This window comes from Pseudomonas sp. IT-P294 (assembly GCF_949767865.1).
Lineage (GTDB): Bacteria > Pseudomonadota > Gammaproteobacteria > Pseudomonadales > Pseudomonadaceae > Aquipseudomonas.
Window position 1 is genome coordinate 1 of sequence record NZ_CATKQW010000005.1, and the last position, 57671, is coordinate 57671.

The 57671-nt window shown below is 61.4% G+C and carries 48 protein-coding genes (1 of these 48 running past the window's edge); 29 read left to right on the top strand and 19 right to left on the bottom strand.

Features of this window, described 5'->3' with window-relative positions; translation table 11 throughout:
- Positions 1-148 precede the first annotated feature (148 nt).
- Both ACM6I0_RS04120 and ACM6I0_RS04125 read right to left on the bottom strand, forming a co-directional pair.
- Entirely contained in the window at positions 149-1585 is a 1437-nt protein-coding gene (locus ACM6I0_RS04120; RefSeq protein WP_414921530.1) for a mechanosensitive ion channel domain-containing protein, read from the bottom strand.
- 67 nt (positions 1586-1652) lie between these two features.
- Positions 1653-2672: an alpha/beta hydrolase gene (locus tag ACM6I0_RS04125; protein ID WP_414921531.1), complete on the bottom strand. Its 1020-nt coding sequence runs from the start codon at positions 2670-2672 to the stop codon at positions 1653-1655.
- A gap of 162 nt (positions 2673-2834) precedes the next feature.
- Here ACM6I0_RS04125 and ACM6I0_RS04130 point away from each other — a divergent pair, with 162 nt between their 5' ends.
- On the top strand, positions 2835-3731 hold the full coding sequence (locus ACM6I0_RS04130; RefSeq protein WP_414921532.1) for a LysR family transcriptional regulator: 897 nt from the start codon (positions 2835-2837) through the stop codon (positions 3729-3731).
- 170 nt (positions 3732-3901) lie between these two features.
- Here ACM6I0_RS04130 and ACM6I0_RS04135 read toward each other — a convergent pair whose 3' ends face one another.
- From ACM6I0_RS04135 to gspG, 3 genes are all read right to left on the bottom strand, one after another.
- A complete protein-coding gene (locus tag ACM6I0_RS04135) occupies positions 3902-4501 on the bottom strand; it encodes a hypothetical protein (RefSeq protein ID WP_414921533.1) in 600 nt (199 codons plus the stop codon).
- 150 nt (positions 4502-4651) lie between these two features.
- Entirely contained in the window at positions 4652-5839 is a 1188-nt protein-coding gene (locus tag ACM6I0_RS04140) for a type II secretion system F family protein (RefSeq protein ID WP_285436648.1), read from the bottom strand.
- A gap of 14 nt (positions 5840-5853) precedes the next feature.
- A complete protein-coding gene (gene gspG / locus ACM6I0_RS04145; RefSeq protein ID WP_285436650.1) occupies positions 5854-6288 on the bottom strand; it encodes a type II secretion system major pseudopilin GspG in 435 nt (144 codons plus the stop codon).
- Positions 6289-6483: 195 nt separating this feature from the next.
- On the opposite strand from gspG, the gene ACM6I0_RS04150 reads away from it, so the two are divergent.
- From ACM6I0_RS04150 to ACM6I0_RS04255, 22 genes are all read left to right on the top strand, one after another.
- Positions 6484-7092, top strand: coding sequence for a transglycosylase SLT domain-containing protein (locus ACM6I0_RS04150; protein WP_285436652.1), 609 nt, complete (start codon positions 6484-6486; stop codon positions 7090-7092).
- 203 nt (positions 7093-7295) lie between these two features.
- Entirely contained in the window at positions 7296-13112 is a 5817-nt protein-coding gene (mnxG, locus tag ACM6I0_RS04155; protein ID WP_414921534.1) for a manganese-oxidizing multicopper oxidase MnxG, read from the top strand.
- A gap of 89 nt (positions 13113-13201) precedes the next feature.
- A complete protein-coding gene (locus ACM6I0_RS04160) occupies positions 13202-15154 on the top strand; it encodes a YncE family protein (RefSeq protein ID WP_414921535.1) in 1953 nt (650 codons plus the stop codon).
- Positions 15155-15167: 13 nt separating this feature from the next.
- The gene (locus ACM6I0_RS04165) at positions 15168-15824 is read left to right on the top strand and encodes an SCO family protein (RefSeq protein ID WP_414921536.1); all 657 of its coding nucleotides are present in this window, start codon (positions 15168-15170) and stop codon (positions 15822-15824) included.
- On the top strand, positions 15821-16441 hold the full coding sequence (locus ACM6I0_RS04170) for an SCO family protein (protein ID WP_414921537.1): 621 nt from the start codon (positions 15821-15823) through the stop codon (positions 16439-16441). Before ACM6I0_RS04165 ends, ACM6I0_RS04170 begins: the two co-directional genes overlap by 4 nt.
- Before the next feature lie 9 nt (positions 16442-16450).
- Positions 16451-18001 carry an ABC transporter substrate-binding protein gene (locus tag ACM6I0_RS04175; RefSeq protein ID WP_414921538.1) on the top strand — a complete coding sequence of 517 codons (1551 nt, stop codon included), beginning with the start codon at positions 16451-16453 and terminating at the stop codon, positions 17999-18001.
- A gap of 14 nt (positions 18002-18015) precedes the next feature.
- A complete protein-coding gene (locus tag ACM6I0_RS04180; protein ID WP_414921539.1) occupies positions 18016-18969 on the top strand; it encodes a peptidylprolyl isomerase in 954 nt (317 codons plus the stop codon).
- A 219-nt stretch (positions 18970-19188) separates the two neighbouring features.
- Complete coding sequence (locus tag ACM6I0_RS04185; RefSeq protein WP_285436664.1) at positions 19189-19722, top strand: response regulator; 534 nt, start codon at positions 19189-19191, stop codon at positions 19720-19722.
- Between the two features lie 84 nt (positions 19723-19806).
- The gene (locus tag ACM6I0_RS04190) at positions 19807-21513 is read left to right on the top strand and encodes a GspE/PulE family protein (RefSeq protein ID WP_222585912.1); all 1707 of its coding nucleotides are present in this window, start codon (positions 19807-19809) and stop codon (positions 21511-21513) included.
- Positions 21494-22297 (top strand): hypothetical protein, encoded by an 804-nt coding sequence (locus ACM6I0_RS04195; RefSeq protein WP_222585913.1) that lies wholly within the window; start codon positions 21494-21496, stop codon positions 22295-22297. The genes ACM6I0_RS04190 and ACM6I0_RS04195 overlap by 20 nt, the downstream gene beginning before the upstream one ends.
- A 1-nt stretch (position 22298) precedes the next feature.
- On the top strand, positions 22299-22844 hold the full coding sequence (locus ACM6I0_RS04200; RefSeq protein ID WP_285436670.1) for a PilN domain-containing protein: 546 nt from the start codon (positions 22299-22301) through the stop codon (positions 22842-22844).
- Entirely contained in the window at positions 22831-23379 is a 549-nt protein-coding gene (locus tag ACM6I0_RS04205) for a GspMb/PilO family protein (RefSeq protein WP_090182685.1), read from the top strand. Before ACM6I0_RS04200 ends, ACM6I0_RS04205 begins: the two co-directional genes overlap by 14 nt.
- A complete protein-coding gene (locus ACM6I0_RS04210; protein ID WP_414921540.1) occupies positions 23379-23897 on the top strand; it encodes a hypothetical protein in 519 nt (172 codons plus the stop codon). The genes ACM6I0_RS04205 and ACM6I0_RS04210 overlap by 1 nt, the downstream gene beginning before the upstream one ends.
- The gene (locus tag ACM6I0_RS04215; RefSeq protein WP_285436673.1) at positions 23894-25729 is read left to right on the top strand and encodes a secretin N-terminal domain-containing protein; all 1836 of its coding nucleotides are present in this window, start codon (positions 23894-23896) and stop codon (positions 25727-25729) included. The genes ACM6I0_RS04210 and ACM6I0_RS04215 overlap by 4 nt, the downstream gene beginning before the upstream one ends.
- A gap of 2 nt (positions 25730-25731) precedes the next feature.
- Complete coding sequence (locus ACM6I0_RS04220) at positions 25732-26205, top strand: type II secretion system protein (RefSeq protein WP_285436674.1); 474 nt, start codon at positions 25732-25734, stop codon at positions 26203-26205.
- 3 nt (positions 26206-26208) lie between these two features.
- The gene (locus ACM6I0_RS04225) at positions 26209-26583 is read left to right on the top strand and encodes a type II secretion system protein (RefSeq protein WP_285436675.1); all 375 of its coding nucleotides are present in this window, start codon (positions 26209-26211) and stop codon (positions 26581-26583) included.
- Positions 26558-27097: a type II secretion system protein gene (locus ACM6I0_RS04230; protein ID WP_414921541.1), complete on the top strand. Its 540-nt coding sequence runs from the start codon at positions 26558-26560 to the stop codon at positions 27095-27097. Before ACM6I0_RS04225 ends, ACM6I0_RS04230 begins: the two co-directional genes overlap by 26 nt.
- Positions 27094-27486: a curli production assembly/transport protein CsgE gene (csgE, locus tag ACM6I0_RS04235; RefSeq protein WP_285436679.1), complete on the top strand. Its 393-nt coding sequence runs from the start codon at positions 27094-27096 to the stop codon at positions 27484-27486. Before ACM6I0_RS04230 ends, csgE begins: the two co-directional genes overlap by 4 nt.
- Entirely contained in the window at positions 27483-27902 is a 420-nt protein-coding gene (locus ACM6I0_RS04240) for a curli assembly protein CsgF (protein WP_285436680.1), read from the top strand. The genes csgE and ACM6I0_RS04240 overlap by 4 nt, the downstream gene beginning before the upstream one ends.
- Positions 27903-27933: 31 nt before the next feature.
- Complete coding sequence (locus tag ACM6I0_RS04245) at positions 27934-28800, top strand: CsgG/HfaB family protein (RefSeq protein WP_285436704.1); 867 nt, start codon at positions 27934-27936, stop codon at positions 28798-28800.
- Between the two features lie 1408 nt (positions 28801-30208).
- The gene (locus ACM6I0_RS04250; protein ID WP_285436682.1) at positions 30209-30568 is read left to right on the top strand and encodes a DUF6124 family protein; all 360 of its coding nucleotides are present in this window, start codon (positions 30209-30211) and stop codon (positions 30566-30568) included.
- Between the two features lie 674 nt (positions 30569-31242).
- Entirely contained in the window at positions 31243-31602 is a 360-nt protein-coding gene (locus ACM6I0_RS04255) for a DUF6124 family protein (RefSeq protein WP_285436684.1), read from the top strand.
- Positions 31603-31800: 198 nt separating this feature from the next.
- Here ACM6I0_RS04255 and ACM6I0_RS04260 read toward each other — a convergent pair whose 3' ends face one another.
- Genes ACM6I0_RS04260 through ACM6I0_RS04275 form a run of 4 tightly spaced genes read right to left on the bottom strand, consistent with a single transcriptional unit; the run spans position 31801 to position 37423 of the window.
- Complete coding sequence (locus ACM6I0_RS04260) at positions 31801-33249, bottom strand: curlin (RefSeq protein ID WP_414921542.1); 1449 nt, start codon at positions 33247-33249, stop codon at positions 31801-31803.
- A 27-nt stretch (positions 33250-33276) separates the two neighbouring features.
- Positions 33277-33738 (bottom strand): curlin, encoded by a 462-nt coding sequence (locus ACM6I0_RS04265; protein ID WP_208667726.1) that lies wholly within the window; start codon positions 33736-33738, stop codon positions 33277-33279.
- A 59-nt stretch (positions 33739-33797) separates the two neighbouring features.
- On the bottom strand, positions 33798-36041 hold the full coding sequence (locus ACM6I0_RS04270) for an Ig-like domain-containing protein (protein ID WP_414921543.1): 2244 nt from the start codon (positions 36039-36041) through the stop codon (positions 33798-33800).
- Positions 36042-36076: 35 nt separating this feature from the next.
- A complete protein-coding gene (locus tag ACM6I0_RS04275; protein ID WP_414921544.1) occupies positions 36077-37423 on the bottom strand; it encodes a hypothetical protein in 1347 nt (448 codons plus the stop codon).
- Positions 37424-37712: 289 nt separating this feature from the next.
- On the opposite strand from ACM6I0_RS04275, the gene ACM6I0_RS04280 reads away from it, so the two are divergent.
- From ACM6I0_RS04280 to ACM6I0_RS04300, 5 genes are all read left to right on the top strand, one after another.
- On the top strand, positions 37713-39161 hold the full coding sequence (locus tag ACM6I0_RS04280) for a sensor histidine kinase (protein ID WP_414921545.1): 1449 nt from the start codon (positions 37713-37715) through the stop codon (positions 39159-39161).
- A 186-nt stretch (positions 39162-39347) separates the two neighbouring features.
- The gene (locus ACM6I0_RS04285; protein ID WP_414921546.1) at positions 39348-42155 is read left to right on the top strand and encodes a multicopper oxidase domain-containing protein; all 2808 of its coding nucleotides are present in this window, start codon (positions 39348-39350) and stop codon (positions 42153-42155) included.
- Entirely contained in the window at positions 42152-43183 is a 1032-nt protein-coding gene (locus ACM6I0_RS04290) for an SCO family protein (RefSeq protein WP_259154187.1), read from the top strand. Before ACM6I0_RS04285 ends, ACM6I0_RS04290 begins: the two co-directional genes overlap by 4 nt.
- Positions 43184-43284: 101 nt before the next feature.
- Complete coding sequence (locus ACM6I0_RS04295) at positions 43285-44778, top strand: sensor histidine kinase (RefSeq protein WP_414921547.1); 1494 nt, start codon at positions 43285-43287, stop codon at positions 44776-44778.
- Entirely contained in the window at positions 44747-46174 is a 1428-nt protein-coding gene (locus tag ACM6I0_RS04300; RefSeq protein ID WP_090182714.1) for a sigma-54-dependent transcriptional regulator, read from the top strand. Before ACM6I0_RS04295 ends, ACM6I0_RS04300 begins: the two co-directional genes overlap by 32 nt.
- A gap of 1 nt (position 46175) precedes the next feature.
- Here ACM6I0_RS04300 and ACM6I0_RS04305 read toward each other — a convergent pair whose 3' ends face one another.
- Positions 46176-46562, bottom strand: coding sequence for a hypothetical protein (locus ACM6I0_RS04305; RefSeq protein WP_222585934.1), 387 nt, complete (start codon positions 46560-46562; stop codon positions 46176-46178).
- Between the two features lie 180 nt (positions 46563-46742).
- On the opposite strand from ACM6I0_RS04305, the gene ACM6I0_RS04310 reads away from it, so the two are divergent.
- Positions 46743-47552, top strand: a complete 810-nt coding sequence (locus tag ACM6I0_RS04310) for a class I SAM-dependent methyltransferase (protein WP_259154192.1) — start codon at positions 46743-46745, stop codon at positions 47550-47552.
- Between the two features lie 883 nt (positions 47553-48435).
- Here ACM6I0_RS04310 and ACM6I0_RS04315 read toward each other — a convergent pair.
- The 9 genes from ACM6I0_RS04315 to ACM6I0_RS04355 all read right to left on the bottom strand — a co-directional run.
- Positions 48436-49128: a GNAT family N-acetyltransferase gene (locus tag ACM6I0_RS04315; RefSeq protein ID WP_414921548.1), complete on the bottom strand. Its 693-nt coding sequence runs from the start codon at positions 49126-49128 to the stop codon at positions 48436-48438.
- 115 nt (positions 49129-49243) lie between these two features.
- Positions 49244-50035: a ChbG/HpnK family deacetylase gene (locus ACM6I0_RS04320; protein WP_414921549.1), complete on the bottom strand. Its 792-nt coding sequence runs from the start codon at positions 50033-50035 to the stop codon at positions 49244-49246.
- On the bottom strand, positions 50007-51227 hold the full coding sequence (locus ACM6I0_RS04325) for a GNAT family N-acetyltransferase (RefSeq protein WP_414921550.1): 1221 nt from the start codon (positions 51225-51227) through the stop codon (positions 50007-50009). Before ACM6I0_RS04325 ends, ACM6I0_RS04320 begins: the two co-directional genes overlap by 29 nt.
- Before the next feature lie 4 nt (positions 51228-51231).
- Positions 51232-51921, bottom strand: coding sequence for an N-acetyltransferase (locus ACM6I0_RS04330; RefSeq protein ID WP_414921551.1), 690 nt, complete (start codon positions 51919-51921; stop codon positions 51232-51234).
- An 81-nt stretch (positions 51922-52002) separates the two neighbouring features.
- Entirely contained in the window at positions 52003-53922 is a 1920-nt protein-coding gene (locus ACM6I0_RS04335) for a hypothetical protein (RefSeq protein ID WP_414921552.1), read from the bottom strand.
- Positions 53919-55223, bottom strand: a complete 1305-nt coding sequence (locus ACM6I0_RS04340) for a lipopolysaccharide biosynthesis protein (RefSeq protein ID WP_414921553.1) — start codon at positions 55221-55223, stop codon at positions 53919-53921. Before ACM6I0_RS04340 ends, ACM6I0_RS04335 begins: the two co-directional genes overlap by 4 nt.
- Complete coding sequence (locus ACM6I0_RS04345; RefSeq protein WP_414921554.1) at positions 55220-56221, bottom strand: polysaccharide deacetylase family protein; 1002 nt, start codon at positions 56219-56221, stop codon at positions 55220-55222. Before ACM6I0_RS04345 ends, ACM6I0_RS04340 begins: the two co-directional genes overlap by 4 nt.
- Positions 56222-56233: 12 nt before the next feature.
- Positions 56234-57370 carry a glycosyltransferase family 2 protein gene (locus tag ACM6I0_RS04350; protein WP_414921555.1) on the bottom strand — a complete coding sequence of 379 codons (1137 nt, stop codon included), beginning with the start codon at positions 57368-57370 and terminating at the stop codon, positions 56234-56236.
- Positions 57363-57671 carry the end of a glycosyltransferase gene (locus ACM6I0_RS04355; protein WP_414921556.1) on the bottom strand. 660 nt of this gene lie beyond the right edge of the window, so the window shows 309 of its 969 coding nt (coding positions 661-969); its start codon lies beyond the right edge, outside the window; it ends in the stop codon at positions 57363-57365. Before ACM6I0_RS04355 ends, ACM6I0_RS04350 begins: the two co-directional genes overlap by 8 nt.

Sequence of the window (57671 nt, forward strand, 5' to 3'; positions counted from 1 at the left end):
AGCGCCGGGCCGCGCAGGCGCTTCCAAGTAACCCGCCGTCAGGGCGGAACCAATATTCGCCGTCACCAAAAAAACGGATATGTACCCAACCCCAACCCCAACCCCAACCCCAACCCCAGCCCCAACTCCAACATGACCGTCTAACCCGTCACACAGGCTGACGTTTCTGCAGCCAACTCAGAAATCCGCCTTTCTTGATCGGCGCGGGTTTGGCCAGCAACGCCAACCGACTGTTTTGCGTACGCACCGCTTGCAACTTGTTCAGCGCCCGACCCACTTCAACCCGTTGCTCCATGCACTGGCGAGTCAGGGACTTGTCTATCCGGTAAATGATGCACGACGTCAACGCAGTAAAGGTCGCCTGGGACGGCGTATCGGTGAGGATGCTTTGTTCGCCCATCACTTCGCTGGGGCCCATGCGTCCGGCTTCGGTTTGCCCGGTGCCATCGGGCACGGTGGCGCTGACCACACCCGTGGCGATCACCATCAGGCTGTCCGGTACGTCGCCCACTGCCAACACCACCTGGCCTGCGGCGTACTGCTGCGGGACCATCGACTGAGCCATCTGATCACGCTCATCCTCGCTCAGGGAACGGAAGATTTTCACTTCATCAAGCAATGCCCGCGCGCGGGTCGTCGGCTCAATTACGCCATCGAGCTGCCGGGAAATACCCGCCGCTTCCAGGTGCCGATGGGCCAGGTCGAACAGTTGGTTGCGCACCTCGCTCTTTTTCCCAAGCTCGGCGATAAAGCCGCTGGCCACGTATATGGACATGGTTTCGCCGGCCTCTTTGAGCACCGCTTTGGGGGCCGGATTGAGCAGCAAGCTGCTGCTGCCCTGCAGTGTGCGCTCCAGTGCATCCAGCACCCGACGCGGGCGAATGTGGTTGGGCACCTGAATACTGATCGACACCCCGTGCATGTTGGCGGGACGACTCAGGTTGACGATTTTCGCTTTCGCTGCGACTGAGTTCGGCACCACCGCCGTGCTGCCGGCACTGGTCAGCAGGTGAGTCGCGCGCCAGTCGATGTCGAGCACTTTGCCTTCGACGCCATCGATCACGATCCAGTCATCGACCTGATACGGCTTGGTGGTGTTGAGTACGATCCCGGAAAACACGTCGCTCAAGGTGCTTTGCAGCGCCAGACCGACAACGATGGCCACCACCCCGGACGTCGCCAGTAACCCTTTGACCGGCAGTTCCAGCACATAACCAGCCGCCGCCACAATGGCCACCAGAAACACCAGCGCGCCGATGACATCTTGCAGCAATCGACCGCTGTGACCGATGCGACGCATCAGCACCAGGCCGATGACTTCGGTGAGCACCCGTGCCGCGTACAACCACCAGAGAATCCCCAGCGCCGTGGCGCCCAGTTGCACCACGCGATCCTCGGCAAACTGCGGCGCCAGTAACGGGCTGACGCCAGCGTTGATGACCAGCGCGCTGAACATCACGAACAGCGCCAGTCGCACACCGACCCGGGTAACGCGATGCTTGAACGGCGCGAGTTGCCAGAGCACCGCGTCGATCACCAGCAGCAGGGCGCTCCAGGACAGCAAATGAGCAAGGACGAAGGACATGGGGAAACTCCGTTTTCACAAGGCAGACGGGAAAAAGCCTGCACGAGGGCAGGCTTTTTGGCAGTGCTTAGTTCAGATGAGTCTTGAGTTCCAGTGCCGCCTGACGCACCGCCGCTTTCACTTCCGGAATCTGGCTCAGCGGATTGAGCAAGCCGAAGTCGTGAATCATGCCGTTGTAGCGCACCGCCGTGACCGGCACACCGGCGGCGTCGAGGTGGCGGGCATAGGCTTCGCCTTCGTCACGCAACACGTCGAACTCGGCGGTTTGCACCAGCGCGGCGGGCAGGCCTTTGAGCTGCTCGGCGCTGGCTCGCAACGGCGAGGCATGGATCTGCGCACGCTCAGCCTGGTCGGTGGTGTAGTTGTCCCAGAACCAATTCATCATGCCTTTGGTGAGGAAGTGGCCCTCGGCAAATTGCTGGTACGAGCCGCTGTCGAACTGCGCGTTGGTCACTGGCCACATCAACAGCTGGAAGCGTAGCGCCGGGGTTTTCTGTTCCTTGGCCATCAAGGCCACGACTGCCGCCATGTTGCCGCCGACGCTGTTGCCGGCCACGGCCAGGCGCTTGCCATCGACGCCGATGTCTTTGCCGTGTTCAGCCACCCAACGGGTCGCGGCGTAGGCCTGGTTGATTGCGGTCGGGTAGTGCGCTTCCGGCGACGGGGTGTAACCGACATACACCGCGACCGCGCCGGAGCCGACCACCAGGTCGTGGATCAGGCGCTGGTGAGTCGGGTAATCGCCCAACACCCAACCGCCACCGTGGAAGAACATGAACACCGGCAATTCGCCTTTGACCTTGGCCGGCCGCACGATTTTCAGGTTGATGGTTTGTCCATCGACCTTGATGGCGCGGTCGCTGACGTCCACACCCGACAGATCAACCTTCACCGAGTTTTGCGCACCGGTCAGAACCGCACGGGCATCGACAGGGCTCAGCTGTTCAAGCGGCTTGCCACCACCCGCCGCCAGGGCTTCGAGGAAAGCTTGGGTCGTGTGTTCGACACCCGGGCTGCCAGCGGCAAAAGCGTTGCCGATGGAGAGGGCGAGGAGGGAGGCAGTCAGGGTTTTTTTGACGATGTTCATGGGGTAAATCCTTTTTAAGTTTTTCGACGTTGAGTACCTAAGGGTCAGGTTGCTGCCGGCTCTGTCGTTCAGGCCTCAGCAACACCGTGGACACAGATTAATGGGGTGCCGAAAACGGAAAAAGCGGCTATAAAGTGTTTTACTGTCAACCAGGGCGCGACAATGAACCCGTTCGAAGATATGCGTATTTTTTGCCAGGTCATGGACTCCGGCAGTTTCACCTCGGCAGCGGATCAATTGGGGCTGTCCAAGCAGTTCGTCAGCCGCCGCTTGATGCAGCTTGAAGAGCGGTTGGGCGTGCGCTTGCTCAATCGTTCCACACGACGGCTGGACGTCACGCCACTGGGGCAGAGTTATTACGAGTCGGCCTTGCGCCTGCTTGGCGAAGTCGAGCAAGTGGAGCAGGGCATCGCCGGTCAGACCACCGAGCCACGCGGGACCATTCGCGTGAGCGCACCGTTGTCGTTTGCGCTGGCGCATCTGGGGTGTTTGTTGCCGGTGTTTTTGCAGCGCTATCGCGACGTCACCGTGGAGGTGGATTTGAGCGACCGCCCGGTGGATTTGCTCGGCGAGGGTTACGACCTGGCGCTGCGCATCGGCACCCTGGAAGACTCAACGCTGATTGCACGCCGCATCGCCGCGATCCAGCGCGTGTATTGCGCCAGCCCGGCTTACCTGACCGAGCGCGGCACGCCGCTCAAACCGGAAGACTTGCACAGCCATGATTGCCTGCCCTACGGCCACGGTCGTCAGGTGCAATGGCGTTTCGAAGGGCAGGGCAAGCCGCTGACGGTCAACGTGACGGGCAGGATGCGCGTCAACAACGGTGAACTGCTCAGGGATGCGGCGGTGGCCGGGATGGGGATCACGTACTTGCCGACGTTCATTGTCGGCGCGGCGCTGAAGGATGGCCGGCTGGTCCCGGTGCTGGACGAGTTTCGTCCGCCGCCACTGACGTTATCGGCGGTGTACCCGCAGCATCGCCAGAGTTCGCGACCGGTGCAGGCGCTGATCGAGTTTTTGCGCGAGCGGCTGGATCAGGCTGCGGGCGGGTTGTAGAGCCGAACACAATTCCATTGTGGGAGCGACGGTGCGACGATTCGACCTGCTCGCGATAGAGATCTGTCATCCAACATTGATGTTGTCTGACACTCCGCCATCGCGAGCAGGTCGAATCGTCGCACCGTCGCTCCCACAGGGATTTGTAGTGTTCCTCTGGTCAGTGGTTATCAGGTCCTTTTGTCATCGCCAGGTTCACCGGCACGATGAACACCGTGGTCATCACCGATCTCACCGGCGCGATGAACACCGTGGTCATCACCGATTTCACCGGCACGATGGACGCCGTGGTCATCGCCGATTTCACCGGCACGATGGACACCGTGGTCATCACCCATTTCCCCTGCGCGATGAGCGCCGTGATCGTCGCCGGCTTCGGAGTGAGCGCCGCTGCGCCCGGATGAGGCCGAGTCGCCGGAGTGTCCCGAGCCATGGTCGCTGCCGCTGTGACTGCCGCCGCTGCCACTGTTGCCGCCGCTGCCGCTTCCACCGTGACTGCCGCCATTGCCGCCGCCACCGCTTCCACCACTGCCGCCGCCACCGCCATTACCACCACCACCTCCACCGGATCCGCCGCCACCACCGCCTGAGCCGCCACCGCCACCACCAGAGCCGCCCCCACCACCGCCAGAGCCACCGCCGCCTCCGCCGCTACCACCCTCCTTGGCCTGAGCACTCGACATACCGGACAGGCTGTCCGGTATCAATACCGTAGACGCCGACAGAACTGCGCCAATAGCTACTGCAAGTAAAAGCTTGTTGATGTGCATGTCGTTCTCCGTCTTGTTGTTCAGGTTGGAACGTTGATGAACAATGCAACGTGCTGCTCGATTCATAGGGTGAACACCACAGCGCGCCGATTAATTCAGTTGCACCTTGGATGAGCGATGAACGGTACAACTCAACCCCGTTCCAGAGGGTCAGTGAATACTTGAGGCCAGCTCGAAAATCGGGATGTACATCAGGATAACGATGACCCCGATCAGCAGGCCGATGAAGGTCATGAGCAAGGGTTCGAACAGGCGTACGAACCATTCGATCCAGCGGCTGATTTCCTCGTCGTAGAAGTCGGCGCTGCGCTCCATCATCTGGCCAAGGTTGCCGGACTGTTCGCCCGCACGCAGCAGGCGCAGGGACACCGGGGTCACCAAGTGGTTGAGTTCCAGCGCGGTGGACAGCGATTGCCCCTCGCGTACCCGTTCGCAGGCCTGGTCCAGGCGTGCGCGGGAGGCGACGGTGAGCAGGCCGCGGACCATGCCCATGGCGGTGACGAGGGGGATGCCGCCTTGTAGCAGGATTCCCAGCGAGCGATAGAAGCGCGCCAGTTCGTACATGAAGATGCGCTGATGGACCGCCGGGAGTTTTTCGATCACCCGGTCCACGCCCCGACGAAACGCCGGTTGGCGTTGCAGAAAGACGAGGGCGACGATGATTGCCAGCAAGGCGCCGAAGAATTCCCCCTGGTGCGCGTGCAGGAACATCCCGCTGCTCATCAGCACTTGCGACAGCCACGGCAGGTTCGACCCCAGGCCTTCGAACACCAGACTGAAGCGCGGCACCACGTAGCCCATCAAAAACAGCACCACGCCACCGCCCACCACCAGCAACAGCAGCGGGTAGATCGACGCGCTGACGATTTTTTGCCGAACTTCGTCCATGCGCTGGCGATAGCTGACATAGCGGCCCAGGGCATCGCCCACGGCACCGGTCTTCTCGCTGGACTGCACCAGCGCCACATACAACGGAGGGAACACCGCCGACAACTGCGCCAAGGCCTGGGAGAACGATTTGCCTTCATAAAGCAGGCGCACCAGTTCGCTCAAGGTTTTGCGGGCCTGTGGCGCGGTTTCTTTCTCCGCCAGGCTTTCCAGCGCATCGATCAGCGGCAGGCCTGCGTTGAGCAGCGTGGTCAATTCCTGGCTGAACAACACCAGGTTGAAGGTCTCGCGCTTTTGCAGCCGCAACGCGCGCCAGTGTCGCTCGGCGTGCAGGCTGACCACCCGCAAGCCCTGGTCCTCGACGATGTGCCGGGCTTCACTGTGGCCGGGTGCCTCGACGGTCATCGAGACCACACCGGCCTTGCCCACGGCCTTGAGATGAAAGCGCATGGTCGCTTCTCCCGTCACTGCCAGCTGGTGATTTCGGCGTTTTCGCCTTCGCCGCCGGGTTGGCCGTCCTTGCCCATGGACAGCAAGTCGTACTCGCCGTTTTCACCGGGGCAGCGGTAGGTGTAGCTACGGCCCCACGGGTCCAGCGGCAATTTTTTCTGCAAGTAAGGCCCGGTCCAGTGGGTTTCATCGCTGGGCGCGGTGATCAGCGCCTGCAAACCCTGTTCGGTCGACGGGTAATGGCCAACCTCAAGGCGGTAAAGATCCAGGGCTTTGCCCAGGCCTTCGATTTGCGCCTTGGCCACCTTCACTTCGGAGCGGCCCAGCTGGGCGAAATACTTCGGCGCGACGATGCCGGCCAACAGCCCCAGTACCACCAGCACCACCAACAGTTCGAGCAGGGTGAACCCGCTTTGAGTACGCGGGGCGGAACGCAAACGCTGATTCATGATGACCTCACACAGTCGGCAGAAGGGTCGCCATGTAGGCCTATGCAATTGCCATGCTCACCCCCACCCATCCTTGTGCAAGCCCCGTATTACGGGGCTTTGCGCTTTCGGCACAGTGCTTGCGTATGGCTGGTTCACTACCGGCCATTGGGGCATTACCCCCATTTTTCGGGGCCGGGCAGGGGAGGAAAAATAATGAAAACACTCACCGCAGGACTGCTCGGCTGTTTGCTGCTGACCAGCGTCGCCCAGGCTGATGTGTTCGTTTCCGTGGATGCCAAGGGCAGCTACGTGCTGTCCAATGTTCACCGTCCCGGCCGTAAGTACGAGCGGGTTATTCATGAGCCGGAAAAAGCGCTGGTCAGCCTTGATCAACAGCCCCAGATGATTGCTCGGCAGCCCTATGCCGAACTGGTTTCGGCGGCCGCCACGGCCAATGAGTTGCCGGCGGCGTTGCTGCATGCAGTGATCCGCGAGGAGTCGCGCTACAACTCGGATGCGACATCGCCCAAAGGCGCCGGCGGGCTGATGCAGTTGATGCCTGAGACCGCCCGGGAGATGGGGGTCAAGAATGTCTACGACCCGAAAGCCAACATCCAGGGCGGCGCCAAATACCTCAAGCACCTGATGACACTTTTCGACAATGACATTGCCCTCGCCGTGGCGGCCTACAACGCCGGGCCGCAAGCGGTGCTCAGCCGTGGCGGAGTGATCCCGCCGTTCGCCGAAACCCAGCGTTACGTGCCCAGCGTCCTGCGCCAATACCGCCGCTTGCAAGGCCTGGCGGTGGACGCGCCGTTGTGATCGGCAGGCTTGGGGATGTTCCCCCAATGTTGGGGTAACAGGGACCGGGCCGAAAAGTGGGGAATAAATGGGGAATATCCCCCGAGTTATCAAGTCGTTGCGCTAACTAGCTGAAATATAACTAAATTATTTATGGCATGCGGTTTGCTCAAGGGGATTTGTCGAGATTTTCCCTGTGAGCACCCACAGCGAGGCCCGTGATCATGACCGGCATACCCCACGCTCATCACCTGCTTAACCTGCTGCTGTTTCTAGCGCCAATGTTTGGCATCGAGATGGCAGAAGCCGCCGCACGCTGCGAGCGTAATCTGGTGGCTAACATCGTGGCGCTCGACCAGCCTTTGATGTTCAACCGCCTCGGTGCGCAGAACGCCAATGGCATGATGTTCGCCCTGCGGCGTGACGTGGTCGACGACCGTAATATGTCCCTGGCCCAGGGCGGCGCGGCAGTGCCGGGCAAAGTCTCGCTGCGGCCCGACAAGCGTCCGCGTCCTTTGGTATTAAGGGTGGCCGCCGGTGACTGCCTGACCATCAACCTGCAAAACTTGCTGGCTTACCAGGCCAACCCCGGCGGCCACGAAAACGCCGATGGCGGGGTCGAGGGCGAAATCGAAGTCGGCAACGTCGACCACTTCAAGGTCGATGAGCAAGTCACCGACCGGCATGTCGGCTTCCAGGTCAACGGCATGCAAGCGGTCAACAGCATCGATGACATTGCCTCGTACACCGGGCGCAATGCCAATGCATTGATCGCTCCTGGTGGCACCCGTTCCTACACCTTGTACGCCGAGCGCGAAGGCGCATTCGCGGCCAGCAGCCGTGGCGCGACCTTCGGTGGTGAAGGCGATGCGGGCAACGTGGCCAACGGCCTGTTCGGCCAGGTGGTGGTGGTGCCGAAGGGCGGGCGCACCTACCGCAACACCGTTACCGAAGAAGAGATGCGCCTGGCCAGTGTCGGGCGCACGCCGGCCGGTCAGCCGATCGTCGATTACCAGGCGCGCTACCCGCAGCGCGAACCGTGGATCCGTGAAGGCAAGGCCGGCACGCCGATCATCAGCATGGTCGACGGCAATGAAATCATATCCAGCGAGAGCGACGCGATTGTGATGGGCAGCAATGCCGATGGCAGCTTCCCGCCATCGACCTATCCGCTGGAAGCCATCGGCAAACGCAACCCGGCGATCCCCAACCGCCTGGAGCCATTCCGAGATTTCGCTTCACAGTTCCAGGATGAAACCGCTGCCACCCAGGCATTCCCCGCTTACTGGGCGGACCCGGTCATGGCCCACGTGCTGGAGCCGACCCGCGATTCGTTCATGATCAACTACGGCTCCGGCGGCATGGGCGCCGAGGTCGTCGCCAACCGCTTGGGCGTGGGGCCGATGCACGATTGCCTGTCCTGCGCCTATGAAGAGTTCTTCCTCAGCTCGCACACCGTGGGCGACGTCGCGATGCTGGTGGACGTGCCGGCCAACGCCGGTCTGGAAGGCATTCGCCCCGGTGAAACACCGCGCGCCGATCAGGTCGGGGTCAAGGCGACCATGGCGCTGTATCCGTCCGAACCGTCCAACGTCAACCACAGCTACATCGGCGACTTCGTCAAATTCCGCAACACCCACAACGGTCACGAGCAGCACATTTTCCATCTGCACGGCCATCAATGGCTGTTCAACCCCAACGACGACAATTCCGACTATGTCGACGCCCAAGGCATCGGCCCGGGTGCCGGCTACACCTATGAAATCGCCAACGGCGGTTCAGGTAACCGCAACCGCGTTGCCGGCGATGCGATCTACCACTGCCACTTCTATCCGCATTTTGCCCAAGGCATGTGGAGCATGTGGCGGGTCCATGATGTCTTCGAGGAAGGCACCAAACTCGAAGTCTCGCAACAGAGCGTCGACGGTTTTCACAGCGAACCTTATGCCCTGCGCAGCGGGAAACCGGCCGCCGGCGCCCGGGCCTTGCCCGATGGTGAAATCGTTGCCGGTACGCCGATTCCTGCGGTCGTGCCGTTGCCGGGCAAGGCGATGGCGCCGATGCCAGGCAAAGTCGCGGTGGTGCCGAAAATCGGCGAAACCCTGGTCGCCGGTGGCGATGACGATGAAGCGGGTGACGACGGCGAACACCACGGTGGCAGCGGCGGCGCTCAGGCCATCGGTTCCCTGGCACTGGTGGATCGCAGTGAAGCCAACCGCAATGCCGACGGCAGCCTGAAAAACCCGGGCTATCCGTTCTGGATCGGCGGCATGGAAACGTCGGTTGGCCAACGCCCGCCAACCCCACCGCTGGACATGCTCGACTCTGCCAAGGCGCAAGCCCTGAAAAGCAGCGGCAATGCCTTGTGGGCCAACCTCGATCCGGCGCAGTCCGGTGGTTGGGACGGCGGCCTGGGACGTCATTCGCTGGGCGGATTTTCCTCCGGTGGCCAGGCGCACACCGTGACCACGTCCCTGGATTTCTCCAAGGAAGTGACCCGCGCCAAGCCGCTTTACGTGCCTGAAGAAGGCACCGAAGTCGAACAGGCGGCCATGGCGTTCCACGCCAAAAAGGAACACCCAAGCTTCGCCGTGCTGCCGGGCAACCAAGTGGTGGCGCGCAACTTCCGCACCAACGGTGCGTTGCCGATGGCCGGCGCGCCGTACTACGAACCGTGCATGGACGATCGGCAAAAACGCCTGACCAGCAGTGCCGGCATCGGCGAGTTCAATAGTGGCGAGCGAGTCGATGGCATGTCCTATAGCGGTTCCTCGACGTTCACCGCCGACCGGCCGCGCATCTACAAAGCCGCGAACATCCAGTTCGATGCGGTCTACAACAAGGTCGGTTACCACTTCCCGCAAGCGCGCATTCTGGCGCTGTGGGAAGACGCCTGGCCGGTGATCACCAAGCAGCGTCCACCAGAGCCGCTGGTGATGCGCATGAACACCTTCGACTGCGTGCAGTACCAGCAAACCAACCTGGTGCCAGCCGTCTATGAAATGGACGACTATCAAGTGCGCACACCGACCGACGTGATCGGTCAGCATATCCACCTGCCGAAATGGGACCTGACGGCCGCCGACGGTTCGGCCAACGGCTGGAACTACGAAGACGGCGTGCTTTCCCCAGGTGCCGTGCAAGAACGCATCCACGCCATTCGCGAGTTCAACCAGTGCCAGGGCACCGATCCCCGTGACGGCACCCCGGCCTGCCCGAACGCCAAGAGCCACCCGTACTTCGGCCAGTTTGGCCGCGCCGATTGGCTCGGCGCGCGCACCGCGATGCAACGCTGGTTTGTCGATCCGGTGGTGAACAGCAAAGGCGTCGACCGAGGCCTTGGGACCATTTTCACCCACGACCACCTCGGCCCATCGACTCACCAACAGATTGGCCTGTACGCCACCGTGCTGGCTGAACCGGCCGGTTCGACCTGGTTCCACGCCGAAACCGGCGAGCCGTTGTACAGCGGCGCACGGCAGGACGGCGGGCCGACGTCGTGGCAGGCGGTGGTGTCCACCGGGGACCTGGACGGTGACGGCAAGAACGACAGCTTCCGTGAGTTCTTCCTCGAATACAGCGACTTCCAGCACGCCTATGAAGCCGGTGTGTATGTTGGCGCCGGCCCTAACGGCGTGCCCAATGCGCAAGCCTTCCCGGCCACCGCGGACAGCTTCCGTTACGCGATCAATCCGCCGGTACGCAAAGAAGCCGAGACCTTGCTGGAACAAGTGATCGAGGCGCGCGGAGGACTGACGCCCGGTTGCCCAAGCCGGCCTTGCCCGCAAGCCATCTCGGTTGATGACCCCGGCATGTTCGTGGTCAATTACCGCAACGAACCGCTGGCCCTGCGGGTGTACGACCCGAACAAGGTCGGCCCGGACGGCAAGCGTGGCATGCAGGCCGACGGCCTGGGCGGTGACCTGGCGTACGCCATGCAAAGCCGCACCGACCGCGCGATCCCGGCGATGAACCTGGCGCCGAACCTGATTACCGCCGCCACCGGCCCAACCGGCGGCACCACGCTGTTCCCGCCGCACATCAACCGTGGCGGCGCGGAACCGGGTGACCCGTTCACCCCGATGCTGCGCACCTACACCGGTGACAACGTGCGGCTGCGGGTGCATGCCGGCGGTCACGAAGAAGAGCACAACGTGACCCTGCATGGCGTGAAGTGGCTGCAAAGCGGTTCCGGTTACGGCAACAGCTCCAACTCCGGCTGGCGCTCTTCGCAAATGATCGGGATTTCCGAGCAGATGGGCTTCATTGCGCCGGTCTCGATGATGTCCAGTGCTGCGGCGACCACGGGCGATTACCTGTACTCGATGGACGCTTCTCTGGAAGGCTACTGGAGCGGGATCTGGGGCGTGATGCGCAACTACACCGCGCAACGCAGCGACCTGTTCGCGCTGCCGAACAACCCGAAACCGGCGGGTGTGCGCAACACCGTGGCGTTTGACGGCGTCTGCCCACGGATCAGCGCTAACCCGAACGGCATCGGCACGCGGCCGACGGTGCAACGCAACTATGAAGTGGTTGCCGCGCTGGCCAATGACATCCTCGGCAATCCGTTGAACCTGTCCATGGGCGATCCGGCCGGCATCGGCCAACACGTCGGCGGGCCGTTGAATGCAGCAGGTGGCACCCTGGTGTACAACTCGCGAGCCGTGAACATTCCTCAGGTCACGGTCAGTGATCCCCAGGAGGGTACGACGTTTACCATCGGCGGGCAAAGCGGGCCGCTGCATGACCCGACCGCGATCCTGTATGTGCGCAAATCAGACCTCGATCCGGTCACCGGCAAGCTCAAACCCGGTGTGCCTGTCGAACCGCTGGTGCTGCGCGCGACGGCGGGTGACTGCATCAACATCACCCTGGAAAACCGCCTGCCCAGCGTGATGCCGGACCTGACCCAGACCGCGACGGTGATGGGCATGGTCAAGCGCGATCGGAACAATGGCGAGGGTTCGACCACCTTCAGCAATAACCTGATGCGGCCCTCCAGTACCGTGGGCCTGCATGCACAATTGCTGGCGTACGACATCACCAAATCCGACGGCACCAACGTTGGCACCAACCCGATCCAGACCGTTCCGCCACGGGTAGGCAACACCGGGGCGTACCCGAGCCGTACCTATCAGTACTACGCCGGGCACCTGGAGCGCGAAGGCAAACCGATCTCGCAACTGGGCCGCAACGTCGACAACATCAACGCCACGGCCGTGGAGTTCGGCGGGTTGAATTTCACCCCGGCGGACGTGATCAAGCAGCCGCAAAAAGGCCTGGGGGGGGCGATGAGCATCCTGCCGATCGGCGCCACCTGGGTCGATGATGCGCGCAAAGTCTCGGCGACTGTCACCGCGCCCGGGCAAACCACCTACCGCGATTTTGCGATGGTCTGGCAGAAGGCCTTGAACATGCGCTGGGCCAACGGTCGTCCGGTGGAAGGCATTGCCTCGGAGGCCGGTGTGCCGACGGATCCGCAGGACAACTCGAGCATGGCCATCAACTACAAGACCGAGCCGATGTGGTTCCGCTTTGGCCTGCCACCGGACGCGCCATTCGGCCACGCCGACGGCCATGGTTACGGTGACGTTCCCAACGCGCACATGGCCTTCAGCAACGCACTGGTGGGAGGCGATCCGCAAACGCCGGTGCTGTATGTGAAACCGGGGCAACCGTTCCGTACCCACATCCTGATGCCGACCGGTGGCAGCCGTGGTTCGACCTTCCAGCTCGATGGTCACGTCTGGTCGGTGAATCCGTTCCAGTCGGAGAAGAGCGACACCGGTGGTTATCCGATGGCCACCCCTGGCGTGGGGTCCGTGCGCTTCGGTTTCAACCCGATGTCGATGTACGTCGGCGCCCACGAAAGCATCCTGCCGGCGGCGCACTTCAGCTTCATGCACCCCAGCGCCGGTGGCAGCAACGCGATCCCGGGCGACTACCTGTTCCGCGACTACGGCGCGTACGGCAACACCGCAGGGCTTTGGGGATTGTTGCGGGTGACCAACGAGCCTGAACCAGCGCCGGCACCGTAAGACGAGTGAGCGACACGGTTTTTGTGGGAGCGAGCAGGCTCGCTCCTACAAGGGATGAGGCAGACACAGATCTGTGAGGGGAGCGTTGTATGAACAGGACTATCAGAATCACCGTTGGCGTACTGGTCGTTGCGGTGGCGCTCATCAGCTTGGGCGTATGGCGCACCGCGCCGCCAAGCATGCTGAGCGAGGTTGCCCTGCCGGACACCTGGAGCGCTCAGAACCTCTCCCGCGACGGTGTGTCGGTGGCGCTGGAGGTCAAGCCATTGGCCAAAGATGGCGTGTTGCGTGAAGGCGAGTTTGCCGACGTGCAGTTCCGGGTCACCGACAGTGCCTCGGGCCAGCCGTTGTCGGGGGTGAACCCCGGCGCCTGGCTCGATCCGGAAACCGTCGCCGCCGACCAGGCCCAGGGCCGTGAACAAAGCTGCAAGGCACGGGTTGGGGTGTTCCTCAAATCAAGCATCGGTGCACGGCCGATGCTCGACCTCAACAGCTACTTCCTGTTGGTGATGAACCGCGACGCCAGCGTTTCGGTGGTCGACCCCTCGGTCTCGGTGGGCGGCATCACCAGCACCCTGGCACGTATCGACATCAAGCAGCCACCGATGGATTGGGTCACCCCCAAGGACAACAAGCGGGTGTTCGTTTCCATGCCGACCGCCAACGAAGTTGCCGTGATCGACAGCGCGCAATTCAAGTTGCTCGACTCGGTCGCCGCCGGCAGCAACCCGGTGCGCGTGGCCTTGCAACCGGACGAGCGCCTGTTGTGGGTGGGCAACAATGCCAAAACTGTCGAGGAATCCGGCGTCACGGTGATCGACGCCCGCAGCCTCAAGCCGCTCAAACATCTGGCCACCGGGGCCGGGCACCATGAAATCGCCTTCAGCAAAGACAGCCGTTACGCCTTCGTCAGTAACCGCGACGACGGCACCCTGAGCATTATCGAGATTGCCAGCCTGACCCTGAGCAAGCAGCTCAAGACCGGTTCGCACCCGCTGTCGGTGGCGTACTCGCCGCTGTCCCAGGCGATTTATGTCGCCGATGGCAAGGATGGCACCGTCACCGTGGTCGACACCAGCAGCCTGGCCGTACGCCGTGTGATCAAGATGAAGCAGGGCCTGGGCCCGATGGGTTTCAGCGCCGACGGGCGTTTCGGCATCGTCCTTAACACTCTGGAAAACCAGGTGGCGGTGATCGATGCAGCCACCGATTCGCTGATCCATGAACTGGACGTGTCCGCCGAACCCTATCAAGTGGTGTTCACCAAGGCCTATGCCTATGTGCGCGGTCTGGCCTCGGCCAAAGTCACGATGATCAACCTGTCGTCACTCGGGGCCGGTCGCACGCCGATCAGCCAGGGTTTCGAAGCCGGGCCTCAGGCGCCACGGCTGGCCGGTGATTTGCCACTGGCTTCGAGCCTGGCGGTGTCGCGCGATGACAACGCGGTGTTCGTGGTCAACCCGGTGGACAACACCACCTATTTCTACGCCGAAGGCATGAACGCGCCGATGTCCGGTTACCCCAATCGCGGGCAAGTGGCGCGCGCGGCGATGGTCATCGACCGCAGCCTGCGCGAGGTCGAGCCTGGGCTGTACAGCGCGCGGATCAAACTGCCGGCAGCGGGGCGCTTTGACGTGGCGTTCCTGCTCAACCAGCCGAACATCATCCATTGCTTCACGGCGCTGGTGGAGCCGGACAAGAACCTTCAACAGCATGCAGGCGTGCCGAAAGTGGAGTTCATGCTCGACAAATCCACCGCCGCCCTCGGCAGTCCCTATGTCGTGCGCTTTCGCATCGTCGAAGGCAAACAGAAAGTGCAGCGCAGCGGGGTCAAGGACGTTCAGGTGCGCTATTTCCGCGCCCCGACGTCCCGGGCTCAGCAGGTCGCCGCGCTGGAAGTGGGCAACGGCATTTATGAAGCCCCGGTGAATCTCGACCAGAACGGCGCCTGGTACGTGCACGTGCGGGCGGCGTCCCTGGGCGCGAATTTCGATGACACGACCTTTGCCAGCGTTCGGGTGTTGCCCGGCGATGCCCACTGAAGAGGAAACCGACATGAAGCGATTCGCACACCGTGGACTGCTGACGTTTTGCCTGCTGGCCGCCGGTATCGGTCAAGCCCTGGCGCACTCGGCGGATGAGCATTCCGGGCATGACATGCCGGCCAAGAGCGCCACGTCGGAAAGCGCCCAGGTCAAATTCGCCGACGTCGCGCTGGTGGACCAGAACGGTAAAGCGGTGCGTCTTGAAAAGGATCTGGTGACCAACAAGATCGTGGTCATGAGCTTCATCTACACCAGCTGCACCACGGTGTGCCCGGTGGTGTCCTCGATCATGGGCAAGGTGCAGAAACAGCTCGGCGCGCGGGTCGGCGGTGAAGTGCAACTGGTGTCGATCAGCATCGACCCGCAGCGCGATGACGCCAAGCGCCTGAACGACTACGCACGCAACTTCCAGAACGGACCGGGCTGGAGCTGGCTGACGGGCAGCGCGCAATCGATCAACGAAACCCTCAAGGGCCTCGGCACCTTCAGCGGCGACTTCAAAAGCCACCAGCCATTGATCCTTGTCGGCGACGGCAACAGCCGCCACTGGACCCGCTATTACGGCTTCACCGATCCGACCGTGCTGACCCGCCAAGTCGAGAAGCTCAGCGGCCAGCGCAACGCCCACGCCAAACACACCGCCATAGCCATGGAGCAACTGCCATGAAAGCGCTCGCGTTGATCTTCCTTACCATGTGTTTTTGCGTGATCAGCTTCCTGGCGTTTTCTCATGAAGAACACGCAGAACCCGCGCCTGCTGTCGCCGCTGCACAACCGGCGACCGGCACCCATGATGCAAAAACCTGGTTCACCGACACCCCGTTGCAGGACCAGAACGGCAACACCCTGCGCTTCTACAGCGATGCGCTGCAAAACCGCGTGGTGCTGTTGAACGTGATGTTCACGAGTTGCACCGATGCCTGCCCACTGATCACCCGCAAGCTCAAGGAAGTGCGTGAGTTGCTGGGCGACAAGGCCGATGGCATCACCTTTATTTCCCTTACCAGTGATCCGCTGCAGGACAGGCCAGCGGTGCTCAAGGCTTACACCTTGAAGCAGGGCGTCGATGGTCCTCACTGGCTTTTTCTTACCGGCGACAAGGCACAAATGGACCTTGTACTGGGGCGCATCGGCCAGATCGTGCCGACCCCCGAGCAGCATTCAACGCAGTTGATCGTGGGTGACGTGGCCAACAAACGCTGGAGCAAGATCCGTCCCGATGCGCCGGCTGCCGCCATTGCCCAGCGCTTGCAGTTGCTGACAATGCCAGTCGCCGGTCGTTGAGTCCGGGCCATGAAAACGTCCCTCGTCCTCGGCCTGCTCCTCCTTGGCGGCATCAGCCTTGCCGCCCATGCGTTGCCGCTGAGCCCCAGCGAAAGCGCCGGTAAACGGCTGTACCGCGAAGGGGTGTCGGCGAGCGGTGAGCCGATCATGGCCAGGGTCGGTGCGGCGGATATGCTGCTGCCCGCCACCAGCCTGCCGTGCGCCAATTGTCATGGCGCCGACGGTCAGGGGCGGCCCGAGGGCGGGGTCAGGCCACCGGACATCAGTTGGTCGCGTCTTTCCAGCAGTTACGGTCAGCAACAGGTCAATGGCCGCGATTACCCGGCCTACACCGAGGGTACATTGGCCCGTGCCATCCAGGAGGGGCGTGACTCGGCCAACAATCGACTGGACCCGGCCATGCCGCGGTTCGTGCTGTCGATGAATGATCAGCGCAACCTCATGGCTTACCTCAAGCGTGTGGCCGATGACCGCGATCCCGGCCTGAGCGCCGACAGCTTGCACCTGGGTACCTTGTTGCCGCGCCAGGGGCCGTTGAGTGAAGAGGGCGCCACGGTGGCGGCGGTGCTCAGGGGATGCGTGGCACGGATCAATGAGGCGGGGGGGATTCATGGCCGGCAATTGCGCCTGACCATCCTCGACCCAGGGCCCGATCGTGCCAGTGCCGAGCAGGCGCTGGAGCGCTTGATCGGGCAGGAACAGGTGTTCGCCCTGATTGCGCCACTGGCGCCGGCGCTCGACACGGAACTGGTCGAGCGTCTGGAAAGCGCCGGGGTTCCACTGATCGGACCGCTCTCGCTGCAGGGCACGCCCCAGGCCAGTCGGCAGATTTTCGAACCGCTGCCGGGCTTGCGCGAGCAACTGTTCGCCCTGGCCGACTACGCCACCAGCAGTTTGCGCGTGCTGCAGGGGCCGACGCTGATCACCTACCCGGACGAGCCGAGCCAACGCCTGGCGGCGCAGACCCTCTATCAATACCTGCAAGACCACGCCTGGCAGCAAGTGCGGCTGCAACCCTACAACTCCGCGCAGGACGAACTGCCGCTGGGCTCGCGCTCGGTGTTCTACCTGGGCAGCAGCGGCGGTTTCAGTCAACTGGCCGAGCGCTTGCAGACGGCGGGGCAGGTGCCGTACTTGTTCGCGGCGTCGAATCAGGTCGCTGGAGATCTGTTTCAGGTGCCCCGTGATTTTTCCCGACGGGTGTTTCTGGCATATCCGTTCGTGCCCAGTGACTGGACGCTGGCCGGACGCCTGGCGTTGACGCAGTTGCGCGAACACCAGGGGCTCGGCGGTGAGCACGCGGTGCTGCAAGTCGGCGCCTACAGTTCGATGCTGCTGTTGAGTGAAGGCATGAAGCAGGCCGGGCGCGACGCCAGCCGCGAGAAGCTGATCAATGCCCTGGAAGGCTTGCACGATTTCGACACCGGGCTGACCCCGCTGATCAGCTTCGGACCGGGGCGCCGACTGGGCTTGAACGGTGCCCATATCGTCACCGTCGATTTGCCCGACCAGCGCTTTTATCTGGTGGCCCCTTACAAACCCATTGCCGCGACACCCTGATCGGAGGCCTGACAATGAAACTCAAGACTCTGTTGATCCTGCTCACAATGTGGGCCCCCGTGGCGTTGTGCAATAACGGTCCGGCTGCCGCGCGGGTCAATGGCGAGGAAATTTCCGAGTTCCGCCTGGAGCGCTATTTCGCCGAATTCCTGGAGGACCAGGGGCGGGCAGTGGCCAGCATTCGCAGTCCCAAGGCATACAAGCAATTGCGCCAGAAAGCCCTGGATGCCCTGATCGACAAGGAGTTGCTGTGGCAGGAAGCGCTCAAGCGCGGAGTGGTGATCAGTGACGAGGTGGTGAAAAACCAGATCGACCAGACCCGCCAGGCCATCGGCGGTGCCGAGGTGTTTACCCGCCGTCTAGCCGATGCCGGTTTCGACGAGGCCGGTTTTACCGAGTACACCCGTCGCGAGCTGGCCGCGCAGCAAGTGTTTGCCGATCTGGTCCGGGTGGCGGAGCCGGATGAGCAGCAGGTGCGCGCTTTCTTTGAGGAACATCGCGCCGAAATGAGCCGCCCGGAACAGATCCAGGCGCGGCACATTTTGATCAAGGTGCCTCAGGGGGCCGATGCCGCCACAGTTGAAGCCGCCCGGCTACGCTTAGAAGAGATGCGTGTGAAAGTCACTCAGGGCGAGGACTTTGCCAGTGTGGCCCGGACCGGCTCCGAAGACGCGACGGCTACCGTCGGCGGGGATCTGGGCTATTTTCCTCGAGGGCGCATGATGCCGGCGTTTGACGCCGCAGCGTTTGCCCTGGCCCCCGGCGAGGTCAGCGCACCGGTGCGTACGCCGTTGGGCTGGCATTTGATTTACCTACAGAACCACCAGGAGGCGGCCGATGTCTCAGAAGTTCAGGGGCTTGAAATGGTTCGGGCTTACCTTGCCCGACAGCAAAGCGCTCAGGCTCGTCTCCAGGTGTTGGCGACGCTTCGATCGAGCAATCGAATCGAGCGGATTGACGATGATTGAAGGTTTCCCCCCACATGTGGGGAAAGCTTCAGGGGCAATTCCGAGTGCTTCCCCGCCTTTGGGGGATGGAGTTCCTGAGATAAAAGTTTTTCCCATGAAAATCAATAAGTTGTATCGGTCGAAAACCGGCGCTCAGCCTGGCATGAAGTGTGCGTTAGCCTAATCAAGGCGCGTACTCCCAGGCACGAATATCGGACCTGCGGTTTCAAGGAGTCCACCTTGTTAAACAAAGTACTGGTTGTTGAAGACGAACAGCTTCTTGCACAAAACCTCCAGGATTACCTGCAGGCGCAAGCGTTGAACGTCCGGATAGCGCACAGCGGTTACGAAGCAATCGGCGAAGCCGAACGTTTTGAACCCGATGTGATGGTGTTCGATTACCGCTTGCCCGATATGGAAGGCTTTCAGGTACTCGATGCCGTCCGCCAGAACAGGAAGTGCCATTTTGTGCTGATTACCGGGCACCCCACCGCTGAAGTCTGTGAGCGGGCCCGGGAACTGGGAGTCAGCCATATCCTGTTCAAACCGTTTCCGATGGCGGAATTGGCCCGAGCAGTCTGTGACCTTTTAGGGATGCAGCGCGAACGCCGGGCAGGCGCAAGCCAATCCGAGGGATTCGTCGAACGACGCCAGAGCAGGACCGAGATTTTCCCGCTGCAGTTGTACGACGGCAGTTGGGTGCTGGCGGATCGTCGACGAAGCTCATCGACCTCCATGGCACCAGACGACGAACAATTGCTCACCGGGGAGTAGTGGCGCGACAAGCGGTTCCGGCCTATACCGAAATTGCTCGCCGCGTCGACAGGGCTCAAAGCCCCCGGCGTTGGAGAGCAAGCCATGGACCGTCTATCCCTTGCCGTAGAACCGGCGCTGTTGGAATGTGTACCGTCCCGTTTTACCAGTGAACAACTGGCCCAGGCCCGGGCCAGGGCAACCAGTTCTGGGGAACGGGTGCTGGAAGCCCTCGGGGTGCTGTGCGAACTGGCCCCCATGCCCTTCATCCAGTGCTTGGGCGCAACCCTGCATTATCCGGTGCTCGACACCGACACGCTGTTCAAGGCCACCCCGGTGTTCGACCGGGTCACCCTGGCCCAATGCCTCAAGCGCGAATTTATCCTGCTGCGTCACGACGATGCCGTCATCGGCGTATTTGCCGACCCCTTCGATACCACACGTCTGGCCTGGATCGATGACTGCCTGCACGGTGCGCCGCTGTACCTGGTGCATGCCGACGACCTCAAAGCCTATCTGGCTCGCCATGAAGAGAGCTTCCACGCAGTGGAATCGCTCAACGCCCAGGCCGACGCCAGCGTCGAAACCGATACCCTGCAAAGCCTGTCCCTGACCAGCATCAGCGAAGACGCCAGCGTCGTCGTCAAACTGGTCAACTCGACCCTGTACGACGCGCTGAAAATGCACGCCAGCGATATCCACCTGGGCACCACCGGCAGCGGCCTGGTGATCAAGTACCGGATCGATGGCGTGCTTAACAACATCAGCAAGATCCAGGGCAGCGAGTTCGCCGAGCAGGTGATTTCCCGGGTCAAGGTCATGGCCGAACTCGACATCGGCGAAAAACGCGTGCCTCAGGACGGTCGCTTCAAGATCGGCATCAGCGGTCGGCAGATCGACTTTCGGGTGTCGATCATGCCGAGCATTTTTGGCGAAGACGCAGTGTTGCGGGTCCTCGACAAACAGGACCTGGCAGACAAGGTCAGTGGCGTGCAATTGCAGGCCTTGGGCTTTGAAGAAGAAACCCTGCGTGCGCTGCGCCGGCTCGCGGCCGAACCCTACGGCATGGTGCTGGTGACCGGCCCGACCGGCAGCGGCAAGACCACCACGCTGTACGCGATGATCACCGAGATCAACCACGGCGTGGACAAGATCATCACCATCGAAGACCCGGTGGAATACCAACTGCCGGGCGTTCTGCAAATTCCGGTCAATGAAAAGAAAGGCCTGACGTTCGCTCGAGGCCTGCGCTCGATCCTGCGCCATGACCCGGACAAGATCATGGTCGGTGAAATCCGTGACCCCGATACGGCGCAGATCGCCGTGCAGTCGGCACTGACCGGGCACCTGGTGTTCACCACCATTCACGCCAACAACGTGTTCGATGTGATTGGCCGGTTCACCCAGATGGAAATCGACCCCTATAGCCTCGTCTCGGCCCTCAACGCCGTGCTGGCCCAACGGCTGATCCGGCTGGTCTGCAGCAGTTGCAGCGCGCCGAGCAATCCGAGCGATGAAGAGCTGCGGCAATCCGGCCTCGACCCGCAAAACGTCGACCATTTTCACTTCGTCCATGGCAAAGGCTGCGGTCATTGCCGTGGCACCGGCTATCGCGGACGTACCGCAATTGCCGAGCTGCTGCACCTGGACGATGAGCTGCGGCAGATGATCGTCGAGCGCCAACCCATTTCGAAAATCAAGGCACACGCGTGCAAACGTGGCTTGCGCCTGCTGCGCGAGTCGGCGCTGGAACTGGTTGCAGAGGGGCGGACCACGCTCGAGGAGATCAATCGTGTCACTTTTGTCTCGTGATCGTTATGTCGCCGTGCTCGGCGCCAGTGGTGTCGGCCTCGGTCAGCGCAAGGGCAGTGAAACCCTGTGGCTGGGCAGCGTCGGCTTTATCGACGAAGGCTTCCATGCCTGGGCCGTCGCCCTCGAAACCCTTGACCGCTTGCTGGGCGAACACGCCCCCGCCGGTGCCGAATTGAGCGTGGTGATCTCCGGTCACTTCAGCCGCTTCTGCCTGGTGCCCTGGAGCGAACAGATCAGCAGCCCCGACGAATTGCTCGGGTTTGCCCAGCTGTGTTTCGAAGACCTCTACGGCGCACCGACGCAACCCTGGAGCATGGTGCTGTCGGCTGAGCCTGCGGGTTACGACCGGATCGCTACCGCGTTGCCCGAAGACTTGCTGGCGCGCCTGCGCAGCCTGGTCAGCGGGCGTGGCCTGCGTCTGCGGTCGGTGCAACCGTACCTGATGGCGGCGTTCAATCACTTCGATAAAAGCCTCGATGCCGGTGACTTCCTGTTCGTGGTGGCTGAGCCGGTGCGCAGTGTTTTGCTGCTGGCGAGGGAAGGGCGCTGGACCTCGGTGCGCTCGGTCGGCAGCAACGACAGCGATGCCGCGCTGAGCGCATTGATCGGCCGTGAAAGCCAGTTGCAAGCGTCCACCAGCGAGCGGCCGCTGAACATCTACCTGCACGCGCCAGCTCGCATTGACGTGCAGCCTGACGTACCCGGTGTGCACCTGCGCACCCTCGAAGAGGACCGGACTGGCGTACGCGATAGTTTGTACGTCATGTCCCGGGCGGTGGCCTGACATGCGCGCCCTGACGCTCGACTTTCAGCCGCGCCGCCGCTCGGGCCCATTGGGCTGGAGCCTGCTGGCCGGCGGCGTGGTGTTGGTGATGACCTGCTTCATCGCGCAACAGCATGTCACCGAACAGGCCTCGCAACAGCAGGGCCATTTGCAACACGCCCAACGCGTCCTCACCGGCGACACCGGAGCCACTTCCACCCTGACCCCGGCTGAAACCCGTGAGCAGGCGCAGAACCTGGCGGAGATGCGCAAAGTTTCGCAGCAACTGCGCCGGCCTTGGGAACGCCTGTTCGCCATGCTCGAAGCCATGCCACGCGACAACATTGCCTTGCTGAGCCTGACCCCGGATGCCCGCAAAGGTCAGGTGCGCATCAGCGCCGAAGCGCGCGACCTGGAAGCGATGCTCGACTTCCACCGTCGCCTGGAAGCCAGCGATGAGCTGTCGGATGTGTCGCTGCTCAGCCATGAAATTGTCGTGAAGTCCCCTGAACAACCGGTGTTGTTCAACCTGTCGGCTAACTGGGAGATCGGCGATGCGAATCTCTAGATTGATCGTCCACGAATACCTGCAAGGCCTGGGTGTGCCCGGCGTGGCCGGGTTGGCGATGCTGTTGCTGGCACTGGTCTGGGCCTTGGGTGGCCTGATGCCTGACTGGAGTTCGTTGCAAACCCTCACCCAGCAGACCCGCGAAGCCGGTGAGTACCTGGCCAAGGTCGAGGACGGCAGCGTCGCCGCCCCGGTGGTGCCGCAACGTCAGCTCGATGACTTCCGCAGCAAGTTGCCGTCGCAGCCACAAGCCACCGTGGCCATCGACAAGATCTACGCGCTGGCGGCTCAGGAGCACATCACCCTGGCCCGGGGTGAATATTCGCTGGGCGTCGACCCCAAGACGCACCTGGCGCGTTATCAGATTCTGCTGCCGGTGCGTGGCAGCTACCCGCAACTGCGGCGCTTCCTGCATGCCTTGCTCGGCCAGTTGCCGGCCGTGGTGGTGGAGGATGTGGAGTTCCAGCGTAAAAAAATCGCCGACACCGACCTGACCGGGCGGATCCGCATGACCCTTTACCTGTCGAGGTCATGATGAATACCAAACGCATAGTGGGTTGGGTGGCGTTCTTCGGCGTATCGGCGGCGCTGACCTGGGGGCCTGATTACTTCATGCCCTCAGAGCAAGGCGATGCGGCGGTCGCGACCACCGTAACGCCGGCTAAAAGCAAAACCCGTGGCACGTTGCCGGGCACCACGGCCAGTGACAAACCGACCGTGATCAACGACCTGAGCCCGTCCGGCGACCTGTTCGCCGCCCGCAGTTGGAAAGCGGCACCGACACTGGCCAGCGTCAACGAACAACTTGTTAACCAGACCCCGGTGGTGCAAGTCCCCAGTGCGCCGCCGATGCCTTTCCAGTTCATCGGCAAGCTTGATGATCGTGCCGACCTGCAAGTGTTCTTGCAGAACGGCGAAAAAATATACGTCGTACGCAAAGGGGATGTGATCGACGACACCTGGCGGATCGAGGGGATTTCCGATGTGGAACTCCGCTTTGTCTACCTGCCTCTGCATTTGGCCCAGACCTTGTCTGTGGGGAGCACGCAATGAACAGATCCCGTTTGCTGATAAACCTTTGCCTATGTGCGGGGCTGGCAGCATGCAGCTCGGCGCAGGTCGCCAAGAAGGAAGGGACCGATTTGATGGAGTCGGGTCAGTACGAAGCCGGCCTGGCGCGTATCCAGGAAGGGCTCAAGGAAAACCCTCGCGACACCGAGCTGCACCTGGCCCTGACCAGCGGCCGTGCCCGCGCGGTGACGGCGTTGTTGACCCAGGCCGAAATGGACCGCTCCCAGCGTGATTTCGCCTCTGCCCGCCTGACCTATGGCCGGGTCTTGACCCTGGAGCCGAACAACCGCCGGGCCCAGGATGGCCTGCGTCAGCTGGAGCACATGCGCAGCCTGGACGACAAACTCGAACTGGCCCGCGGCGACCTGCGTCGCGGCGACATCTACGGTGCCGACCGCCAGGTCAAACAGATCCTCGAACTGGACCCCACGAATGAAGGCGCCCTGGAGTTGCAAGGCAATATCCACCTGGTGCAAAGCCGCAATGTGATTCCGTATCCACAACTGCGCACTCGCCTGGACCGGCCGGTGACCCTGGAGTTTCGCGACGCCAACCTCAAAACCATCTTCGAAGTGCTGTCCCAGGTCGCCGGTTTGAATTTCATCTTCGACAAGGACCTGCGCCCCGACATGAAAGCCACCATCTTCGTGCGTGACGTGCGCATCGAAGACGCCGTCGAGCTGCTGCTGCAACAGAACCAGCTGCATCAGAAAGTGGTGAATGAAAACACCTTGCTGATCTACCCCGACTCGCCGCAAAAGCTCAAGGACTATCAAGAGCTGGTGATGCGCACGTTCTACCTGACCAGCATCGACGCCAACACCGCGTTGAACATGATCAAGACCATGCTCAAGACCCGCGATGTATTCGTCGATGAACGCCTCAACACACTGACCATGCGCGACACCGAAGACGCGGTGCGCATGGCCGAAAAACTCCTGCAATCACAGGACCAGTCCAACCCCGAAGTGGTACTGGAAGTGGAGGTGATGGAAGTCGCCACGCAACGGATTCTCGACCTCGGTTTGCAATGGCCAAGCACCTTCGGCGTGGTCAACAGCGACGGCTCGGCCGTGACGCTGCTCGATCAACTCAAAGGCATCAACTCCAGCCGGATCACTATTTCGCCGTCGCCCCAGGCCAAGATCAACGCTCAGGACAACGACATCAACACCCTGGCCAGCCCGGTCATTCGCGTCAGCAACCGCGAGCAGGCGCGCATCCACATCGGTCAGCGTGTGCCGATCATCAGCGCCACCTCGGTGCCTTCGACCCAGGGCCCGGTCATCACCGAAAGCGTTACCTACCTGGACGTCGGTCTGAAACTGGAAGTGCAGCCGACTGTGCACCTGAACAACGAAGTGGCGATCAAGATCGCCCTCGAAGTCAGTAACGCCACGCCGCTGGAACCGACCCGCCAGGGCACGATTCCGGTTCAGGTCGACACTCGCAATGCCCAGACCACGCTGCGCCTGCATGACGGCGAAACCCAGATCCTCGCCGGCCTGATGCGCAACGACCACGGCGCCACGGGCAACAAGATCCCCGGCCTTGGCGACATCCCTGGCCTGGGCCGTCTGTTCGGCAGCAACAAGGACACCGTCGGCAAGTCCGAACTGGTGCTGTCGATCACGCCGCGCGTGGTGCGCAACCTGCCGTACCAGAGCCCGTCGGACATGGAGTTCACCACCGGCACTGAAACCAGCATGCACATCCAGGCGCCGGACCGCCGGATGGAAACACCGATCCAGAATGAACACATCGATCGGCCGGTGGCTTCGGCCACTACCACTGTCGTCGTTGAGAAACGCTGATCATGAACGCCTCGCAACGTGGTTTTACCCTGATTGAAGTCGTGGTGACGCTGGCCCTGATCGGCCTGCTGGCCGGTATGGCCGCGCCGCTGACCGAGACCGTGGTACGCCGGGGCAAAGAGCAGGAATTGCGCACGGCGCTGTACCAGATCCGCGACGCCATCGATGCCTACAAACGCGCCTACGACGCCGGCTACATCGAGAAGTCGCTGGAAAGCAGCGGCTATCCGCCGAACCTGAAAGTGCTGGTCGAAGGTGTGCGTGATGTGCGCAGCGCCAAGGGCGCCAAGTTCTACTTTCTACGGCGCTTGCCGCATGACCCGCTGACACCTGTCAAGCGTGATGACGACGGTGGCTGGGGCTTGCGCTCCTACGACAGCACGGCTCAAAACCCGCGTGATGGGGAAGATGTCTTCGACGTTTACTCCCATGCGCGCGGTAAGGGTCTCAACGGCATCGCCTACCGGGAGTGGTGAATCATGCGTCGGCAAAAGGGTTTTACCCTGCTGGAACTGATGGTGGTCATGGCAATCATCGCAACCTTGATGACCATTGCCCTGCCGCGCTATTTCAACAGCCTCGAGGCCTCCAAGGAAACCACGCTGCGCCAGAGCCTGTCAGCCATGCGCGAAGCCCTGGATCACTACTACGGCGACACCGGGCGCTACCCCGATTCCCTGGAACAACTGGTGGAGCAGCGTTACCTGCGCAACCCGCCGATGGACCCGATTGCCGAACGCAAGGACACCTGGGTGCTGGTCGCGCCACCTGACGGCGTGGCGGGCGGGGTGGCCGATATCAAAAGCGGTGCCACAGGGAGGGCGCGCGATGGCAGCCTTTACTCCGAGTGGTAAGCGTTCTGACGAGGCCGGGTTCACCTACCTGGGCGTGCTGTTTCTGATCATGTTGATGGGCATGGGCCTGGCCAGTGCCGGTGAGTTGTGGGCGACCGCCGCGCGCCGGGATCGCGAACGTCAGTTGCTGTGGGTCGGCACTCAATATGCCCAGGCGTTGCGCAGTTACTACCGCAGTTCGCCGGGGCTGGCGCAGTACCCCAAAAAACTGGAAGACCTGTTGGAGGACGAGCGTTTTCCGACCCCCAAACACCATCTTCGCCAGCTCTACCCGGACCCGATCGGCGGCGGGGAATGGGTCCTGATGCGCGGCTTCGACGGACGCATCACCGGCCTCAACAGCCCGTCCACGGACTTGCCGCTCAAGCAGACGGATTTCCCCAGCCAGTGGTCGGACTTCACCGGCATGGCGAGCTACACGGACTGGCAGTTTGTCGCCGAGAAAGCCTTCCTCGACGGCGCCTCCGGCCCGGCGAAAAGCCAGTCCACCTTGCCTCAGGCGCTGTCGCCATGAACCGGCAATGGCTGGCGGCCCTGGTCCTGGCGTGGGTGGCGACGCTCGCCAGCGCCGCTGAGGAGGACGAGATGCTGGGTTTTATCATCGATGACACGATCTCGCACATCGGCCACGACTTTTATTACTCGTTCAGTGAACGCTTGCGCGCTACCAGCCCGATGGATTTCAACCTGGTGGTGCGCGAACGGCCTTCGGCGCGCTGGGGCAGCCTGGTGACCGTGGAATATCAGCAGCGACTGGTTTATCGGCGCTTCCTGCCGCCGAACACCGTGGAACTCAAGGATGAGGCTTATGACGCCGCTGACTGGGTTCGCGGGCAGATTGTGCAGCGCAAGCTGGAAACCTTGTTGCAGGACACGACGGACCTTGAGAGGGACGAATTATGAAAATGAAAACGTTCTTGCAGTGCACCTCAGGCTTACTGCTCGGGCTCGGAACTCATGCTCTGGTCCAGGCCACGGAGCTGGTCTACACGCCCATCAACCCCTCGTTCGGCGGCAACCCGTTGAACGGCACCTGGCTGCTCAACAACGCTCAGGCGCAAAACGATTTTGACGATCCAGACCTGAAGAAGCGCACAACGGTGCCCGGGACTTCGGCACTGGAACGCTTCACCAGTCAGTTGCAATCGCGGTTGCTGGGGCAACTGCTGGACAACATCTCCACGGGCAACACCGGGAGCCTGTCCACCGACGCTTTTATTGTCAACGTCGTCGACGACTCAGGAGCGCTGACCATTGAAGTCACGGACCGAGCGAGCGGTGAGGTTTCGGAAATTCGGGTGAATGGCCTGGCCCCTTGATGGGGATTTGGGTCGATGGGGAGTTAAGGACATGAAAAAAATAATAGCGCTAGGGCTGATGTTGGCGGCATTACAAGGGTGCAGTTTGCGTGACACGATGCCAGCGGAGCAGGACACCGAATCTCCGACCCTGACACCTCGGGCGTCGACTTATTACGATTTGCTCAACATGCCGCGTCCCAAGGGCCGGTTGATGGCGGTCGTGTATGGCTTCCGGGACCAGACCGGGCAATACAAACCGACCCCGGCCAGTTCGTTTTCGACCAGCGTGACTCAGGGGGCGGCGAGCATGTTGATGGATGCATTGCAGGCCAGTGGCTGGTTTGTGGTGCTGGAGCGGGAGGGGCTGCAGAACCTGTTGACCGAGCGCAAGATTATTCGTGCTTCACAGAAGAAGCCTAATACGCCGGTGAATATCCAGGGCGAGCTGCCGCCGTTGCAGGCGGCGAATCTGATGCTGGAGGGCGGGATCATTGCGTATGACACTAATGTGCGCAGTGGCGGGGAAGGGGCGCGGTATCTGGGGATTGATCTTTCTCGGGAGTATCGGGTGGATCAGGTGTCGGTGAATCTTCGTGCGGTGGATGTGCGCAGTGGGCAGGTGTTGGCGAATGTGATGACGAGCAAGACGATTTATTCGGTGGGTCGTAGTGCTGGGGTGTTCAAGTTTATCGAGTTCAAGAAGTTGCTTGAGGCAGAGGTGGGGTATACGACGAACGAGCCGGCGCAGTTGTGTGTGTTGTCGGCGATCGAGGCGGCGGTGGGGCATCTTTTGGCTCAGGGGATTGAGCGGCATTTGTGGCAGGTGGCGGGGGATAATTCTTTGCCTGATAACAATGCGACGCTGGATCGGTATTTGACTCAGAACAAGGTGGTGCCTGAGGGGGAGAATGAGTGAGCCGTGGCGGCCTTCGGGCCGACCATGCTCTTCCCGTCCAACTGTGGGAGTGAGCCTGCTCGCGGTGGCGGCCTGATAGCCGACCATGTTGTTCTTGGTGTACATATCCGTTGCTGCGGTAACGGCGGCTGGCGGTTTCGCCCTTACGGCGACTCCCTTTGGCAAACGCCCCAAAGGAAGCAAAGGTCTTTGCCCCGGCGTCCGGCCCCTCGCTGGGGCTCGGTGTTCCTTCGTTCCGGCATTCATCTGGGGGCATCGCCTCCGGTCTGCTTCGCGACGACCTCCTCTCGATGTGTTCGACTTCGTCGAACGGCGCTACGCGCCTGCCCCCCAGATGAACGCCTCCACTCAGCCTGCCGAAGGGGCGGGTAGATCAAAAGCTGCAGGCGAGCTAACGCTCGGCCTGTTGAGTGGTGAGGAGCGGGCGGTACGCCTCGATTTTTTTATGACGTGATCGTTCCCACGCTCTGCGTGGGAATGCCGCCAGGGACGCTCCGCGTTCCGCTCTTGAAGGTGACGCAGAGCGTCACGGGATGCATTACCACGCGGAGCGTGGGAACGATCAATCAAGAGCTGCAGGCGAGCTACCGCTCGGCCTGTTGAGTGGTGAAGGGCGGGCGGCCTTTCGACGATGGCGGCCTGACAGCCGACCAATCTCTCTCAGATGCACCCAATCCAACTGTGGGAGCTGGCTTGCCAGCGATGGCGGCCTGCCAGCCAACCAATCTCTCCCAGATGCACCCAATCCCCTGTGGGAGCGAGCTTGCCAGCGATGGCGGCCTGCCAGCCAACCAATCTCTCCCAGATGCACCCAATCCAACTATGGGAGCTGGCCTGCCAGCGATGGCGGCCTGACAGCCAACCAATCTCTCCCAGATGCACCCAATCCAACTGTGGGAGCTGGCCTGCCAGCGATGGCGGCCTGACAGCCGACCAATCTCTCCCAGATGCACCCAATCCCCTGTGGGAGCGAGCTTGCTCGCGATGGCGGCCTGCCAGCCAACCAATCTCTTCCAGATGCACCCAGTCCCCCAGGTAATGTGTGGTGATTTTAGGGGGTATGTTTAATGGTGTTTAACGTTACTTCCTGAAAGCCACAGATCCTTGCGCCGTTGCCTACGACTGCGCCAGAATCCGCCGGCTTGTGTGCTTTGGGCCTGGTCTTTATCGTTTCCGGGTCGCTGAATTCAGCGGCCGGGTTTAGCGACCTGATCAGGTATAAGCGCTACAACGCTCCGTCTTTATTGCAGGCGCATGTCTGCAGTTTCGATATGGTGGCTGTGCGCGGGAGACCCTCGGGTCTGCCGGGTCTTATACCTCTCGGTTCGCTAACCTGCGTACAGCCGCCACCCTTACTTGTTTAGCGACAGGTGCCGGTGGTTCCAACAGGTATAAATGGAGATTCACCATGTTCAAATCCACCCCCAATCCCCCGGAAACCAACGACGTTTCCCCCTACGATCCCCTCGATCCGAAAAAGCTCAACGAAGCCGCCGACCGCGCGCTGGATCACTATCTCAATCCGCTCAAAGCCTCGATCCCTCCACGCAAACCCAGCACCATTTACCTGATCGCCCCAGACATCGACACCGAAACCCTGTTGGCTAACGCCTGCGAATCGCTGGCTTCGGCGAGTGTGATGGCGAGTGATTTCGCAGGCCAGTTGCAAGGCCCGCAACGCAACACGATGCTGGCCCTTCAGCAGATCATCATGCTGGGCGAGCTGGCGGTAAATCGGGCGCTGGATAACGTCGACCCGCAGGCATAAACCCCACCCACAGATCGTTCCCACGCTCTGCGTGGGAATGCCGCCAGGGACGCTCCGCGTTCCGCTCTTGAAGGTGACGCAGAGCGTCACGGGATGCATTACCACGCGGAGCGTGGGAACGATCAATGCACCCCATTCCCCTGTGGGAGCTGGCTTGCCAGCGATGGCGGCCTGACAGCCAACCAATCTCTCCCAGATGTACCCAATCCAACTGTGGGAGCGAGCCTGCTCGCGATGGCGGTGTGTCATTCAGCATTGATGGTGGCTGATACTCCGCCATCGCGAGCAGGCTCGCTCCCACAGGGAAGGTGTGCTGATTCGAGGGTGCTGTTTAATAGTGTTTAACGTTACTTCCTGAAAGCCACAGATCCTTGCGCCGTTGCCTACGACTGCGCCAGAATCCGCCGGCTTGTGCGCTTTGGGCCTGGTCTTTATCGTTTCCGGGTCGCTGAATTCAGCGGCCGGGTTTAGCGACCCGGGCTATCCAAAGTGCATCTATGCTCCAGACTTTTTTGCAGACTTTTGACGTCTGCAATGACGTTATGGTGGCTGTATGCGGGAGACCTTCGGGTCTACCGGGTGCCTTTGACCGGTTCGCTAACCTGCATGCAGCCGCCACCCTTACTTGTTTAGCGACAGGTGCTGGTGGCGCCATTTTCCAAAGGAGATTCACCATGTTCAAATCCACCCCCAATCCCCCGGAAACCAACGACGTTTCCCCCTACGATCCCCTCGATCCGAAAAAGCTCAACGAAGCCGCCGACCGCGCGCTGGATCACTATCTCAATCCGCTCAAAGCCTCGATCCCTCCACGCAAACCCAGCACCATTTACCTGATCGCCCCGGACATCGACACCGAAACCCTGTTGGCTAACGCTTGCGAATCCCTGGCTTCAGCCAGTGTCATGGCCAGCGACTTCGCCGGGATGATGGAATGGCCGCATCGCAACACGATGCTGGGTATTCAGCAGGTCATCATGCTGGCTGAGCTGGCAGTGAACCGGGCGCTGGACAGGGTTGATCCGCAGGCATAACCCCCCCCGGCTGATCGTTCCCACGTCGAGGCGTCGAACCGTCTGCGTGGGAATGCATCCCGTGACGCTCTGCGTCACATTCAAAAGCGGAACGCGGAGCGTCCCTGGCGGCATTCCTTTGCTGCGCGTGGGAACGATCAAACGGCAAAAAAAAAACCGCGACCCCTTAACGGATCGCGGCTTTTTTACGCCCTGCGTTTACTGCTGCAACACAGTCGCCCGGTTGTCGCTACCCAGCTGTTGAACCGTCGCCATCTGGGTCATGCCGCTCTGATCGACACTGGCAATGTTCCCCGTACCTCCCTGGGTAACGTAGGCCACGTTCATGGTGTCAGCCTGTTTGACGGTGATCATGTTGTCGCTGCCATACAGCTGCGTGGTGTACGCCTGGTTGCCGCTGCCCGATTGGTCGAACTCGGTGGTGTTGCCTGAGCCGTTGCTGGTGCCCTGGGCCAGGTTGGTGGTGCCGCGCTGGTCGGCGATGAGGATGTTGTCGCTGCCGTTCTGATCGAAGTACAGCTCGTTGTAGTTGTCCGCTTGGCTGACCGTGGTTTTGTTGCCACTGCCGGTCTGGTTGGTGGTCATGATGTGGCCGACGCCGTCTTGTTTGAAGCTGGCGACGTTGCCGTAGCCGGCCTGGGTGACGGTCGCGCGTTGGTTGCTGCCGAACTGGCCGCCCAGTTGCGGGCCTTTCCAGTTGCTGGCGTAGACCTTGTTTTCGCTGCCCACGGAGGTGGCGTTGAGCACGTGGCTGTCGCCGCTCTGGTAGGTGAAGTGGACGTTGCCGGTGCCTTGCTGGTAGAGCGCGAGGACCGAGCCGACGGAGTCGAACTGGTCGGCGTAGATGGCGTTGACGTCGCCGACTTGCAGGACCTGGGCGTTGTTGTTCTGGCCGAAGCTCTGGTCGACCACGGTTTCGTTGGTGTGCCCGTACTGGTTGACGGTGGCTTGGCTGGCGGTTTGTGCGCCTTGCCAGACTTCCGTGGCGTTGTAGTCGCCGAACTGGTTAACGGTAATCGTGCCGCCGTTGCCGTCGCGCTGGTCGCCATAGGCGTAGTTGCCTCCACCGGCCTGGTTGAGGTTGATCTGGCCGCCCATGTGGGCGATCTGTTCGGCGGTGGCGTAGTTGGCGGTGCCGTACTGGATGATCATCGCATTGTTGCCGACGCCCAGTTGAATCTGTTCGATGTTGGCTTCGTTGTTGTCACCGAACTGGAAGGTCTGGCCTTTGGTGGCTTCCTGGCTGTCCTGATAGACGAACGAGAAGTTGCCGCTGCCTTGCTGTTGTTGCAGCGCCTCGTTTCCACCCATGCCAATCGACTGGCTGGCATGGCTGGTGTTGTAGCTGCCGGCCTGTTGTTGGGTGATGGTGCTGCCGTCTTCGAACAGTTGCTCGGCGTAGCCGGCATTGTAGTCGCCGATTTGACCCTGGGTGATGGTGCCGGTGGCGGTGTCTTGTAACGCTGCGGCATCGTTGCCCTGGCCGAGTTGTTGTTGCGTGGCGGTACTGTACGGGGCCGCTGTCTGTTTCACGTCGGCGATGTTGGCGTTTCCGACCTGGGACTGGTTGGACACGCTGTCGTCGGCCATTGCCTGGGCGCTGACAATGACCAGTATGGCGGCGGTGAGGGGCGTCAGTTTGAACATGATGGATCCTCCAAGTGGTGCAGTGCTTTAGCGATATTGTTTGACCGAAACGCTCATGCCGTTCCCTGACTGCGTCACGGCGCTTGAAAGCCCCGTACCGGCCTGGTCGATGCTGGCGTCGTTGTTATTGCCGTTCTGGGAAATCTGCGCGCGGTTGTGGCTGCCGTTTTGTGTGATTGAGGCGGCGTTGCCACTGCCTTGCTGGGTGATCATGGCCATCAGGTCGCTACCTTGTTGCAGGATGTAGGCTTCCTGATTGCTGCCCGACTGGACGATGGTGCCGAGCAGCGACTGACCGTTCTGCTGCAACAGCGCCACGTTGGCCTGGCCGTTCTGGTCGATCAGCGCGTGCTGACCCACCGGTGGCGGCAACTCGCCCAGATCGGCGGCGGGTGCCAGGTCGTCGTTGTCCATCAAATCGTCGGCGCGCACGCCGGCACTGCTGCAAAGCAGAAGCAGGCAGAGCAGGGCGGCGGTCGACGTTTTCATGGCGTTGTCCTTGGAAAGAGGCCAGCCCCACCCACCAGTTCGGCGGGTGGGGCGAGGGCTCAGTTGGCGGTGACCGTCACGGTGCGCACGGTGCCTTGGGACGAGCGAATGGTCGCTGTCGGGTTGGCCGACGGGATCACCGTGGTGGTGTTGTTTACCGTCAACCGCCAGCGTCCGGTCACCGGCACGGTGGTGGTGCCCAGGGTCGCCAGCCCGGTCGGGGTGCTGACCTGTACGGTGATGGTGTTGCCGGTGGTCACCGATGAGGTGCCCGCAAAGTCCCAGGTGAAGCGGTTGTTGGAGCGGGCCGACACAGTGGCGGTGGTCACGGTGAAGGTTTCCGCAGCAGGCCTTGGCGAGACTTGCACCGTGACCGTCGCCGGTGTCGACAGGGCGCCAAAGCTGTCCCGGGCGATGTAGGTGAAGGTCGTGGTGAAGGCTGTGGTGACCGTGGCCGGTGGCGTATAGGTGATCACCGTGCCGTCAGTGCTGACGGTGCCGCGACCTGCTGCCGGTTGCGTCAGGCTGGCGACGCCCAGCGGCACGTTGCCTTCCGGATCGGTGTCGTTGGCCAGCACGTTGATCGGTATCGCCACGCCCAGGGTCGCAGCGGCGTCGTTGACCGCCACCGGTGGCCGGTTAGGCGCCACGGTGATGGTCACGGTTGCCGGTGTGGTCGAGGCCAGGCCTTTGGCGTCTTGAGCCTTGTAGGTGAAGGTGGTTGTCAGCGGCGCATTGACCGCGGCGGGCGGGGTATAGACCACCGCAGTCGTGCCGCTCAATGCCACGGTGCCTTGGCCGGCAGCCGGTTGGGTCAACGCGGTGATGGTCAATGGCGTGTTGCCGTCGGGGTCACTGTCGTTGGCCAGCAGGTTGAGGGTGATTGGCACGCCGAAGCTGGTGCTGCCGGAGTCTGCGACGGAGAGCGGCGCCTGGTTTTCGCCGGTGTCCGGTGCCGTCCCGACGACCACGACTGGCTCGGTATCACTGCCGCCGGCAGCGGATTTGACGGTGACGGTGGCCGGTGGCTGGGTCAGGTCGGAAACAGTGATTTTTTGCAGGGTGCCGGATTTCGACAGGCGTCCGTATCCTTGCGCAACCATGTCCGGCACCGCCACTTCGTCCGTGGAGGTGGCCTCGATCAGCAGGCTGTGATTGCTCCAGTTGTAGCGAGCAGTCTGGATTTTCACCACGTCGGTGAGTTTGCTCGACACCGCCGTCGGCCGGGTGGTGCCGGCCGGGTTGGTGGCGGTCACCACCACGACCGAAGGCACAGGGCCGGTGATCAGGTGATTGCCGAAGAACAAGCCGTTGTTGTCACCGACCATGCTGGTCTGGCAGGGCGTAGGCGGTGGGCCGGGGACCAGTGCGAGGCTTTCGCGAAAGCACAGGCTCGAGCTGTTGTTGGCATTGCCGAAGACTTCGACCCGGGTGCTGCTGCCAGTGCCCGAGGAGGTGCGGCGGTAAGTGGCGCGGTTGACCTCCACATGGGTCTGTGCACGGTTGTCGAGGACTTTGCCGGACACGGTGAAGAGGTTGGTCTGGATGGTCCCCGCCGGCCCCTGGATGCGCACGAAGTTGGTGTTGTTGGGGCTGCCGGTGACTGCTTCGGTGAGGTTCGGGTCACCGATGAAGGTCTCTACCGACCCGGTGTCCGGGTTCACTTCGGTGTAAGGCCCGTTGACGCTGCGCAGGAATGGCCCGATGGCGCCGTTGAGCGCTCCGGTGAAATTGCCTGGTGCACCGATGCCGACGTCTTTGGTGATGTTGATCGCACGACGGCCCGGGGTGGTGACGTTGACCGTTTCCACGCCGTACGGGTGGGTAATGGTGTAAGTCCCGGCGGTGGGCACGTTCACCCGGATGCGAATCCGCGCGAAGCTTTGCTGGTCGCCATCGACAGGGGTGCCCGAGGCGAATGCTGCTTCGACCCCGGCCACGTAGGCGTCCATCCCGTAGCCAGCGGCGTTGTTGGGAATGGTGGCGTCGGCCAGGAACCAGAAGCCTTCGTCTGGCCAGTTGTCCGGGAACACCATCGGCAGGGTGTCATCGAAAATGCCCGGAGTCGGCAGCAGGGTGCACATGTAGGCCGGTGGCGTGGCGGCCGGCACCCGCGTACTCGTGGCGCGTGACTGGCACAGTTCCAGCGACAGCAGATTGTTGTCCTGATACCACATCGGGAATTTCCCGGTGGCAAAGGTGTAAGGACCGGGGTCGACGGCAGCGAGTTGCGCAAAAGCGCTGCCGGACAGCGATAGAGTCAGTCCCAGGGCGTTGAGCGCCAGGCGTGGCCAGTTGTTCATGATGCCTCCTGATGAGGATCTGGTCATGTGAGCGTTCATGGCAGGATGACCACTTCTTCGGTATCGGTGCCGCCATTGGAGGACGTCACGCGAACCTTGGCCGGTGGAATCGGCGAGATGCCGGTCGCCAGGGTTTTCAGAGCGCCGTCGCCACTGAGGGCGCCGATGGCGGCACCGCTGCCGGACGTCGCGGTGAGTACCGGTGGCGAGGTTTCATCGCTGGTGGAGGCCTCGATCGTGAGTTGCCCGGAGTTCAGGCTGTACTCGGCGCGCTGGATCACCACCAGATCCGATAACGGCGTCGACAGGGTGGTGGGTGTGCTGGTGGGGATGGCGATGTGGTTGTCCGCGGTCAGTTGCAAGGTGGTTGGCAAGCTCGGGTTCGTCGACGACTGGGCGTACCAGCTGCCGGTGCCGTTGAGTTCTGTCAGGTTCAGCGCCGGGTTGTTGCTGGTCAGGGCGACGGTGCCTGGAGGCGGCGGCGCCAGGACGAACACGTCTTGCTGGGCCACTGGCGCACTGTCGCCGGCCTTGCGCGAATAGGTGCTGCGCTGGGTGATCATCGGTGTCGGCCGCACGACCGTGGACAACTTGCCGGAGACGGCGAATACCGTGGTGGTCAGGTCTATCCCGTTGGGGCCTTCGATGCGGATGAAGTTGGTGTTGAACGGGCTGCCGGTCACGGCTTCCGAGAGGTTTGGGTCACCGATGAATTGTTCGGCAGCACCGGTCACCGGATTGGTCTCGGTGTAAGGGCCTTTGACGCTGCGCAGGAACGGTCCGACATCCCCTTTGAGGGCGCCGTCGTAGGTTTTCGGCGAGCCGATACCGATGTCGCGAGTCATGTTGATCGCCCGCCGCCCGGGGGTGTCGACGTTGAACACTTCGACGCCGTAAGGGTGGGTGATGACGTAAGTGCCGGCGGTGGGAACATCGACGCGCAGGCGAATCCGGGCAAAGCTGATCTGATCACCGTCCACCGGTTCGCCACCGCTGAAGGCGGCTTCGACACCGCTGACGTAGGTCAGGTTGATGCCCCTGGCCGCGTCGACGATGGCGCCGTCAGCAGTGAACCAGAAGGCCTCGTCCGGGAAGTTGGTGGGAAAGACTAATGGTTTGGTGTCGTCGAATATGCCGGGCGTCGGCAGCAGGGTGCACATGTACGTCGGGGCGCCAGGAGCACTTGGCACGCGCGAACTGACCGCCTTGGACAAACACAGGTCGAGGGTTCGACCATGGGTGTCCTGATACCAGCCGGCAAAAGAGCCGATGGTGGGTTGATAGGGGCCGGGATCGACCGCAAACAGCGCTGCCTGGGTAACACCTTGGGCAAGCGCACTGACGACCAGGGCGGCCGCCGTTTTGGACAGTAAAGGGTGCATGAGTATTCCCTCTATCAGAGTACCTGCCCCGTGGGGATGGGTCAGTCGGGAGGGCTTCGGCAACTTCCATACCAATCTTTCAAAACCAGCAGCAGAGGCCCGCAATGAAGGCGTACGGCGTGCAATCGGCGCGATCGTGCAAAGCGCGCGAGCGGGCGACTGTCCCCAATATTGGGGGTAGATGGGGGCAACGGGCAGGCGGGGAATTGGTGGGGGGGCAAAACCCAAAGTCGGGCAGATACCGTCCAGTGGGCTATAAACCTATAGGGAGTTTCGGGGAACAACGTCCATGAATATCCAGACCAGACCCCTTCAGCAAGAAGAGGCCGATATCCGCCTGAGCTCGCGCAAACAGCCGTTCAATCTGCTGCGCTGGTTTTCGCTGATCAGCATGGCCGTGATCGGTACGGTGGCCGTGGCACTGGGAGCGGTGTCCACCCGTTTCGTCATCACCGAGAGCGTGCAGCGCGATGCGTTGCTGACCTCGCAGTTCATCCAGGCGATTGCCTCGGCCGAGGTGCGCCACGTTGCCATCCCCAACGTGCGGACCATGGGCGAGTTGCTGGACCCGCGCAAAGACAAGGACTTTATCGACGTCGATCCCTTGGCCCGAGCCAGCGCCCGTGGCGAATTCCTCGATCATGTCGAGCACTTGCCGGACGTGATCCTGGCCAACATTTATGCGCCTGACCGCATGGTGATCTGGTCCACCAATCCGGAACTGATGGGCACCACGATCCATGCCGATGAAGACCTCGACCAGGCGTTCGCTTCCAGGATGCCGGTGTCCGCCAGTTACCACAACGTCGACAAGGGGCGCATGGAGCAGAAGTTCGTAACGCCCCCGGATTACATCTTTATTGAAAACTACATACCGCTGTTCGATGCCGACCACGAAAACGTCACGGCAATGGTCGAGATCTACAAGGAGCCCAAAGACTTGATCGAGCGCATGGAGCGAGGTCTTGCGCTGATCTGGCTGGCCACGGCACTGGGGGGTGGACTGATTTATTCAGGGCTGTACTGGATCGTGCGGCGGGCGGCGATCCTGCTGGCGACCCAACAAAAACAATTGATCACCAACGAAACCTTCGTGGCCCTGGGGGAGATGTCATCGGCGGTCGCCCATAGCCTGCGCAACCCGTTGGCGACCATTCGCTCCAGCGCCGAGCTGGCCCTGGAGTTCGACAGTGGTCCGGCCCACAAGAACATCAACGACATCATCGGTCAGGTGGATCGCATGTCGAAGTGGGTTCGTGAATTGCTGCAGTCCTTGCGACCCCTTAATGATGAACCCGAACCGGTGAACCTGGTGGCGGCTTTGCATGACAGCCTCATGGCTTTCGAGCAGCAGATTGCCAAAGCCGGGGTCTACGTAGTGTTCGAACCGAAGGAAACACCGATGGTGCTGAGCCAGCAGGTGCAGCTCACGCAGATCCTCAACAGCCTGCTAGCCAACGCATTGGAAGCGATGGACAGGGGCGGTACGCTGACCATCACGCTGGAACCGACCGATGCCAAGGGAATTGGCGTGGTGGTGAGCGACACCGGCAAAGGCATGAACGAAGAACAGCGCAGCATGGCGTTCCGGCCTTTCTTCACCACCAAGCAAGGCGGGCTGGGTGTCGGGCTGGTCCTGGTGAAGCGGATCATGGAGCGTTTCGGTGGCGCGGTGAAACTCGATAGCCGCGAAGGCGAGGGTACCCGTGTCCGTCTGTCGTTCAAGCGCATTCCCTGAACCTGGGTATGAACTTTCCCCGTTAGCGGGTGTCTGGCCCCAGTCGTTTTCCCCGGTCATGGCACATTGATGTTGATAAGCCATTGTTTTGTAGCATGTTAATGCTTTCGTATAAACCTGTTACAAATATGGCCGGCTCTTTGCAAAACCACCATCACCCCCTTCATGACTTCGAGGCGGCTGGTGATGGACAGAAAAGCGCGGTACCCCTTCAAATGGTTTGGCCTGATGGCGCCCTTGAGCGTCATTCTCACAATGACTCTGGGCACAGCGACACTGCGCGCGAGCCCTATCGATGACGAGCGACAGCCAGAACCTTCCGACCCCTCGGCTTACCAAGACGAACCGGCTGACGAACCGGCCGCCCTGAACGCCATTTTGAGCATGCCGGAGGCCAACTTGGATTCCTTCGATTTGCCCAATGGCGTCAAAGGCACTCGGGACGAGACTCGCAAGGAAAACGTCCTGCCGCCGGCGGTGCAGACCAGTTTCAATTACCCCACCAATGGCAAGCCGAGCCCGTTGTTCGGTGCCCAGCCGTTCACTCAGCAACTGGTGCTGTTCGAAGAATTCGGCCCGGAAAAACTCGACCCCACCACCCCGGCCGCGCCATTGGGTTTTCCACCGGCAGCCGTGGGCCCATTGCCCCAACAAGACCCCAACAATGCGGCGCGCAGTGCGCCACCGAGCGCAGCGCTGGATGCGTTCTTGCGGCAACCGGGGCTGACTCCGTTCCCCAGCCAGTATTCGAACGTGGTGGACCGCAACCCGTGGCAAGCGCAGATCGAGGTGTTCCTCAACCGCCGTATCGGCTCTTCGGCGGAAGGTCGTCCACCAGGAAAAGGCTGGTCGCACCAGCGCTGGAACGAGTTCTACCCGCAAGTGGCCTACAAAACCGTGCAAACCGGGGCGAGGCTCAACAGCGGTTGGCGTGACAGCCATCAGATGCACGGTTATGCCGTGGGCGAATTCGGCCCCGGTGGCCTCTATCACAACGTGGCGGGCGTACCGGCAACGGATGGCACCGCCAAGGGCGTCGATGCGCGTTTCCACCCGAACATGCCGGTGCAGAACCACAACTCGGTCTGGACCTTCGACGGCACCTTGCCGCCCAAACTGCTGATGGTGCGGTACGGTCAGCCGGTCCTGATGCGTCACTACAACGGCTTGCCGATCGACCCGTCGGCCAACATGGGCTTTGGTCTGCACACCATCACCACCCATGAACACAACGGCCACGCACCGGCGGAAAGCGATGGCTATGCCAACGCGTTTTTCTTCCCGGGGCAGTATTACGACTATCGCTGGCCGATCCAGCTGGCCGGTTACGACAGCATCAACACCGACGCTCACGATCCACGCGCGGCGTTCCCTTGCGCACCGGGCGAAACCCTGTGGACCAACGACGTGAGCCCGAGCCGCAAGACCTGCGATCACGGCACGATCAAGATCCGTGGCGACTGGCGCGAAACCATGAGCACCCACTGGTTCCACGACCACATGCTCGATTTCACCGCGCAGAACGTCTACAAGGGCAACGCGGCGATGATGAACTACTACAGCGCCCTGGACCGTGGCAACGAATCGGTGAACGACGGCGTCAACCTGCGTTTCCCCAGCGGCAGCGCCTTGCCGTGGGGTAACCGCGACTACGACGTCAACCTGGTGTTCGCCGACAAGGCCTGGGATCAGAACGGCCAGTTGTGGTTCAACCCGTTCAACACCGACGGCTTCCTCGGTGACCAGGTGCTGGTCAACTGGCAATGGAAACCGACCCTGGACGTGCGCGCCCGCAGCTATCGGTTCCGCATCCTCAATGGTTCGGTCTCGCGTTACTTCAAGTTTGCGATCGTGCGTGAGGTCAAGGGCACCAGCGGTGAGTTCCAGGGGCCGAAAAACTCCGGCGTTTCCTATAGCCGCGTGCCGTTCCACATGATTGCCAACGACGGCAACATCATGGAACACAGCGTGCCATTCGACGGCAGCATGGACCTCGACGCCGATGGCGATAAACAGAACCACAACGCGATCCTGCCAACCCAGGGCATCGCCGAGCGCTTCGACATCATCGTCAACTTCGCGAAAAACGGCATCAAGCCAGGCGACAAACTGTTCGTGGTCAATCTGCTGGCCCACGACGATGGCAAAGGCCCGAAAGAACCGATCCCGCTGGGTGATGTGCTGTCGGAAAAATACCTGGCGGTGATCAAGCAAGGCAGCAAAGGTCCGCAGTGGGACAGGGGCGATCCGGGCGTGGGCAAGGTCTTGCAGCTCAACGTCAAGGCCTACACCGGTCAGGACCTGGCCATGGACCCTGCGGCGTACGAACCGGCCAAACCGGGTAAAGCCGAAGGTCTGGTGATGATTCCGCTGAAGATCCATCGCGACAATCCCGCCGACAAGGCACTGCTGGCCAACGCTCGTCACCGCACCTTCACCTTCGGCCGTTCCGACGGCACCGATGAGGCGCCGTGGACAGTCAAGACCGATGGCGGCTTCGGCTTCCACATGGACCCACGGCGCTTGAACGCGGCGACCCACTTGGCGAGCGGTCCGACCGATGCCGGAGCATCAGGGTTCGGCACCCTGGAGGTGTGGAACATCAGGCTCGGCGGCAGTGGCTGGAGCCATCCGGTGCATGTGCACTTCGAGGAGGGGATCATTCTCAGTCGCGGCGGCAAGGCGCCACCGGAATGGGAAAAATGGGCGCGTAAGGATGTGTATCGCATCGGCTCGGAAAAGGATGGCCTGGACAACGTCGAGATGGCGATCAACTTCCGCGAATTCGCCGGGACCTACATGGAGCACTGTCACAACACTCAGCATGAGGACAACTCGATGCTGCTGCGCTGGGACATTGAGAAACCCGGGCAATTCCAGTTGATGCCGACACCGTTGCCGAGCTGGGATGGCGTGCGCTACGTGAACTCCGCCGCGTTGCCAACCTTCCGCACTGGCGATGGCCTGGGCCCTAAAGTGGTGGTCAAGCCATGAACCGGGAGCGCGTCGACAGGATTGTGCACACGCCGCGCTCCCGCGCCCTGGGCATGCACCTGATGTTGCTGCTGATCACCTGCCTGTTGGCCAGTCAGGGGCTCACAGCCCATGAAGGAGCCTTGTCGCCGACGGAGTCGGCGACACCCTGGGGCGGCGACTATTTCCCCAACACCCTGCTGACCGATCAGGACGGTCAGCAGGTGCATTTCTTCGATGACCTGATCAAGGACAAAGTGGTGGTGATCAATTTCATTTTCACTTCGTGCAGCGACTCTTGCCCGCTGGAAACCGCGCGCCTGCGTCAGGTGCAAAAGTTGCTGGGGGACCGGGTCGGCCAGGACATCTTTTTCTATTCCATCAGCATTGATCCCCTCAGCGACACGCCCGAGGTGCTCAAGGCTTACGCCCAGCGCTTCAAGGTCGGACCCGGCTGGAAGTTTCTGACGGGTGAATTTGCCGACGTCACTGACCTGCGTAAAAAACTCGGGCTGTTCATCGAAGGCGTCGACAACGGACGCAACAAAGACCACAACCTGAGTCTGATCGTCGGCAACCAGAGCACCGGCCGCTGGATGAAAGCTTCGCCTTTCGAGAACCCGTGGATCCTCGCGGACCAGTTGGCCAATACGTTGCAGAACTGGAAGAAAGCCAGCGTTGAAGAAAGTTACGCCAACGCGCCTGAAATCCGCCCGCCGAGTAATGGCGAAGAACTGTTCCGTACCCGCTGCGCGTCGTGCCACAGCCTGGGCCCGATGGACGGGCAGGGGATCGGCATGCGCAGCATCGGCCCTGACCTGATCGGCGTGACGCGCCAACGCGATCCGGCCTGGCTCAGCCGCTGGATTCGTGAGCCAGACAAGATGCTGGCGGAAAAAGACCCGATTGCGGTGGAGTTGTTTGAACGTTTCGACAAAATCCCGATGCCTAACCTGCGTCTGGATGAGAACGCCGCGCAGTCAATCATGGGGTTTTTACAGGAAGAAACCGAACGCCAGAAACCGATGGAAGCGGCGCAGGCGCAATAGCGGCGAAATACTATCAGTGAGGCCGTCCAGTGCGATCAATGCCACCTACACTGATCGGTGAAACGGCTGAAAAGCGTGATGCATGCCTCCAGGACATTCCCATGCAGAATCAGGAATCACCCACAACAACGGCACCGGAGGTGTCTGCAGCAGACACCCCGGCCCGCAACGGACAGTTCAATCTGCTGCGCTGGTTCTCCTTGGGCAGCTTTTTCATCATCGCGGCTGTCGCGTTGGGGTTGGGTTATGTATCCACGCGTTTTGTCGTCGATGAAAGCGTCGAGCGTGATTCCATGCTGACTGCTCAGTTCATCCAGGCCATCGGTGATGGAGAGATTCGCCATGCCGGCATCACCACGGAAAGAACCATGGGTGAAATGCTCGATCCGCGCGATGAAAATGCCTATCCCGACGTCAATCCGGGTTCCCGGGCCGCGGCCCGCACAGAGTTTCTCGATCATGTCGAAAACCTGCCCGATACGCTGTTGGCGGTGGTGTATGCGCTGGATCGCACGGTGGTCTGGTCGACCAACCCGAAAATGATCGGCATGCGCGTCGAAGGTGACGAGGAACTGGACGAATCCTTTGAAATGAAGGAACTCGTGTCCACCAGCTACCACAAGATCGACGACGAGCGTCCCGAACAGATGCTGCTGCGCGAACCCAAGTACCTGTTCATCGAGAATTACATTCCGATGTTCAATGCCGACAAGAGCAAAGTCATCGCCATGGTCGAGATCTACAAGGAACCGGCGGACCTGGTCGAACGTATCCAGCGCGGTTTCAAAGCCATCTGGCTGGCGACTGCGCTGGGTGGCCTGCTCATCTACCTTGGGTTGTTCTGGATTGTGCGGCGAGCATCGATGCTGCTGCAAAGCCAGCAAAAACAATTGATCACCAACGAGACTTTCGTTGCCCTGGGGGAAATGTCCTCGGCGGTCGCTCACAGTTTGCGCAATCCGCTGGCGAACATTCGCTCCAGTGCTGAACTGGCCCAGGAAATCGCCAGTGATGGGGCGCAAAGGAACATTGGCGACATCATCAGTCAGGTCGACCGCATGTCGCGCTGGGTGCGGGAGTTGCTGGTGTCGTTGCGGCCCATGAACGACGACTACGAAACCGTGGACCTGGTGCTGGCCATCGATGACACCCTGAGCGCTTTCGATGCGTTGATCAAACGTTCCAACGTGCAAGTGCACTTCACGCCGCAAGCCTGCCCACCGGTCGTCAGTCAACAGGTGCTGCTCACGCAAATTCTCAATAGCCTGTTCGCCAATGCCCTGGAGGCCATGCCCAAGGGCGGCGTGCTCAGTATCGACATAGAACAACCTCACCCTGGGCAGGTGCAGATGACGTTGAGCGATACCGGCAAAGGCATGAGCAAACAGCAGCAGCAAATGGTCTTCAAGCCGTTTTTTACAACCAAACAGGGAGGGTTGGGCGTTGGCCTGGCCCTCGTCAAACGAATAATGGAACGCTTCGAAGGCTCGGTTGAATTGACCAGCCAGGAGCAGGAAGGAACCCGCGTCTGTCTCAATTTTAAAGTGGCAACGGGAGGGGACTATGGAGCACAGCATACTGCTGGTCGAGGATGATGAACTCCTGGCCGAGAATATTCAGACCTACCTGGAGCGCAAAGACTTCGAGGTGACGGTTTGCCACTCGGCTGAAGAGGCGTTGGAGCAATTGGGCACATTTGCTCCAGACGTGGTATTGACCGATAACTCGCTGCCGGGCATGAGTGGTCATGACCTGATCCAGAAGCTGCGCGTCAGCGCGCCGGATCTGAAAGTGATCATGATGACCGGCTACGGCAACGTCGAAGACGCCGTGGTGGCGATGAAAGAGGGCGCGTTTCATTACGTGACCAAACCGGTGGCTTTGCCGGAGCTCAAGCTGCTGCTGGACAAGGCCCTGGCCACCGATCGCATGGAACGCACGCTGTCGTTCTATCAGGAACGTGAGGCGCAGAAGTCCGGCGTACAAGCGTTGATCGGTGAATCGGCACCGATGCACTACTTGAAAAACACCATCGCCCAGCTGCTCGACGCCGAACGGCGCATGGCCAACACCGACCTGCCGCCGGTGCTGGTGGAAGGTGAAACCGGTACGGGCAAGGAACTGGTGGCCCGGGCGCTGCACTTCGACGGTCCGCGCAGCAAAGGCCCGTTCATTGAGTTCAACTGCGCCTCGATTCCTTCCAATCTGGTGGAGTCGGAACTGTTCGGCCACGAGAAGGGCGCCTTCACCGACGCCAAGGACCGCCGTGTCGGTCTGGTCGAAGCGGCTGACGGCGGCACGCTGTTTCTCGACGAAGTCGGGGAAATGGACCTGCTGCTGCAAGCTAAATTGCTCAAGCTGCTGGAAGACCGGACCATTCGCCGGGTCGGCTCGGTCAAGGAGCGCAAGGTCGACTTGCGGGTGATCAGCGCCACCAATTGCAACCTCGAACAGATGGTTCAACAGGGCAAGTTCCGGCGTGACCTGTTTTTTCGCCTGAGGATCATTTCGATCAAGGTTCCGCGCCTGTATGCCCGTGGCGAGGACATCCTGCTACTGGCTCGACATTTCCTGGCGACCCACGGCAAACGCTATGGCAAGCCGAACCTGCATTTCAGCGACCAGGCTGAACAACTGCTGCTCAGCTATAGCTGGCCGGGCAACGTGCGTGAGCTGCGCAACATGCTGGAGCAAACCGTGCTGCTGGCGCAGAGCGATACGATTGCGGCCCATCAGCTCAATGTGTGCCTGAGCCTGGTGGATGATCCGATCGTGCTGCAAGAACCCCAACACCACGAGCCGCGTCCGCTGTACAGCGCCAACGAGTCGATGAACCTGCCGGAAGTCGAGCGCGACATGGTGCGCAAGATGCTCGACAAGACCGACTGGAACGTCACCAAGTCGGCACGCCTGCTGGGCCTGAGCCGCGACATGTTGCGCTACCGGATCGAAAAACTCGGCCTCGCGCGCCCGGACAAACGGCAATGGTGAATCACTGCATCAATGGCCCTTGGCGACTGAGGCACTCGAGCAGACACGAGGGGTCGAGGACTTCTTCGTTCACGTAGACGCCGTGTTCGGCATCGTAGGAACGGACAAAGACCCGGACGGAGGCGTCCGCGATGGTCGGTAACCGGGAGTCGTGGAAGTCGTGCTGACTGGCAATCGGAATGAAATTCCCAGGGGCCGTCGGGATGTACGACCCCGGCGGCACGATGCTCATGGACGGCGGCACCGGGTGAGCGAAAGGCTGGTCGGCGCCGTAATAATTGAACTCACTGCTGTAGTCGGTGGTGGGTGTCAGGCTCTCGTCCGCCTGGGCGCCAGCAATGGCGGTCAGGCTGAGGGCGATCAACAGTGGCAGATCGGTTTTTTTCATGGCAACACCTGTGAAGTCGGTTGTCCCGCACATCCCCAAGGCCATTAACTATAGCTGCCGTACAGGCACGCGTCCGCGATGCCCGGGTTACAACATTCCAACAAACGCCAAATGGGCTTTTTCGAAGGCCTGACCTAGACTCGTGCCGGTCAATAAAGACCCGAGTGAGGACGCGCGCAAATGGACATGCCGACCAACGAAAAAGCCATCGCCAGCAACCGCGATGCCTGGAACGACTCCGCCCGACACCACCAGGACACCCCCGAATGGCCGACGCTTTTGATCGCCGTGGGGCAGGGGGACTTCTCCTGCCTGGATGCAACGTTGACGGGTGTGCTGGAACAGGTGGGCGTCGACGGCAAGGCTGTGGTGCAACTGGGTTGCAACAACGGGCGCGAAAGCATCTCGCTGTTTGCCCTGGGCGCCCGCAGTGTGGTGGGCATTGATCAGTCTGAAGCGTTTCTCGCTCAGGCGCGGGAACTGGCGGCTCGCTCGCCCCATGAGCCGCAATTCATCGAGGCAGACATTCATCACCTGCCCACTGAGCTTCACGACCGGTTCGACAGGGCATTGATCACCATCGGCGTGCTGAACTGGATGCCGGACATTGCGCAGTTTTTTCGCCATGTCGCGCGCACCCTAAAGCCCGGCGGCGCGCTGGTGGTGTACGAAACCCATCCGTTCCTGGAAATGTTCGACCCGGAGTCAGAGGATCCCTATCGCCTGGACAGCTCGTATTTTCGCAGCGAACCGTTCGTGCAGAACCAGCCGATCGTCTACGAAGGCAAAGTCGACCAGCCGGCCGCTTCCTCCTACTGGTTCGTTCACACCCTGGGCGCAATCCTCACCGGCGCTATCGAAGCGGGGCTGCAAATCAGCCACTTCAAGGAATACCCGCATTCCAACCGCGAGGAACTCTACGACCGGTATGAACAGCAGAAAGCGCAGCTGCCATTGTGCTTTACGATGGTGGCGGTGAAGCGCGAGTAAATGTGTTGCACCAACTGACCCCTTCGCGGGCAAGCCCGCTCCCACAGTTGATCTTTGTCGAACACAAATGCTGTGTTCGCTGAAGATCCCTTGTGGGAGCGGGCTTGCTCGCGATAGCGATTTACCAGTCACCGCAATGCTGAATGTAAGACCGTCATCGCGAGCAAGCTCGCTCCCACAGTTGATCTTTGTCGAACACAAATGCGGTGTTCACTGAAGATCCCTTGTGGGAGCTAGCCTGCTGGCGATAGCGATTGATCAGTCACCGCAATGCTGAATGTGCCACCGCTATCGCGAGCAGGCTCGCTCCCACATTTGTTCGTCGTCGAACACAAATGCGGTGTTCACTGCGGATCCCTTGTGGGAGCTAGCCTGCTGGCGATAGCGATTTACCCGTCACCGCAATGCTCAAGGTACGCCCGTCATCGCGGGCAAGCTCGCTCCCACACTTGATCGTCGTCGAACACAAATGCGGTGTTCACTGAAGATCCCTTGTGGGAGCGGGCTTGCTCGCGATAGCGATTTACCAGTCACCGCAATGCTGAATGTAAGACCGTCATCGCGAGCAGGCTCGCTCCCACAGTTGTTCGTCGTCGAACACAAATGCTGTGTTCGCTGAAGATCCCTTGTGGGAGCGGGCTTGCTCGCGATAGCGATTGACCCGTCACTGCAATGCTCAAGGTACGCCCGTCATCGCGGGCAAGCTCGCTCCCACACTTGATCGTCGTCGAACACAAATGCGGTGTTCACTGAAGATCCCGTGTGGGAGCTAGCCTGCTGGCGATAGCGTTTTATCAGTCACTTCAAAGCTAGATGTTCGATCGCCTTCTTTGCTCCGGGCGGTGTTTCGACGAAAGCCGCGACCCGGTCTCTCTACCAGCAGTCAGGCACTCGCCGCGCCGGTCACCACTGGCCGGCCCGGTTTGCGCAGCGGGTCCAGGCGCGAGCCGTCGTAGCGGGTTTCGCGGTAGAAGCGCCAGCGACCGAACAGGGAGTAGATATGAGTGACGCGGCCCTGCTCGTGGTAGCCCATGCGAATGTGCAGTTTCAGCGCCGGAATGTTGTGGGTTTCGCAGACGTCCACCACTTTGTTGCAACCCTGGGCGCGCATGGCGTCCCAGAGGGTGACCTGAACATCCACCGACAGGCTGGTGCCGAAGTAGGCCCGGGTCATTTCGCCGCCAAACTCGAAGAACTCACCGGGTTTGACCGGGAACCAGCAGCCGTAATAGTGACGGTCATGGTAATCACGCACGCTGCCCCAGATAAACCCGACAGCGTGGCCTTCTTCGTCCAGATACATGTGCCCGGTGTAACCTTCGGCGGCGAGCTCGGCCATGGTGCCGACGCGGTCGCCAAAATGCTTGGCGAATGCCGTGGCGTTTTCCGGGGTGATGACCTCCATGCGCAGGCCCGAGTATGGACGTAATTTGTGCGGCGGCACCGGGCTGACCAAGTCGCGCTCCATCCACAAAAGCTCCCTGTGGAAGAACACGTAGCGTTTCCACAGCGTGTTGAACGTGCGGCTCAAGCCTTTTTGTTTGATACGTTCGCGAAGCTTTTCGATGATGCTCATGAAGCTCTCCTTAGCCATAGCCAGGGTGTGTGTGGAAACGCCTTTTATGGATATAGATCAACGGTGCGAACTCATCTCAAAGCGACAGCCCCGAATGTGTTGCAACGTATGTAACTCATTCGAGTGCAACTTCCACGATGGCCGACACGCTGTTCACTGCGCCATAAGACACCCGCGGAACACCCTGAAGCCGCTGTTCCAGCACCTGTGTCAGCGACTCTTCGGGACGCAAGTAGGCATCACCGAAATCCGCCCCGAGCTGGGTTGGATGGGCCACGATTTCCAGCACGCCGTCGCTCGGCATCGCCTCATTGCGCAGGTCAACCGGGGTGCACACATAATCGGCGGTCGCACCCGCCAGGTGTTGCAGTCGACCATTGAGCAAGGTCTTGAACACGCGTTTGGGCACGCTCAAGTTTTGCCCGAGATTGCGCGCAAGGCGCACCGGCACACCCTGGCTGGCCGCGAAGCGCGCGACGATTTCGCCGATGGGCCAGATGTTGTGCACGTGTTGATGAGAATCGATGTGGCTCGGGCGCACGCCGTTGTCCAGGCAACGCTGCCATTGAGCCTGCAACTCCTCCAGCACCGCATCGCGGTCCCGGCGACTGAGCCACAAACGGTGGCGGGAGAGGTTGAGATCAAACACGCCGTTGCGATCGCAGAAGTTTGTACGACCCAGGATCGACTGGCTCAAGGGGCGTCCGTACGTCAGGTTGAAATGCAGGCCGATGCGGTTTTTCAGTAACGGATGCTGGGCCATGACGCAGGCCGCCTCAAAGGCCGGCATATTGGCCATGGCCGTGGCGGAACTGATCACCCCGGCCTGGAAAGCCCCCAGGATCACTGCGTTTTCGCAGGCGCTGAGACCGAAATCGTCAGCGTTGACTATGACTTGGCGAGGCATGTCCGCCCTCCCTGTTCTGGTCGATGGGTGCCGCCTTGACGGGCGCGGCGACGGGAGCCGGTGCGGGTGCCACGGCTATGGCCGCTGCTGCACGTCGGGCTCGCCATTTTTGCAATGAGGGTTTTAACCAATGCCAAAGCCTCAGCGCCATGCCTAGTGCGAGGCCGCTGGGGCGCCAGGAATAGAAGCTCCAGCGCCAGTGTTCCAGTTGCCCGGTCATGCGTTCGTGAAGTTGATGGCTGGAGTTTGCCAGGCTCACCCGCGACGCATCGATCCAGTGCCAGTGTTCATCCAATCCCCAGCGAATCCACTCTTCAAGCAGCACCCGACCGCTGCCCAGGTCGGCGTATTGCGGCAGGAAGGCCAGGTTGTAATCGTAGAGTCGGCCTTGCTCCAGCAACCCGAGCCGATAGCTGATGCAACGCCCATCCAGTTCCAGCACGACCACTCGGACCAACCCTTGTTCGGCCAGTGCGGTGAAGGCTCGGTCCATCCATTGTCGGTGGCGCTCGTCGGAAAAAATTCCGACGCCTTCATCGCCTTTCCAGCTCACAGCCTCGACTTCACTGATGGCCTGCAACAGCGGACCCATGGTTGTGGCATCCGGCGTGATCCGCCGGACCTGGGCGCCACAGGCCGCGATGCGTTTGCGCGCACGGCGCAATTTGTAGCGTGGGTCGCCGGACACTTCCTGGTGATCGGCGTCGCTGATCAGGTGCACCGGCACCCGACAACTGAGGCGTCGTTCACCGGTCGAGGAGTGCGCCATCCACTCGGTCAGGGCACTTTCTTCGCCTACAGGTTCGGATAACTCATTGAGTTGCAGCAGGGCATGGGGAAGCTGCCGGCGAATCTCGACCAATGCCTTGCGAATATTCTCCCGGTCCATTCTGGCGAGTAAGGCCAGGCGGTCGGTGAGGGGATAGCCAAGGTGATGCAGCACGCGAAAGGGCAATCCGCCGAACCGCTCGACGGACGCCACCAAGGGCAGGCACAAGACCAGTTCATGACCTTGCCAGCCAAGCAGCACGTGCAGACGTTCCCCGGCCTTCAAGGCCTGTTCGGATGCGCACATCCAGGCCAGGGCATTGAACGGCGTGTGGTCCGTCACCCGCAGACGCAACGTCTCATAAGCCGTTGCCGGGAAGTCAGGGGCGCACAGCGAAGTGCGCCATTCAAATCGTGCTGCCATAAGGTCAGGTCGCCGCTGCTGTGGCAGGTTCACGGGCCGGTTTGCGCAAGGCATCCAGACGTGAGCCGCTGTAATGGGATTCGCGGTAGAAGCGCCAGCGACCAAACAGCTCGTAGACGTTCATGATCCGCCCCTGTTCGATGTAGCCGGTGCGTATGTGCAGTTTGAGGGCGGGGATATTGTGGGACTCACAGACATCCACGACTTTGTTGCAGCCTTGCGCCAGCATGGCTTTCCACAGTTCCGTTTGCAGGTCCATCGACAGTGCAGTGCCCCAATACGCGCGAGTCAGCTCACCGCCGAACTCGAAGAACTCACCTTTTTTCACCGGGAACATGCAGCCGTAATAGTGCTTGTCGTAATAGTCGCGGGCGGCGCCCCAGATGAACGCTACCGCGTCACCCTGATCGTCGAGGTGCATGTGCCCGGTGTAGCCTTCGCGGGCCAGTTCGGCCATGGTGCCCACGCGATCACCGAAGTAACGGGTGAAGGCCACGGCGTTTTCCGGGGTGATGGTGACGACCTGTAGCGGCGGGTAGGACCTGAGTTTGTACGGCGGCACCGGACTGACCAGGTCACGCTCCATCCACAACAATTCCTCGTGGGAAAATACGTAGTGTTTCCAGGCTTTTTTGAGGGTGGTGCGCAAGCCTTTTTGCCGGATGTGTTCGCTGAGCTTGTTGAAAATACTCATGTTATCGACTCCTGTCGGCATGGGCCGAAAGTGGAGTGGGACGAGGCCAAGAACCAGCGTCGCTTTTCAATTCGTGGGCATTCATGAGGCGCTCCAGCTGAGGCTGAACAGGGTCAGTCCAGGCAGTTCGAAACTGACGCGCCCGTTCTGGCAGTTGAACGGTGCGTCGCGGCTGCGATTGTCGGCGCCGAAATAGCGCAATGACCCCTTGGCCAGCGGACAGCTGACCCCAGACAAATCCACGCGCTGCAAACGCGTGCCTTTATTGACGCCCAGCAAGCTGCGGTTGAGGTCCTCGGCCATGGCCAGCACATCGACCTCAAAGGCGTCGTTCTCCAGGCGAATCACGTCGCGCAGCCAATGCTGCTGGATGAATTGCTGGGCCAGCCCCACCGGTTTGAGTTCGAAACGGTCGTCGCCGAGTACGCGCAACATGCCTTTGGGGTAGTTCGGTTCGTCGGCGGCCTGGAACCAGCCCAGCATCTCCAGCAAACCATCCTGAGACGAGTTGATCACCACCGAGGCCCACCACAACGAGGCGAAGTGGGTTTCCTGATCGTAAGGGCTGAGGCTGGAACCGCTGGACATGTTGGTCTGGTCCAGCAGCAAGGCTTTGCGCGGCCGGCCCTTGGCATCGAGGCCGACCAGGTCGGCGGCACGGCGCACGCTGTCACGGTAGACCCGGGTCGCCAGCAAGTCGCGAATCATCCATTCGTGCCAGGCCAGTGCGTCGATGTTGTCGCCGGATTCGGCCAGCAAGCGTTTGGCCCAATCGATGCCGCGCTTGTCGGCGGCGTTGTCGGCAAACGGTCCGTTGATCAGCCGTGAACTGGCGGGCATGGCGATGCGCACGCCGGCCTTGGCGTTGGCCGGATCGCTGCGCACTTGCCGGGCCATGCTGTTGAAGATGCTTTGGTAGTGGGCGTAGTCGGGGTAGTTGAGGTTCGGCTCGTCGGCAAAACCGATGTAATGCGTGCCTTTTCCACCAAGGGCGCGTGTCGCCGCGAGCCAGGCGTCAAGGCCGGCGTTGCTCATGGTATCGGCACGCAGGTCAGCCTGGCGCTCGCTACCGGCCAACAGCGTGATGTCCTGGGTGATGCCGAAACGGTCTTGATACAGGCGACGGAAAGCGTCTTCGTAGTGCGGGTTCTTCGCCGTAATGTCGACGAAGCTGTAGTAAGTGCCCGCCTGTGGCTTGAGCGCGTCGAGCACTGCAAAACTCGATTCCGGTGGCGAGACGTAGGGCAGGGCAATGCCCAGGTTCGGGGTCGGCCCCAGCACTTGTTTGGTCAGGGTCAAACGGGTCTGGCCGTCGTCCTCGCGCAGCGGCTTGAGTTGCTGCGGATTCTGCGCAAACAGGTTGGCCGTGCCGTCCAGCCAGAACGCCACTTTGCCGCTGCCTTGCAGGCGCAGGCGCCAGACCTGTTCGTCGCGGGTGACGGGCAACTCGACCTTGTCGAACTGCCAGTAAGCCCGGTACGGTTTCAACGCCAGCGCCACTTGCTTGCCGTCACCGACCCGCTGCGCTTGCAAGGCGCTGACGCCACCGTGGAACTTGCCGGCCAGTACTGCGTGTTCTCCCGGCGCGACCTTGAAAAACAATTCGTCGCCGTCACGGGTTTCGGCGCTGAAATGCACCTTGGCCGGGGCGAACAGCGCCACCGTGTGCTCGTCGTGCTCGACCTTGTAGCGACGGAAGCTGTAGCCCGGAATTTCCAGTTGGTAGCTGGCAGCGCCGGGCGCCAGCGGCCAGCTCTGAGTGCCGCGCGATTCGCTGGCGGCGATCAGCCGTTCGCCTTCAAGTTTGCCTTTTCCATCGAGCAGGTACAGGCGTTCTTCGTTGGCATCCGCTTGCCAGGCCGGCGTCCAGCGCACCGTCAGGGTGTCCGGGCGATCCGTTTGCAGGTACAGGCTGCCATCGCGTATGTCGGCCCAACGCATGGACGCGCTCCAGGCGTCGAGCGACAGGCCCAGGCCCACCAGCAGCGCGAAATACTTCATGCCGACTTCCGTTGCAGCATGTGCAGCATCGGCGCCACATCGCTGGGCAGGATGATCAGGGTTTGCCAGACCGGCACGCCGCTCAACCGGCAGTACATCACCAGCAACGCCAGGGTCACCGCCACATAAGCGATGGATGAAGCCGCTGCCGCGCCAACGATGCCGTACGCCGGAATCATCACCAGGTTCAGCGCCAGGTTCAGCAAGGCACCCAGGCCCATCAACAACGAAATCGTGCCGGGACGGTTTTTGCCCAGCAGGTCCAGGCGCAGGATGCTCGCGTAACACAGGCCCAATAAGCCTGGCAGCAGCGCGAGCAAGGCTGGATAAGCAGGCTGATAGGCGACGCCGAACAGCGTCACGATCAGCCATTCACCGATCACCGCCATGGTCAGGCACGCGCCGAGCATCACCGTGGCGGTCAGGCGCAGGGCCAGCGGCGTGACTTTGTCGATGCCTTCTTCCTGTTGTAGCAGGCGTTTCATCAGCGGCGTGGTCACGGCTTCCGGGACGATCAGCAGCAACTCGGCGGCGGCGCTGGCCATGGCGTAATGACCGAGCGCGGTGCTGCCGAGCAGGGCGCCGATGAACAGGTAATCGGAGCGCAGGATCACTTGCTGGAACAGCAGGTCGGGATGGCTGCGGGCACTGTAGCGCAGCAGTTCGTTCTGGCTGGCGCGGTCCCATTGCAACTTCAAGGGCTGATCGCGTTTGAGCCAGAACCAGCCGGCCAACACCACCAGGCTGATCCCCGACAGCCAACTGATCAGCGCAGCTTCGAGAGCAGAGTCTTTCCACATCCAGAACAAGGCCAGGAACAGCAGCAGCGGCGCCAGTGATTCCACCAGGCGCAAGGCGTTGAACGCCACCACGCCACCCGAGGCGTTGTGCAGCGTCAGCAAACCGCTCTTGAGCACGGTCAACGGCACCGCCAACAGTAACAGCCAGGCCAGCAGACCCAGTTGCGTGGTGATGTCCAGTTCACTGCCGAACTCTCGCACCAGGGCGACCACCAGCAAGGTCAAAAGACCTGCGAGCAGGCAACCGAACACCAGCACCTGACTCAACAGCAAGCCCATGGGCCGTTGCTTGGCCGCCTGGTAACCCACGGCCGAATTCAAGCCGCCGCTGGTGGCGGCGCTGATCAGGTCGGGCAGGGTGCTGAGCAAGGCAAACAGACCGCGTTCGCTGGGCCCGAGAATCCGCGCCAGCAACACGTTGCGCATCAGCCGCAAGCCGATCATGGCCAGCTTGGTGCCCATGCTCAGGGCCAGGTGTTTCAAGTAGTGGCTGCGGCTCATGCGCGTGCCCCGCGATACAAGCGCCAGGACAGCAGCTGAGGGTTGCGCGCCGCCCGCTGGCTGACGCCAAACCGTGGCAGGTTCAAGGGGTCGCAATGGCGCCGATAAATCCCGGTGCCGGTGCCCAGGGCGAACGGGAAATCATGCTCGGCAACCTGTTCGCGCACCCGGGCATCGTTGTCTCCGTTGGGGTAGCAATAGACCGGCAGCGGCCGGTTGCAGCCATTGAGCAAAGCATCGCGGCTGCGGCTCAACTCTTCATGCAAGTGCTGATCGTCAAGGCCGGTGAGAATCGCATGACTGGCGCCGTGAGGGCCGAACCGCACCAGCCCGGAGGCTTCCAGCGAACGCACTTGATGCCAGTCCAGCGCCTGGGGCAATGACTCGTCGGGGCACTCATCGGTCAGTCGATTGAGGTCTTGCGGGCTCAAGGTTTTCAGGCTTTGCAGAAAGTGCAGCAAGACCAGGCTGCGACGTTCGACCTCCAGCTCGTCGAAGGGCACGGGCAGCGGCCGACCGATCTGTTGCAGGCAATCGATCAATTGTTTGCGCGCCCGTTCGCCGTGGCTGCCCCACAGGGTTTCGCCGATGCTTTCCCACCAGAACCGCTGGCGACTGCCGATGAAATCGGTGGAGAGAAAAATGCTCGCCGGCACCTGATATTTCTGCAACAGCGGGAACGCGTTCACGGCGTTGTCGCGCCAGCCGTCATCAAAGGTCAGGGTGATTTTCGGCCGATCCGATCTCACCTTGCCAGGCTGCAGGATCTCCATCAACGACACGCAATCGAAATGCTTTTTCAGCCACCCCAGCAAATGCTCGAAGGCCTTGGGCCCTACGCACAGTTCATTGCGGTGGGGCAGGTCGGCGGCGTCATCGCTGGCCAGCACCCGGTGCAACATCAGAATCACCCCGGCGCCCTGCAATTGATTGCGCCCTACCGAAGAGTTGAGATACAGCCAGCCACTGGTGCTTTTTAAGAGTTGTTTGATTGCCATGGCTCAGTCCTTTCAACGATTTTGCTCGGGATTCCACTGGGCATACCGCTGGCCACGCAGGAACTGCCACAAGCCGATACTCATGCCGACAAGGGTCACCAACAGGAACGCGGCGAGGCGAAAGGGTTTGGGTAAACGGTGTTGCGAATCGAGCAGGCCGGCGATGGCCACGGTGTAACCGAACAGTTGCGCGATCAGGCTCAACCGATAGAAACCGTGGTCTTCCCACAACCAGAAATTACTCAGTAGCAGCGGCAACAACAGGATCGGCGCCAGCCGGCGAATCAACTTGTGGCTGATCAATGCAATCGAATACAGGCCATGCTTCAGCGGATTGAGCAGCTCGCTGCGTTGGGCCAGGCTTTGCAGTCCCCCGACGGTGACACGCTGACGACGGCGAAATTGCTTGTCCGCTTCGTCGACGCCGTGGTCGATCACTTGCGCTTCGGGTACATAGACAATGCGTTTGAACGCCACCGGTGCGCAGGTGCTGATGAAGAAGTCATCGTTGACCTCGGCCGGCACGTTCTGGAACAACTCGCGGCGCAAGGCGAGCAGGGCGCCGTCGGCGGAGACCATGCAGCCGGTGCGGTTTTCCACACGGCGCAGCCAGCCTTCGTAGTGTCGATAAAGGCTGTCGCCGATGCTCAGGCCGCCGCCGGTGACCGGGATCACCATGTGCCCGGCGCAGGCGCCGACCTGCGGGTCGCTCAGCGGCGCCAGCAGGTGACCGAGGGTGTCGCGCGACCATTGGTTGTCGGCATCGGTGAACACCAGGATATCTCCGGTGCTCAATGCCACGCCGGCATTGAGGGTCGCGGCCTTGCCCTGGCGGGGCAGGTCAAGCACGGTGATGCGCGGGTCAACGACCTTGTGGGCGCAGGCCACGGTGTCATCGGTCGAGCCGTCGCTGGCCAGAATGATCTGCAGTGACGTGGGCTCATAGTCCTGGGCGAGCAGGGTGCGCAGCTTGTGTTCGATGTGCCGCGCCTCGTTGTGGGCGGCAATGACGATGCTCACGTTCATCGGCAGCGGCACCGTGTGACGCCGCGCCTCAAACAACGGCGCAAGGAACGTCAGCAGCAGTGGGTAACCCAGGTAGGCATACACCGGAAGCAACAGGCACAACCAGAAAATGAATTCAGCCACGGGCAGGTCTCCTGGCATTCCACTGGCAAAGGCTAAGAATGAACGCTGCGCCGGCGATGTGCAGGCGTACCCAGTGCAAGCCCCAGAGTTGCAGGGACAAGAACGGGTTTCGGTGCTCGTGGCTCTGGCGCAGGCTCATGACCAGCGCCGGCACGCTGGTCAGCGCCAGCATGACGGCGGCATGGTGGGGGAAGCCGTCGAGCAAGGCTGAGAGCGCCAGCAAGTCCAGTGCCCAGGCGCTGAGCGAGAGCAGCGGGAAGCGCAGTAATCGCAGGCTCACGCCATGGGTGCGCAGCAGTTG

Coding starts and splice junctions, on each gene's coding strand:
- ACM6I0_RS04165 (WP_414921536.1), top strand. CDS start 15,168: ATGAAGCGATTCGCACACCGTGGACTGCTGACGTTTTGCCTGCTGGCC.
- ACM6I0_RS04310 (WP_259154192.1), top strand. CDS start 46,743: ATGGACATGCCGACCAACGAAAAAGCCATCGCCAGCAACCGCGATGCC.
- ACM6I0_RS04140 (WP_285436648.1), bottom strand. CDS start 5,839: ATGCGCTTTCATCTCAAGGCCGTGGGCAAGGCCGGTGTGGTCTCGATG.
- ACM6I0_RS04210 (WP_414921540.1), top strand. CDS start 23,379: ATGAATACCAAACGCATAGTGGGTTGGGTGGCGTTCTTCGGCGTATCG.
- ACM6I0_RS04325 (WP_414921550.1), bottom strand. CDS start 51,227: ATGGCAGCACGATTTGAATGGCGCACTTCGCTGTGCGCCCCTGACTTC.
- ACM6I0_RS04250 (WP_285436682.1), top strand. CDS start 30,209: ATGTTCAAATCCACCCCCAATCCCCCGGAAACCAACGACGTTTCCCCC.
- ACM6I0_RS04275 (WP_414921544.1), bottom strand. CDS start 37,423: ATGCACCCTTTACTGTCCAAAACGGCGGCCGCCCTGGTCGTCAGTGCG.
- ACM6I0_RS04260 (WP_414921542.1), bottom strand. CDS start 33,249: ATGTTCAAACTGACGCCCCTCACCGCCGCCATACTGGTCATTGTCAGC.
- ACM6I0_RS04285 (WP_414921546.1), top strand. CDS start 39,348: ATGGACAGAAAAGCGCGGTACCCCTTCAAATGGTTTGGCCTGATGGCG.
- ACM6I0_RS04265 (WP_208667726.1), bottom strand. CDS start 33,738: ATGAAAACGTCGACCGCCGCCCTGCTCTGCCTGCTTCTGCTTTGCAGC.
- ACM6I0_RS04230 (WP_414921541.1), top strand. CDS start 26,558: ATGGCAGCCTTTACTCCGAGTGGTAAGCGTTCTGACGAGGCCGGGTTC.
- csgE (WP_285436679.1), top strand. CDS start 27,094: ATGAACCGGCAATGGCTGGCGGCCCTGGTCCTGGCGTGGGTGGCGACG.
- gspG (WP_285436650.1), bottom strand. CDS start 6,288: ATGAATCAGCGTTTGCGTTCCGCCCCGCGTACTCAAAGCGGGTTCACC.
- ACM6I0_RS04130 (WP_414921532.1), top strand. CDS start 2,835: ATGAACCCGTTCGAAGATATGCGTATTTTTTGCCAGGTCATGGACTCC.
- mnxG (WP_414921534.1), top strand. CDS start 7,296: ATGACCGGCATACCCCACGCTCATCACCTGCTTAACCTGCTGCTGTTT.
- ACM6I0_RS04160 (WP_414921535.1), top strand. CDS start 13,202: ATGAACAGGACTATCAGAATCACCGTTGGCGTACTGGTCGTTGCGGTG.
- ACM6I0_RS04295 (WP_414921547.1), top strand. CDS start 43,285: ATGCAGAATCAGGAATCACCCACAACAACGGCACCGGAGGTGTCTGCA.
- ACM6I0_RS04125 (WP_414921531.1), bottom strand. CDS start 2,672: ATGAACATCGTCAAAAAAACCCTGACTGCCTCCCTCCTCGCCCTCTCC.
- ACM6I0_RS04245 (WP_285436704.1), top strand. CDS start 27,934: ATGAAAAAAATAATAGCGCTAGGGCTGATGTTGGCGGCATTACAAGGG.
- ACM6I0_RS04340 (WP_414921553.1), bottom strand. CDS start 55,223: ATGAGCCGCAGCCACTACTTGAAACACCTGGCCCTGAGCATGGGCACC.
- ACM6I0_RS04300 (WP_090182714.1), top strand. CDS start 44,747: ATGGAGCACAGCATACTGCTGGTCGAGGATGATGAACTCCTGGCCGAG.
- ACM6I0_RS04225 (WP_285436675.1), top strand. CDS start 26,209: ATGCGTCGGCAAAAGGGTTTTACCCTGCTGGAACTGATGGTGGTCATG.
- ACM6I0_RS04150 (WP_285436652.1), top strand. CDS start 6,484: ATGAAAACACTCACCGCAGGACTGCTCGGCTGTTTGCTGCTGACCAGC.
- ACM6I0_RS04180 (WP_414921539.1), top strand. CDS start 18,016: ATGAAACTCAAGACTCTGTTGATCCTGCTCACAATGTGGGCCCCCGTG.
- ACM6I0_RS04215 (WP_285436673.1), top strand. CDS start 23,894: ATGAACAGATCCCGTTTGCTGATAAACCTTTGCCTATGTGCGGGGCTG.
- ACM6I0_RS04200 (WP_285436670.1), top strand. CDS start 22,299: ATGCGCGCCCTGACGCTCGACTTTCAGCCGCGCCGCCGCTCGGGCCCA.
- ACM6I0_RS04190 (WP_222585912.1), top strand. CDS start 19,807: ATGGACCGTCTATCCCTTGCCGTAGAACCGGCGCTGTTGGAATGTGTA.
- ACM6I0_RS04270 (WP_414921543.1), bottom strand. CDS start 36,041: ATGAACAACTGGCCACGCCTGGCGCTCAACGCCCTGGGACTGACTCTA.
- ACM6I0_RS04290 (WP_259154187.1), top strand. CDS start 42,152: ATGAACCGGGAGCGCGTCGACAGGATTGTGCACACGCCGCGCTCCCGC.
- ACM6I0_RS04170 (WP_414921537.1), top strand. CDS start 15,821: ATGAAAGCGCTCGCGTTGATCTTCCTTACCATGTGTTTTTGCGTGATC.
- ACM6I0_RS04135 (WP_414921533.1), bottom strand. CDS start 4,501: ATGCACATCAACAAGCTTTTACTTGCAGTAGCTATTGGCGCAGTTCTG.
- ACM6I0_RS04280 (WP_414921545.1), top strand. CDS start 37,713: ATGAATATCCAGACCAGACCCCTTCAGCAAGAAGAGGCCGATATCCGC.
- ACM6I0_RS04175 (WP_414921538.1), top strand. CDS start 16,451: ATGAAAACGTCCCTCGTCCTCGGCCTGCTCCTCCTTGGCGGCATCAGC.
- ACM6I0_RS04335 (WP_414921552.1), bottom strand. CDS start 53,922: ATGAAGTATTTCGCGCTGCTGGTGGGCCTGGGCCTGTCGCTCGACGCC.
- ACM6I0_RS04205 (WP_090182685.1), top strand. CDS start 22,831: ATGCGAATCTCTAGATTGATCGTCCACGAATACCTGCAAGGCCTGGGT.
- ACM6I0_RS04330 (WP_414921551.1), bottom strand. CDS start 51,921: ATGAGTATTTTCAACAAGCTCAGCGAACACATCCGGCAAAAAGGCTTG.
- ACM6I0_RS04345 (WP_414921554.1), bottom strand. CDS start 56,221: ATGGCAATCAAACAACTCTTAAAAAGCACCAGTGGCTGGCTGTATCTC.
- ACM6I0_RS04240 (WP_285436680.1), top strand. CDS start 27,483: ATGAAAATGAAAACGTTCTTGCAGTGCACCTCAGGCTTACTGCTCGGG.
- ACM6I0_RS04305 (WP_222585934.1), bottom strand. CDS start 46,562: ATGAAAAAAACCGATCTGCCACTGTTGATCGCCCTCAGCCTGACCGCC.
- ACM6I0_RS04320 (WP_414921549.1), bottom strand. CDS start 50,035: ATGCCTCGCCAAGTCATAGTCAACGCTGACGATTTCGGTCTCAGCGCC.
- ACM6I0_RS04255 (WP_285436684.1), top strand. CDS start 31,243: ATGTTCAAATCCACCCCCAATCCCCCGGAAACCAACGACGTTTCCCCC.
- ACM6I0_RS04220 (WP_285436674.1), top strand. CDS start 25,732: ATGAACGCCTCGCAACGTGGTTTTACCCTGATTGAAGTCGTGGTGACG.
- ACM6I0_RS04315 (WP_414921548.1), bottom strand. CDS start 49,128: ATGAGCATCATCGAAAAGCTTCGCGAACGTATCAAACAAAAAGGCTTG.
- ACM6I0_RS04120 (WP_414921530.1), bottom strand. CDS start 1,585: ATGTCCTTCGTCCTTGCTCATTTGCTGTCCTGGAGCGCCCTGCTGCTG.